Here is a 56534-nt window from a genome sequence, read left to right as displayed (position 1 = left end):
GAGGATGGTGATGGTCGGGATGTAGGTATAACGGTCTGAACGAGATTCATGTTTGTCACTCCCGAACACGCTGGGAACATGACTCATCAGCTCTTCGTGGGTCAGAGGCCGGTCACGGCGTATCTGGTTTATACGGCCAAAGCGGCTGGCTAATCGCATGGGTAACTCCTTATGCAGTGGGTAAAAAGACAAAAGGCCACACTTCCCGAAGGAGGTGTGGCCTGACTTTGTTTATATCGGTGATGTGCTGGTGGTGGTTATGCAGGAAATTTGCGGATGCCATAACGAGTGATATACCGGTTCAGCCAGTAACCGGCATCCGGCTCAAAGTTCCAGGCTCGCCAGACCATGCAACGCTCATGACGGATAACCAGACGGAAATGTGTCCCCAAGTCGTCCTCTATAGCAACGTTGGAATATTGAGACGCAACCGCCTCTGCCTGCTGGCGAGTAAACGGTCCATCAGGCAATTCAGTGAGTTCAGTCATACAGGCTCCCTAAAATAAAAAGCCCCTGTGGCATTAGCGACAGGGGCTGAATCAAACAGATGGCGAATCGGCTAAGATGCCTTACCACCGACAACCGTGACTTGTACAGGTCGGTAGTACTGCGGGTCGAAAACGGAAAGTGGCAGGTCAATCTGGTAACCATTACGCTCTTCTGTTGCCTTCATGATTTCGACGGAGCTAACGTTTTCCACGCATTCGTTCTCCAGCGAGGTTTCCTGAGAGCGAGTGGCATCGCTGTCGCCAAATGCAGCCACTGCCATATTCCCCATGGCCAGCGTGTTCCCCCCTTTATCTTTCAGACGCAGGGAAAGTGTCAAAGGCCCGAATCCTTCACCACTTCCGCCGTTATCCAGACGAAACTGCCAGACGCAGACATTGCCCGGCACCCAGACCATGTCTGTGTTGCGGATACTGATGTAACGCTGTTCTTCGGCTTGAGCCGGTGAAAGCAGACAAAGGCTCAGAGCGAAAACTGAGATAACGCCTTTCAGCTTCTTCATGGATTTTTCTCCTGATTCTCCGGCAGATAGAGTTTCCCCATTTCTTTGCCATCGTGCGAATACACCACCGATTTTTCACCCGTGTAGCTGTCGGTTTCAATCCGGAAGCTCAGGGTGATATTGTCCGCAAGACACAGGGCAGCCATCAGTGGCTGCACCGTTTTCTGCTGCATATCCGCAATGTAGTAATAATTGCCTGACTCACAGCCTTCCGGCGACAGGTTGGTTTTCATCACCGTATATTGCGTTGTGCCGAAAGCATCCTTCTTTACCCATTCCTGGGCAATATCGGATTTATGCGAGACAACCTTGCTGAACGGTGGCGGAGTCAGGTCCTTAAAACTGGCTATCGTTTTCACACCCGCATCTTCCTTGCGGTCGCAGCCAGAAACCCCCATGGCGCCGATAACCAACAAAGCGGTGAGAACAGGTCGATACAATTTCTTCATGGTGCAGATTCCTTATTAATCGTCCGTTCCTTTGCTTTAGCAATTACCGGTGCGTCGGCACAACTCTGCCAGACTCTGTTGGGCTACCCACTGCTGCAGTTTCTGCTCTGAGGCAGAACGCTTCGCCGCCAGGGCAGCCTGCTGCTGTTTGTTGACACAGTTTTCCGGGAATGCAGCAAGTACCTGGTTGCTGTGAGGTTCATCAGCCACCTCCAGTTGATACTGGGTGTCGATGATAGTGAAGTAACACCCTTTCCCCTGGTCTTCGCCCTGATAGACCGATGTCAGGTCGGAGTAATAACCACTGGCAGGTTTCAGATTCAGCTTGCGCACGATATGCGTTTTCTTGTCGGCGAGAAAATAAGCACCACCACCACGCTGACGCAGCAGGAATTGCCTGGTCCAGGGATAATTGCCAATGACACTGGCCTGATAGAGCGTATTGTTTAGCGTGTCGTTATCCATGCCATCGGCCGATTTCCAGCCATCCGCCTGCATGTACTGCCAGAATTTGACGGTACCCACGACAGTTTCGGCAGACGCCGGAAAGACAGCGCCAGTGCAGAGACTGACGGCCAGCGCCGTTGTAGTCAGTAATTTCTTCATCATGATTCCTTATGAGGTAAAAGACCGTCGCCTGTTCTGGCGAGCAGTGAGTGAAAAACGTGAAAATGGGGAAGGGCTCTGAGAAATTCCGGTTCGGCGAGAACGTTGCGAATCTGAAGGTCGGGCACGAACAGTTCCGGGTGCAAGGTAACCGCATGGATATCGTTCAGCGGAAACACTGCCACGCGATGATGATGCTCTCCAGTCAGATACCAATGCCCGCCGCAGAGTACGAGGCGGTATGGTGCAAGCCCTGAGCAACGACAACCTTCAGCCAGCAGCGTCACGCGACGATGCTCTGATATAGCCCTGACAAGGCGTGTAAATATGCCTGGCCTGGGCGGCGACAATGACTCAGATTCTGCCCATATGAGGCACGGAGACTCACCGGGCCCACTCAGCAGTGAGCTGACCATGTGGTTATCCATGTCAGGAAACAAGGCCTCCACACCTGACTGACGAGCAAAAGTCAGCACCGCCAGTTCGCGCTGATGGCTACCTGAAAGCAGACGACAGGTGCCGTCGCGATATTCCAGGTCCAGGTACATCAGTCGCTCACGAAAATCCCGGCGGAGGGTACGGAGCGATACACCAAACTCTGCGGCAAGAAGGCCCATATCCAGTGTTTCGCCAGCAACAAGGCGGCTGATAATGAGGGACAGCCGAACCGCCAGCCGCTCATGGCGACGCTCAGTCTGGGACATTAGATTTTCTCCATCCCGTTAACAGGCTGAAAATTAAGTGATTAGTGTAACGAAGGGGTCGGACAGGGTATGGACATGGGAAGGCGTATTTTTTCAGTGCGAGGATTACAGCTGTAATGCGCCTTTACGCGTTGAAGGTGCATTGATCGCTCATTAATTAAGCACAGAAAGGACAAGAAGTGTCCGCAATACGCGGTTTGTCAGAAGAAAATCCAGTCCCAGACGGCACGGGCAACTGTCACCACGGCTTCCCGCACGGTTCGAATCACAGCCCTTACAGGCTCTGGTAGAAAAGATGATGACTCCACAGTGCCAATCATTTCATCCACGGCATGACCAAAGCGCTCGCGTGCCTGCTTTTTTACCGGCTCGGTGCAGAGCCTTCCGTGCAGTTGTGTTGTCAGTGGGCTGGTGGCCCGGTCAGGCAGGCTGCGCATCATCGTCTCTACCATCGCATCCAGCCCCCAACCCGTTCGGGCCGATACAACACAGACTGGATGGTGCGGCATGAAGAGCTGCTGCACCGCGCTCCGCTTGGCCTCAATTGTCGATTGTTGGCTATGAGATGGTGTATTGCTGGTGGCATTCCACTGATGGCACGGTTCAGCCTTGTCAGCCTGATTAACCACGAACAGCACTCGATGCTGATACGCCAGCATCACCTTGCGATAGAAGTGTTCATCTAATGACAGTGCCCGGTCATCGGCTTTGATTACCCATAACACCAAATCCAGTTCGGGCAAGATCCGGCGGTATAACGTGGTGTACTCTTCGTCACGTTCCTTACTTTCCCCCACTCCGGGTAAGTCGACCAATAAAAGGCTGTGAGAGCCACTACTGAGCCGGAAGCCCAGCACGTCGCGAGTGCAAGCTTCAACATTACTCACAGGTGTTACCTCTCCCTGGAACAGTGCATTACAGAGCGACGACTTACCCGCTCCGGTTTTACCCATGATGCCGATTACCGGCTCGTACTGAGTGAGACTGCAAAGACGTGCAAGGATAAGGTTGCGAAACGGGTGTGGCAGTGAAGCCAGAGGTTGCTCAAAGGCCTTAAGGCCGTTCAACTTTTGCATACGAAGATCTCAGCGTGAAAAATAACAAGCCCCGCAATCCGGTAAAGGATGCGGGTGATTCACTGAGATAATATCTGTCTGAAATTATTTGGAGTGTTCTTTAGAATTTTTACTTTTATATAGCCTAAGAATGGCACTCTCTATAATTGCGTTATTTGACATCGTATCTTTCATAGACATATCTCTCAGCATATCATGAACTTGCTGAGAGATATTTACACTCATTGTCACAAGTTTTTTCTCTTCTCTATTTTTATTCCTGTTCTTCTGTGTAGACCAGGCGCTCTTAAACTTTCTAATGAACAGTTCGACAGAATCCGGAGAATGCAGGTTGCTTTTTCTCCACATAAAGTAACTAGCATAGCACCACGACATTATTTCCTCGGGAGAATTACCACAAATACGTTTCAGACCTATTGATGTATTCCCCTTTAAGTAATCCCTTAACCAGGAACAGACATCAACTTTACTGGATCTAACACTTCTGAATAAATCATGCTGATCAAGTAACCCAGCCCACTCAATACTTTGATCCTTCATAAAGTCGGACTGTGTTATATAAAATATAGGCCATTCATCCATGCAGCGACGTATTGCATCAATTCTTACATCATGACTGGGTTGTAATGACGCAGGGGATAAAAAACTGCTATTGTATTCAGGAGTTTCTGATTCAAATTTTTCATATAATACACAGGCCAACCACAAGCTTGCTCGTGGATCATTACGATACCAATCCAGTTCATTTTCGGATGGAAAGCCGCTTGTATAACTGTTATCTACTTTAGCAAAGAAAGCATTAATTTCCGGCTCTGATTTATTCAGCGAAATAAGATAATTGAAAACCCTCACCTGATAGGCTCGGTAATCTTTATCCATCCCATTTGATTGAAAATGATAACCAATCGCAATAAGTTTGTTTTCAAGATTCCTTATCTTACTACTGTCATTTCCCACTATCTTAACCATACCGGCACCTTCCTTGATATCACTAAGTGATTTACAGTGAATTAATGACTTTTAGCATAACTCCACACCGAATATCAATAACTTTCATGTGTAAGATCTAGGAAAAAACGACAGTAATGTGATGTGGCTTACACATGCAAATGAGGATGATGATTGCCATTCTCTCTTCAAAGTTATACAGAAATTATTGCAGCCTTTATCAGCCAACAATCAGCTTGCATTACTTCATTTATATTTTTAACCATTTTCACTATACGTAGCGGTTAATTTCATCTGGAGTGAAAATTACAGCCCCAGAAATAACACTTCATTATCTTCTATCTTTGAAAAACTCCAGCATTGATACCAAGGCAGGAACAGAGGTAAACATAACTCGCTTTTTTTACGTATCTCCACATGGATATGTCCCGGAGCAGTCGTCGTTATCAAACTTCACTAATCCGGCTTACCTTTCATAACCGGAGATATCCATCATGATTACTCGTCCCTCACTTACCGAAGACCAGTTCGTTGACATGGCATTTATAACCACGCTGTTTCAAATGACAGATAAGTGGATTTATAAGCTCATTAAGGACGGAGCCTTTCCCAAACCTATCAAACTGGGGAGAAGCTCGCGATGGTTAAAAAGCGAAGTTGAGACTTGGCTTCAGGATCGTATAAATCAGTCCCGTAAATAGCCTCCCCCTGAACCAAACCTCTAAGAAGAAAATAACCACCCGGTTCGCCCGGAGGTTTTCTGCCTTCTGAAATTTAAGCTTTGAGGAATAAGCCCCATGAAAGACTACAAACCGCGTTACGAAGAACTCTATAAATATTACCAGACATGGTTGACGGATTTTACGAAGCTGACTGTCAGGTCAGGTATGTGCCACCAGAACATCTATCACCATCATAGCCTGACAGTTGGAAGTCTTAAATTTTCGGGAGAGGAAGATGTTATTGCCATTGTCCCTCAGTGCCTGCATAGGATTATTTATGGAAGAACAGCAGCCTCGTTGGCTGTCAGTGATGATTTAAGCGTCAGTTTATTTACCCAAGAGCATCTGCTGGCTCACCATCCAATGCTGGAGGGGATTTTGCTGTCTGAGTGCGTGCGTTTAAAGCAACGTTCTCTGGCAAATAAACTCATCAGTTTGTTCCGGCAATTCAGTGGTAGCGAGTTGCGCCTGAAACTGGTCTGGCTGTGCTGGTACGATTTGATGTTGGGAAATAGTCTTGATGACTGGAGCGAAAATCTCAGGTTCAAAAAGAGCAAAGAGATGGACTTCTGGATCAACGATCGGCAGGCAGAAAACCCAGCCCTGACAAGCCTGATGGACGAGTACGTATGCTTTGCATGGCGGACGACTGCAGAACCACTGATATAACCATTTGAGACGCTGACGGGAGACATTGCTACACCATGAAAAATGCCTGTTTTATGGGACAGCTAACTTCGGAGTGAATATTACCTATAAAACAAGCAATTACGCCTTGTGCCATAAGGTCTCTTGCATCTGCAATTGTGTCGGATAGGTAATATATACCTATTTAGTCAGTACCTAACGATCCATCAATACCCATATCATACAACCAGTTAGCCATACTTAATCAGCAAGAACCTATGGCTTTCTCAGTCGTATCCTGACCAACAATCAACGCCTGTGATCAGTATCACCTGTCAGCGTTACTCCTGAATATCCCAATCACCATGCCTGTCTTTGTTTCAGGAGCACTGTACGTGCTGTTCCCGGCAGACGAAGGAAACCATTATGTTTTTATTCAATGACATCCACCCAATGGTGCTTGATCCGAAGCACCATCCTTTCAACGTGGCTTATCTGCCGCGTATTGCACAAGTACTCTGTAACGCCCTGCAGGAGCATTCGCAGACTACGGTAGTCAGGGCGGATTTGCACTTACCGGAAGACGGGGATGTATGTGACAGCATCCTCTGCAATCCTGACTTGAGCCCTGGGCTAATGTCCCGTTTTATCGACTCATTGAAAGCTCAGATAGCCGCTTACCGACACCAAAAAGCCCGAGAAGGTAAACGTTGCCATCGTAGTTCAGTTCGCTATGTATGGGTACTGGAGCAACCGGAACTGGGCGGCAAGAAGCATTACCACTTGGCTCTCTTCGTCAACACCAACACATTCAACGATCTGGGAAGCTATGACGAAACAGGCATTGGTCTGGCTTCAATGATCCAGAAGGCGTGGTTGAGTGCAATGGATAAGCGCGGCTGGTCTGAATATCTGACGCTGGTGCACTTTGCTGATAATCCTCTGGCTTACCTCGATCTCAATAAGCCCGATTTCAGAAAGAAACTGGATGCGCTGACGTTTCGTCTGAGCTACATGGCAAAACATCGCACCAAGCGATACAGCAGTACCGAACGCTCATTCGGCTGCAGCCAGGGCTGATATTCCCTGCATCCGTTTTGCTGGTGACGATTTATTTACGCCAGCATCTCATTGTGTGACAACCACACCACTATAATCCCTCGCAACACCTTTAAACCTTCCAACCGCATGGCTTCTGTCTGCCCTTCAGGGACGGCTTATGCCTGCGTGTTGGCTGGCTGGAGCCTAGAATATGTTCGCCAAATCCTTTCTCGCTCTCGACGGTAATGGTCGTCTGACAGGTGCCAGAACGGCGCAGACTGCACCATACGACCGCTATACTTGCCATCTCTGCAATAGCCCACTTCTGTATCATCCTGCGTATGACACAGAGCGACCATGGTTTGAACATATCAGCCACAACATGACGGTAAATGGACACCAACACTGCCCTTACGCAAAGCCTGACAAGTATGAGACTAGATTGGTACATCGTTTGCGAAGATTTTTGCCTAACGTCACCCCTATAGTGTTCAGAGACAGCTGGCATTGTTCACTATGTGATTCCGATTATCATGGGGAACGTTACTGCCTTAGCTGCCAGACAGGGCGTTTTAGCCTCAAGCTGAGTGCAGAATCATGCTATGTGTGATGTCCTACCAGCAGTGGAACAGCCCTTCAACTCTGGCTAAAAATAGTAACCACTGGAACCTCCGTTGCAGATAAGTCGTTTCTTCAGTTCGACTCTCAGGCATGTTGACTATGGTTCCCAGGGAAAATAAGTTATTATTTCCACCATTCCGGAAATATAGAAATGAGATGCAAATGGAGCTTTCAAAAGCAGCAGATACCCTGAAAGAGCTGGGTCATCCCACGCGCCTTAGCGTTTACAGAGAGCTGGTTAAAGCCGGGCATGAGGGGTTACCGGTTGGCGAACTGCAGAAGCGGCTCGAAATCCCTGCGTCTACGTTGAGCCATCATCTCTCATCGCTGATATCAGTATCTCTGGTACGCCAGGAGCGCCAGGGTAGAACGCTCTATTGCCATGCTCGATATGAGAACCTTGAGGCTCTCATTACCTTCCTTACAGAAGAATGCTGCTCAGGGATTGACAACTGCCTCACCCAGCCCCAGAAGACGGAGAAGTAAAATGACAGGCGCTCTGAAGAATGTTGATTCGGGTTTGTTTGACACCTCAATCACAGAGGCAAGATTCGGCGTTCCTGCCGTTCCCCATCCTCCTCGAATCCTGATGCTATACGGATCTGTGCGCGAACGTTCCTACAGCCGACTGGCAACTGAGGAAGCTGCAAGGTTGCTGACTGCCATGGGCGCAGAGGTGCGGATCTTCAATCCTTCTGGCTTGCCTCTTCCTGATGATGCGCCTGACTCGCATCCTAAAGTCATGGAGCTGCGCGAGCTGGTTCGTTGGTCCGAAGGGATGGTGTGGTGTTCCCCTGAACGTCATGGTGCGATGACCGGTATCATGAAGGCCCAGATTGACTGGATACCATTATCAGAAGGCGCTGTTCGCCCTTCTCAGGGTAAGACGCTGGCCGTCATGCAGGTCTGCGGTGGCTCTCAGTCTTTCAATGCCGTAAACCAGATGCGCATTCTTGGCCGCTGGATGCGGATGATCACCATCCCGAATCAGTCCTCTGTGGCAAAAGCCTGGCAGGAGTTTGATGAAGATGGACGAATGAAACCGTCGTCTTATTACGACCGGATCGTGGATGTGATGGAAGAACTGGTGAAATTTACTCTGCTGACCCGAGGTAACTCAGCCTATCTCGTTGATCGCTACAGCGAACGAAAAGAGTCTGCAGAAGAACTTTCACGGCGGGTTAATCAGAGCAAAATTTGAGGGCTGGTATGAGTGATGTAACGGCATTCAACAACTGCATGAGCGTGTTCTGGCGGCTACATGAAGCCGAACTATCTCGCTTTCTGACATCGAAGACAGGTGATAGCGAAAAAGCAGCAGACCTTCTGCAAGAGCTATTCCTGCGTGCCCGCGCTCATTCAGACAGTTTCTGCGAAATGGAGAATCCGCGAGCTTGGCTGTATCGGGCGGCGAGGAATCTGCTGATTGATGAGTACCGCACCACCAGGGAATTCGTTGAGCTGGAAGATGATGCCCCATTAACTGATGCATCCCCTGATGCAATCTCAACGCTGGATATTTGCCTGCCTGAAACATTGCAGGCATTACCTGAAGATGAGCGGTGGTTGATTGAAGAATCCGACCTTAACCGACGTCCCCAGCAGTCCCTGGCCGATGAACTGGGAATCACGCTTACGGCGTTTAAATCCCGACTACTTCGGGCCAGAAAACACCTGAAAGAGACGATGACAGAACTTTGTCAGATTGAGGCGGATGACACGTCTTCCGTCTGCTGCCACAAAAAAATGAATTAATCGCGCATCTTTTCCCCACCACCTTCGTTTACCTCAGTGTAAAGCCAAATGACTAAACACTGAGGTAAACAGTCCATGTCAAAAATTGAGATCTTTGAAGCAGCAGGCTGCTGTGCAACCAGCAGCGTTGTAGTCAGTGACGAAGCCGTCAAATGGAACGCGAGCGCCGAATGGGCGAAAAAGAATGGCGTTGATATACAGCGCTACAGCCTTGCGAAGAACCCGCAGCAGTTCCTGAATTCGCCGGTCATTAAAGAGTTTCTGAACACATCAGGGATGGAGTCTCTCCCTGTCACCTTGCTCGACGGCAAACTCGTGATGGCAGGCAAACTCCCGACTCGTGAAGATATCGCCCGTTGGGCAGGTATTCCGCTTAGTCAGGACTGGAGTGAAGACAGCACGCAACCGCGCTGCTGCAGCATTCCACGTATGCCTTAATTACAGAGGAGCAATCACTGATGAATATGCCATTTTTAAAAGACATTCCCCCGTTCATCTTCTTCACTGGCAAAGGTGGTGTGGGTAAAACATCCCTGGCCTGTGCTACTGCGGTATGGCTGGCCGATCAGGGTAAGAGAACGCTTCTGGTGAGTACCGATCCGGCTTCCAATGTCGGCCAGGTCTTTAGCCAGACTATCGGCCACCGAATCACAGATATCAGTACCGTAGAAAATCTTGCCGCGATGGAAGTTGATCCGATGGCTGCAGCACAGGCATATCGTGACCGAGTACTCGACCCGGTTCGCGGGCTGATGCCAGCTGATGTGGTCAGCAGCATTGAAGAACAGCTCTCCGGTTCATGCACTACGGAAATCGCGGCATTTGATGAGTTTACTGGTCTTCTTACCAACCATGAGTTGCGGGAAAAGTATGACCATATCGTATTTGATACTGCGCCAACCGGTCATACCATCCGTATGCTTGAGTTGCCGGGGGCCTGGAGCGGTTATCTCGAAGCGAACCCTGATGCCGCCGCTAACCTCGGGCCGCTGGTGGGGCTGGAGAAACAACAGCACCAGTACTCAGACGCGGTTAAGGCGCTGTCTGATGCAGCTCTCACGCGCTTGGTTCTGGTTGCCCGAGCCCAAGCTTCAACACTGAAAGAAGTCTCTCATACGCACGATGAGCTTTCTGCTATCGGTTTGCAGCATCAACACCTTGCCATTAATGGCGTGCTGCCGCCGTTTGCGGGTGAAAATGATCCACTGGCGCAAAGTATTCTGGCTCGGGAAGAAAAAGCATTACAGGCAATGCCAGAGAACCTGGCGAACCTTCCCCGCTCGCAGCTGTATCTGAAGCCATTTAATCTGGTCGGTCTGGAAGCCCTGCGTCAGTTATTTACGGAGAACAAAGCCTCGCTGCCGCTCCCTGCTACCACGCTGAATACTTTGGATTTACCGAAACTTGCCTCTCTGGTAGATGAACTCAGCCAGACAGGCAAAGGGCTGGTCATGACGATGGGTAAAGGCGGTGTGGGTAAAACGACCGTTGCGGCATCGGTGGCGGTATCCTTGGCTAAGCGCGGTCACAAAGTTCACCTGACTACATCCGATCCGGCGGCACATCTGTCTTACACGCTGGATGGCTCGCTGCCAAATCTGCAGGTCAGCCGCATCGACCCGAAGGTGGAGACAGAGCGTTATCGCCGTTTTGTACTGGAGAATCAGGGCAAAGGATTAGACGCTGAGGGACTGGCGGTGCTGGAAGAAGATCTCCGCTCGCCATGTACTGAAGAGATCGCCGTCTTCCAGGCATTCTCGCGGGTAATCAAAGAGGCAGACGATCATTTTGTCATTATGGACACCGCGCCAACGGGTCACACACTTCTGCTACTGGATGCGACTGGAGCCTATCACCGGGAAATGGTGCGCCAGATGGGGCAAACACAAGACCATGTGATGACGCCAATGATGCAATTGCAGGACCCGGAAAAGACGAAGGTGATGATCGTGACGCTTGCCGAAACGACACCTGTACTGGAAGCCGCTAACCTGCAGCAGGATCTGCGTCGAGCTGGCATCGAGCCGTGGGCATGGGTTGTTAATAACAGCCTGGCAGCTGCTCAACCGTCTTCACCTTTCCTGAAGACCAGGGCGAACCGCGAGCTGCCTCTCATCTCTGATGTGGAAGAGCAGTATGCAAAGCGTATTGCATTAACAGCGCTACAGAGCGAAGAGCCGGTTGGTATTGACCTGCTGGAAGAAATGGCGAAGTAATAATGAAGGGGGCAAATGCCCCCTTCATCTTTATTTCAGTCTTTTACCTGCATCATCAACGACTTTTTCACCATCTTCCTTGGTGAAAGCCGCTTTCTGAGCATCTGGAAGGATATCCAGAACAATCTCCGAAGGACGGCAAAGTTTAGTTCCCAGTGGCGTCACTACGATCGGACGGTTGATCAGAATTGGATGCTGCAGCATAAAGTCGATGAGCTGGTCGTCAGTAAATTTATCTTCTGCAAGACCCAGTTCCTCATACGGCTCGACGTTCTTACGCAGCAAAGCACGGACGGAAATGCCCATATCCGCAATAAGTTTGACCAGCTCATCGCGTGAAGGTGGAGTCTCAAGGTAAAGAATAACGGTCGGCTCGATACCGCTGTTGCGGATCATCTCCAGCGTATTACGCGACGTGCCGCAGGCTGGGTTGTGATAAATGGTGATGTTGCTCATATCAGTATCTCATTACAAAGTGAAAGAGAGACGTAGCGCCAGCGCGGCCAGCGTTACAAACAGCACAGGCAGAGTCATGACGATCCCGGTACGGAAATAGTATCCCCAGGTGATGGTCATGTTCTTCTGTGAAAGGACATGCAGCCAGAGCAGCGTTGCCAGGCTACCAATAGGTGTAATTTTCGGTCCCAGATCGCAGCCAATCACGTTGGCATAAATCATCGCCTCTTTGATAACGCCTGTTGCGGTGCTGCCATCAATAGAGAGAGCACCAACCAACACGGTAGGCATATTGTTCATGATGGAAGACAGGAAAGCCGTCAGGAAGCCGGTACCAAACGTCGCGGCCCAAAGTCCTTTATCTGCCAGCACGTTCAACACACCGGAGAGGTATTCTGTTAGTCCGGCATTACGCAGACCATAGACCACCAGATACATTCCCAGAGAGAATATGACGATCTGCCATGGCGCACCGCGAAGCACTTTGCCAGTGTTAATGGCATGGCCTCGCTTCGCCACCGCAAACAGAATGACAGCCCCTACAGCAGCAATCGCGCTGACCGGGATACCCAACGGCTCAAGAACGAAAAAGCCAACCAGAAGAAGGATCAACACTATCCAGCCGGTTCTGAAGGTTGCCAGATCTTTAATCGCTTTTGCCGGTGCTTTCAGGAGAGCCAGGTCGTAAGTCGGCGGAATATCTTTGCGGAAGAACAGATGCAGCATCACCAGCGTGGCGATAATGGCTGCGATATCCACCGGCACCATTACCGACGCATACTCAGTGAAACCCAGCCCAAAGAAGTCTGCAGAAACAATGTTAACCAGGTTGGACACGATAAGCGGCAGACTGGCCGTATCGGCAATAAACCCGGCGGCCATGACAAATGCCAGCGTAGTACCTTTACTGAAACCTAATGCAAGCAGCATAGCGATGACAATTGGAGTCAGAATCAATGCCGCACCATCGTTGGCAAACAGTGCCGCCACCGCTGCACCAAGCAAGACGATATAGGTAAACAGCAAACGCCCGCGACCGTTACCCCAACGTGAAACGTGCAGCGCCGCCCATTCGAAAAAACCCGATTCATCGAGCAGAAGGCTGATAATAATCACGGCAATAAAGGTCGCCGTCGCATTCCAGACAATATTCCACACTACAGGGATATCACCAAAATGGACTACGCCAGAGATCAACGCCAGTACTGCGCCCAGTGTCGCACTCCAGCCGATCCCTAATCCCTTCGGTTGCCAGATAACCAAAACGATGGTCAGGACAAAAATAGCGCCTGCCAGTAACATAAATCCTCCAGACAGGACGGCTCTGCCGCCCTGTATATACAAAAAAATTAAACGGCCAGCTCTCTGAGTTTCTCGATGCCAGTGGGTTCAGCAGCCATTACCGGTACTAACGCAATGCGGCTTGCATGCTGGTTCTTCACAGCCTCGATTTGAGGAAGCTCTTGTCGGGCGCGCTGGCAAAGTAGTGGTGAATGCGTCTGTGCAATCGAAAGGCTGTTATTGATAATCCAGCCCCAGGGATGAATCCCCGCACGTTCAAGATCGTACTGCAGGTTTGCCGCTTCCAGTACAGGTGTGGTTTCAGGCAGAGTGACCAGCAAGACTTTGGTACTTTCCGGGTCCTGAAGCTGCATCATCGGAGTGGTAAAATGATCTTTATCCCCCATCTTCCGGGCAATCTCACGGTGATAAGCCCCGGTAGCATCAAGCAGTAATAGCGTATGCCCGGTAGGTGCCGTATCCATGATCACAAACCGTTTGCCTGCTTCACGGATTACACGTGAGAACGCCTGGAACACCGCAATCTCTTCTGTGCAAGGAGAACGTAAATCCTCTTCGAGCAGCCGTTTCCCTGCCTCATCCAGATCCCTGCCTTTCGTCTCAAGAACATGCTGACGATAGCGTTCAGTTTCATCGTGAGGGTTGATTCGGCTGACCTGCAGATTTTTGAGGCTGCCATTGAGCGTTGTACTGAGATGTGCAGCAGGATCGGAGGTGGTGAGATGCACATCAAAACCCTTATCCGCCAGACTAACGGCGATAGCCGCAGCCATTGTGGTTTTACCCACACCACCTTTACCCATCAGCATAATCAAACCGTGTTCACTGCGGGCGATATCATCAACCAGGACAGACAACGACATATTCTCTGGCTTGTTCGGTATGCTTTGTTCAGGAAGCGATGTTATCTCAGCGTGTTCGTTGAGCAGGCCTTTCAATGCGGACACACCAACCATGTTCAGCGGTTGAAGGAATAGTGTATCTGTCGGCAAGCCAGATAACCCAGCAGGAAGATTTGCCAGCGCCTCTTGTTCCCGTTGCCATATTGTAGCGGCCAGGGCGTCACGTTCAGCTTCGGCTTTAGGCAGCACACCATTAATAACCAGGTACTGGTTTTTCAGGCCAATTGCGGCGAGTTCTTCATGGGTGCGGGCGACTTCCTGCAGCGTAGATTTTTGCAGTCGTGCAACCAGAACCAGGCGGGTACTTTCAGGATCGGATAACGCCTCTACCGCATGAGCATACTGCTCACGCTGCTTTTCCAGCCCCGCCATCGGCCCAAGACAGGAAGCACCATCTGGGTTACTTTCGATGAAGCTGCTCCAGGCTCCGGGAAGCTGAAGAAGGCGAATAGTGTGGCCCGTTGGGGCAGTATCAAAAATGATGTGATCGAAGCGGGTTAGCAGAGAAGCGTCGGTCAGTAAGCCCGTGAATTCGTCGAATGCCGCAATCTCTGTCGTACATGCCCCCGACAGCTGCTCGCTGATACTGGTGACGACATCATCAGGTAGAAGACCTTTAATTGGGTCAACGATTCTGTCGCGGTATTGCTGGGCGGCTTCCTGCGGGTCAATCTCCAGAGCCGAAAGACCAGGCACAGCAGTCACGGGCTGAATAGTGTTACCGATAGTCTGATCGAATACCTGACCGACGTTAGAAGCCGGGTCGGTACTGACAAGCAGAACACGCTTTCCCAGTTCAGCCAGACGTATAGCCGTTGCGCAGGAAATCGAAGTTTTGCCTACACCTCCCTTACCGGTGAAAAACAGGTAAGACGGGATATTCTGTAAGAATTTCATATGTCCTCCTGACATACTCAACAACAGGAAGTTTTACCACCACAGCAACTGGTGGAAGCTAAACCCACCTTTTCCAGCGGTATACCAAACCAGCGAGCCAGTTCAGCGCGTTTTGGGTATCGCCCGGCCATCACCGTTTCACCATCCAGTAACAGCAGCGGAAGCCCTTCAGCTCCAGAAGCTTCAAGGAAAGCTTTCGCTTTTTCGTTCTCAACGAAGCTCATCGGCTGTTGCGCCAGGTTAAAACGTTCGATCTGGACCCCACGCCCTTTCAGCCATTGCGCATCAGCAGAAAAATCGACCAGAACCTGATCGACATCTGAACCACAAACGCCGGTACTGCAGCACATCGCCGGATCAAACACCGTTAACGTTTTCATCTTTAACACCTCACATTCGTAAAAACATATATGTACAGGCAAATTTTTTAGATACAAACAGCCTTACCGCTGCCAGAGCAGTTGGCTGATGCCAGCTTACGGGCGATGGCCTGTACGTCGTCCTGTTGGCTTAACCAGGCCTGCTCAATCACCTGAGCAGCCCAGGAAGGAATATGCGGAGATAAGCGGTAATGAACCCATTTCCCCTGCTTGCGATCCAGCAATAGGCCACTTTCCCGAAGCATTGCCAAATGGCGGGAGATCTTGGGCTGTGACTGTTCTAGCGCAGTGCAAAGGTCGCACACGCACAGCTCTCCCATCTCTCTGAGCAGCAGTACGATCCCTAGACGGGTTTCATCGGAGAGGTTTTTGAAGAGTTGTAAGGAGAACAACGTCATTTTTTATTCCTTTTCAATCAGTTATCTATAATCAACATTACCAAATATATAATATCACATATGGGAAATCGAATGTGAACAAAATCTAAATCTTAGAGTAAGTGCCTCATAAATTATGAACAACACGAGAGATTGGTATCTTTTTTTGTAACGAGTTACTGAATAAAAATGCGCCACAGCTATTTACATGCTCTTTATAAGGTATTAATTTCAAGGAATTATCTCCGTAAGGGACTATGATATGACCACCACTGTAAATTTATCCAATACAGATGATCTCATGAACCATTTGCATTGGTTTCAACAAACAATTCAAAATCCGGCGGCAAAATCGCATCGTGGCGTAGCCATCAATTATTTGGATTTGAGTGAGCGAAGAGATTCATTTATTCGAGAATTAAAAAGTACGGCATCAAGCTGGGTATATTCAAAAAAAAGGTACAGTACAATTCTAAACAAAGAGTTGGAATCGAGGAACCAAGACGTCCAAAATGCAATAAGCTATCTTCATGAAGTAATGACACTGAAATTTAGAAAAGGCTGCCCACAAGGACAGTATGGTGAACTCTTATTATTTAATTTTATACAACACTTTTTTAAAGCAGCTCCGCTATTGAGAAAAATGCCAATAACGACAAATCCAGGATTAGAACGGCACGGCGCTGATGCTATACACTATCTTAACAATGGCAATAATCAAATATTTTTTTTGGGGGAATCAAAATGTTATGAATCAAAGTATAAATTTAACGAGGCGCTTACTTCATCTGTAAACAGCATATTGAATTCAATTCAGAACATAGAAAATGAATTATTGCTTTATAGATATGATGATTTTATAGAGCCAGAGTTACAATCTATTGCAGACAATTTATTAAAAGGAAAATTAAAAGACCCCGTTTTCGAACTTGTTTGTCTGATTGTCTATGAAGAAAATAAAAACACAACGGCACCTAGCGCACCAGAGATAAGAAAAAAAATTGAGGAATGTGTAACGGAGAGATGGAATAACGTAAATAAAAATCTATATTCTAACTTTAACATTGCATACATTAGCAGAATACATTACATCGTTTTCCCATCATGGTCGTTATCTAATTTATTAAGCAATTTCGAAGGATAAGTTATGAATGATAAGTCTGTAATTATGAATTTATTATCTTTCGAGTTAAGAGATTTCGCAATCCGTCTAAATTTAATAGACGGCGAGAGGAAGAAATTAGATAGAGAGTTATTACTAAGTGCACTGAGATTTTTGAACAAAATTGCAAACAGTGCTATCGACGATGATAATAGACAGCTAGCAATGATAACTGTCTCTTTAATTTGGACGCATTGCCATGAGGAGGATAAAGATACTTTAAGACAGATCATTTCCCCAACACTATCTTACATTGGGTTTTCACCCAGCAATAAAATGATGGATGAGTCATTAAAAAATCATGGTATTTACTCCTATTATGGAAGTTACTTTGATAAATTAAAAATTGTTGCAGACGAATTAAAAAACAAAATAACAATTAATAACAATGATTATATCCTAACAGAATTCCAGCATGATCTTTGGGACGCGATAGACAATAACAAAATAATTGGCATTTCCGCTCCAACATCGGCGGGAAAATCATTTTTGTTGTACTTAAAGACAATTCAATTATTAGGGAAAGGTGCAACAAAAATTGTTTATGTTGTACCTACTTTAAGTTTAATAAGCCAAGTTACTACAGATCTGTCCAATCTCTTCAAAATCCATAAAATTAAAAAAATTGATATACTAAATTCATTTGAGGAAGGAAGGGAAAACTTTGTCTATGTGTTAACGCAGGAAAGGGCAATATCTGTTTTTTCACAAGAAAATATTGACAGCTTAGACTTGTTAATAGTTGATGAAATTCAGAATATAGAACGTGCAGACAACGATAATAATGACAGAGCGAAAATCCTCTATGATGTCTTAATGGATGTAAGAACTGATATACAAGTTGAAAAGATAATTCTCAGTGGCCCACGCTTGAAAAACATTGGTGGTTTGAGCTTTGATATCTTTGGTGAAATATCTGAAGAGAAAAAAACTGATGTGCCCCCAGTATTAAGTATCACATACTCTGTATCACAAGAAAGCGATATATATTACATCAATCAGTACTCACCATTTTCATTACGGCCTATTTCGCTTCCAATAATTAATATAAACTTAATAAAAGGCATGGGAGCATCGCAATACAATTCAGCATTTAATTCTTATTTACACGGTATACTAAAAAAACTAAATGATGATAGCAATATAATTTTCTCACCAACAACAAGGCAAGCTCGAAAATCGGCAAAAGAATACTGCGAAGTTTCCCCTCTAATTTCCACTACTAAGTTAGAAAGTCTTTCATCATATCTTAAAAATTCCGTTCATAAGCACTATGAACTTGCAGAATTTGTTAGCTATGGTATAGCCTACCACACTAGTAGAATTCCAATGCACGTCCGTAAAAGTATTGAACATGCTGTGTCAAAGTGCTACATAAAAAATCTCTTTTGCACTACAACATTGATGCAAGGTGTAAATCTACCAGCGAATAATATAATCATAAGAAACCCTAATTTATTTGTGCGAAAAGGAGAAACTTCAGCGAAATTATCCCCCTATGAATTTGCAAACCTAAGAGGAAGAGCTGGCCGGTTACTTACAGATTTTGTCGGCAGAACAATTGTCTTAGATGAAAACTCATTTGAATCGCATAGAGAAGAAAATGAGACATTATTCTCAAATGAATATAAAGAAATCAAGACAGGCTATCATGATTTGTACTTGAGAGATATTGATTACATTAATGAGAAATTAGACAATTCCTCTTTAGTATCTACAAATAATTCTAAGAGCATTATTACATATATCCGCCAAATGTGTTTCAGGCATGGGTCTGATGCCTTATCAAGATTAAATAACGTCGGTATATTTTTAGACGATTCATATGTTAAAAACATCACCTCAGGTCTTGGGAATATTTCTGTACCTCGAGAAATTATTTTGCAAAATAGATACTGGGATCCATTTGATTTAAATGAATTATATTCATTCATTAAAAAAACTAATGTTTATATTCCATCTGCTATATTCAAGGTCGATCTGTGTAATATTTTCTTGTCATGGCTAAAAATAATGAGAGACCGTTTCAATTATTACTTCGAAAGATATATTGGCAAAATTCATGATGATAAATTTTTATTCGGAATAGCAAAAAGTGCTGAGGGATGGGTACGAGAGAATTCATTGAGTGAAATATTGGAGAACAGATTCCCAACTTACAACAATGAATTGCATGAAAGTCTAGATAAAGAAATTGATAAATTAACGAAACATGTAAGCTTCGGATTACCTATGTTACTGAAACCTGTTGCTGACATATGTGATAGCAGCAGCATCATCTCACAAATAGAATTAGGTCTGTACAGCGAGATATCTCGATATCTAAGTGATAGAGGTGTTCCTAGGGAAACAGCCATTAAGATTAGAAAATTTCATACAGAGCGAAAATTGCAAAATCTGGAACTAGATAAAATAAAAAATGAGTTAAATGAATGGGAAATACAGCATATTTCTCATTTATTATAATACGAATTTCGACTTGTATGTGACATATATTAAGTTATTTACCATATGGGAGTTATTCTTGACTCCCATTACCGAATAATTAGGTATAACCATCGTCATTCAGTTAATACGATCATACTCATATCGTTGATTCAACTTTCTTAATTATTCAAGGTATGGAAGTGATTTTCCCAAGCTTATCCTATATCGAGCACTGATAATATTCAGGGATAGAACAATAATAGCCTTATCTAATCTCGGAGACTGTTTGTATTAAGTGTATTAGCCCTTAAAGTTATATTGCATCAAAACAGTTTCTGCTGCCGTACCAAGAAATGCACGAACAGTAGTAAAGAAAGGTTGCAACATATTGTTAGTGTCGCGGATAAGATAAGCATGAGCCAATGTTTGCATCCGTTGTTGAATTTCCACATCATTAATCGCAGTATCACCATCAGGGAATAGCTGTTCAGTTAATATTGATATAACTTCAACCCTGAACTCTTGGAGTTTTGGTGTATTCAATTTCAATAAATCAATAGACTGTTCAGCTTTAGATCTTAATTCAGCAGGACATAGCTCGGACACCATAATATTCCCATTTGCGAAATCAAAAGAAAATAATGCAGGGAAGGCTGGAATATCATCAATAGGATTTAAAATAAGCTGAGTCCAGTCATGATTAGATTTATCCACATCGCAACAAAAAACAGGGTTAGTGTAGCGCCTATGCGCATCTACCACATATCGAGCATTACCACCGGTACAGCAACCTAAGAGATTTGGCCAGAAAAGTGCGTAATTAATATTGTCATTTCGCTTTTCACCTGGTTCTGGGTTCTCCGGATAAAAATGTTCAACCCTAAAATCGTTAAGAGCACGCCCACCAGCATCTTTTAAATCAATTTCGCAATAGACACAGATCCCCCCTTGATCAGTAATTAGAGCATGTTTTACCTTTCGATTAGCTTCTGCGCCAGCATTGCGTGTGAAACCATTTTTCCAATCATCATCAGGATAAATACTTTTATACTCTAGTAGCTCATCTGGTTCATTACCCTTAAGGATTATTTTCATTTATTATTATCTCTTCTATATTTACGCAAACGAACATCCATCTGCAATTGTCTAATAATGGGATCCCAATTACGTCCCCATTTTTCTACGTCTCCCCACAGTGTTATTGCTTCTTCAGTATCCCATTTATCTTCTTGGACTAATTCCTTATAGCGTTCCAAATTCTTAACTTGAGTAGCTTCATCTGGCCGTGAGTTTACCGCAAATATTTCTTCAAGCACCTGTTTCGCTTCAGCTCCGAGAGAGAACTCAGGTTCAGTGACGCTTAATATTCCAGAAGCATCCGTCTTGAGAATTTTGATACATTCAGGAGGTACAGTGGTTACAACTTGTGGACTATGAGTAGTCAAAATTAATTGTAATCCGGGAAATACATCACGTAGTTTAAAAACAACCTGCTGCTGCCATTTAGGGTGAAGATGTAATTCTATTTCATCCACAAATACAACCCCATATCCTTTTAGCGCATCAACTCCTTTCTGTGGGTTGAGTAATACAAGTCTACGACTAATGTCACTCACCAGAGAGAAAAGTGCTTTTTCCCCTTGAGATAAAGCAGAGGCTGAAATAGAAATACCATTTTTATCCAGCATCAATCGCACAGACTCAGAACTTACATCTAATCTAATGTTATCTATATCCAAGAAACAACTAATTGCATGTTTTACTATACGAACGGATTCAGGATCAGAATTAATAACTTTAGAATTAAGACGTTGAATTTCTCTAGCCTGCGTGTCGAGCTCTTTTTTTAGCTTGTTACTCAATTCAGACTCATTTTTTAATGATTCAGGGAGTAACTCATAAATTTTAAGTGTATTATCATATACAGCTTTGTGTTCATTAAGAAGAATTAAATCATCATTTTTTTTCGAACCAGTACTGGCATCATGGATAACTAGCCAATCGATAAAATCTTTAAAGCTTCGATACTCATCAAAGCATTTATTATAAGCATCTAATTTAGTAAATGTAGTTAGTTCACTACTATCATACTGCTCATTTTTTATTTCTTGAGAGCGTGAAACCGAATAATAAGCAAATAAAGGTAAGCAGGTAGTTTCTGTTGCCACGCTATCTACGTACTGATACATTAGCGCAAGGTTGCGAAACGCCGCTAGTTCACTGCGTTGATTTTCAACACTGTTTTTGCTTTTATTAAGCTTGATGCAGAAATCTGTATTATCATCGAGATAAAGTGTCGAACTTATTTCACATGTTCTTGAAGTAGGGTGATTGTTAATCTCACTAATTTCTATGTGCTTACCGGCACCACCTGTTCGGATGCCATTGACGATCCAAGATGCCATTTTCACCATGCCATCTAAGATGGTCGTTTTCCCACTTCCGTTTACACCAACGAAAACATTCAGATTAGGGTCAAGTTTTATACGACTGCGAAGTTTACGGATACCTCTAAAGTTAATAACTTCAAAATTACTGAAGTATGGTCTTCTGTTACCCAACTGATTAACTATATTAGCTAACAGTTGTTTCTTTTTATTTTCATTCTGTTCTACAGAATAACGCCCGCTGCCATACCATTCAGCAACTTCATATTGATCGCCTAAATTTCCTCTTTCAGATCCAGCCAATTTTTCTGATGCAGTTCGTGTAATCTTATTTTTTTTGTTCTCAGTCATCGTTCCAATTTCCTGATATAATAGATTGGATAACTTTATCAGAATACTTTTTCCGCATACTGATGACAAACGTAGGTTCAATATTTGATGCCCAAGAAAGCAATCCCTGTAATTTCTTTGTTTCAACAATATTTAGTTTCTTTAAGCAATGCTGATGAATTAAAGCAGAAATCATTCGCTTACGCTGTCGACCTAAAGACAATCTTCCTTCATTAGTGATTGTCACGCCGGTAACATGCCTATTATGTGCCTTAGATGAAAATCGAGTTTTTGTCTGGTTTGTTGAAAATTTACCATTATAGGTATTTGTCAAAACATAAGTCACAAGATCTGGTATTTTGAACAAAACATCCTGTACATTTGTCGAGAAAAATAGGTCATCAGCATAACGCGTATAGGTAACGGCTAATGATTCACAGATTTTATGTATAATATTATCAAATTCATACATGACAAAGTTGGAAATTAAGGGCGAAGTGGGAGCCCCTACGCTAAGAATAAGACGACCAGTGCTGGTTTTACTAGGACTCCAGAATGTACACTGCTGAATAAATAACAGATCTTTTACTGCCAGTGTGATTCGATGCCTCCGTAACTCTGCAACAAAAATATCAACATCTATACTATTGAAAAAATTATACAAATCCATTTTTAATAAATATGGATTGCTGGCGTGGGCCTTTGCATTCGTTTTTACACTCGAAGATACCCTATAAGCAGTCGCTGCATTATGCACGGGTAACAAGCTAACAAGATGTAGATTCAGGTCTCTTTGGAAGGCTTTCAGCATCGCGGCGGGGTGGGCTATTACTCGCTTCCCACCATTTCGCTTCGGAATACTGTAGACTTTGTACATTTTTGGACCAGATCGCGTGATTAAAGCAAGGTTATGTCCGATGCGTGCAACTCTTTGTTCCGTGCTTAATTCACCAACGGATGGCACAGTGGTTTGGAGCCAAGCCTCAACGAATGGCGACGTTACAAAAAAATTTGTTATTTTTTTCATTGCCCTACGCCTATATACATGCCCCTGAACGGGGCATGTGAGTACTCTTTACTGAAGGAAGCGAAAGTCTCGCAACCTGAGTGAGGAACGAGCTCTGGTTGCGAGACTTTCGCAACCAAAATGACGTTCAATAAGTTTGAGTCTGGCTAAACGCCCGACTAGCCCGATGAATTGAGCCTAAGCTAAAGAGTACTGCTATGGTATCAGCCATGCTTAAGGTTAACAATGCCCATCCCTACTAGCGATTTCTCGGCTTAATCACTACGGTGACAGCATATTTCGTACATTAACAGTTACTTTCCTTTCACCAGACGAGAATTTGTCAGTCCAATGAGATCATGGTTTCCAATTCTGTCAGTATTATCAGCATACCACTGCATCATCTCCCTCCTACCTTCCAGATACAACGCATGATTGTACGTCCCGCGAATCGCATTCTTATCGACATGCGCAAGCTGGGTTTCAATCCATGCCGTATTGAACCCTTCCTCGTGCAAAATCGTACTCATCGTGTGACGGAAACCATGCCCCGTTACCTTCCCCGTATACCCAATCCGTTTGAATACCTGATTAATACTCGCTTCACTCATCGTTTTACGTGGATCATTGCGCCCTGGGAACACCAACGGATATTGCCCGGACATTACTTTGAGCTGCTGTACGATTTCCAGCGCTTGGGTAGAGAGGGGGACAAGGTGAGGCCGTTTCATCTTCATACGCTCTGCAGGGATTTCCCACACCGCTTTCTCAAGATCAAATTCACTCCAGAAAGCACCTCGGAGCTCGCCAGTACGAACTCCCGTAAGGATCAGCAGACGAGCGGCGAGAACAACTAACGGGCTTCCTGTGTAGCCAGCGAGAGCTTTAAAGAAGTCTGGTAACTCCTCAACAGTCAGGAAGGGATAATGCTTTGATTCATGCCCTGACATCGCGCTGGTTAGATCTGCCGCAGGATTGTATTCCGCACGACCGGTCACGATGGCGTAACGAAAAACTTCGCTGCAGCGCTGGCGAACCTTCTTGGCCTTCTCTGTCGCGCCACGGCTTTCCATTCGACGTAGCACATTCAGCAGAACCAAAGGCTTGATGTCATTCACCGGCAGTTGGCCAATATAAGGGAAAATATCTTTATTGAAGGCTTCGATAATGTCGGAGGCATAGCCTTCTGACCACCGGCTCACCTTCGTTCCGTGCCATTCAAGTGCCACAGCCTGAAACGTATTATTGAGCTGCACATCGCGAACCAACTTTTCTTCTTTCTTGGCAAACGATGGGTCGATACCTTCGGCCAGCTTTTTCTTGGCTTCATCACGTAGTGCCCTCGCTTGTGCAAGGGACACTGCCGGATAGACACCAAAAGCCATACGCTTCTCTTTTCCATTGAAGCGATATTTCATCCGCCAGTATCGAGAACCAGAAGGAACAACTTCGAGATACAAGCCTGCACCATCTGCTAGCTTATAGGCTTTCTCTCTGGGTTTAGCAGCATCTACCTGTCGTGCATTAAGCTTCATTGGGGGCATCTCCCTGGACCGAACAAAGAATGCCCCCACTTATGCCCCCAACTGCGACTTGATTTCGGTTGAGCCCAGTTGATAACAGGAGATAAGATACGGGCCAGAAACCGCATTATACGGGCTTTTAGTTGATTTCGGTAGACTTGGGAAGAGTTTGAAATGGTGCCGATAATAGGAGTCGAACCTACGACCTTCGCATTACGAATGCGCTGCTCTACCAACTGAGCTATATCGGCCCTGAGAGGCCGGTTACGAGTGTAACCACGGGGCAAAAGGTTAGATCTATCCGGGTGATGCGTCAATGCCCTTTTGAATCAAACGGCTATTTTTGCATCACCCGTGATTATTTACGCACGAATCGTATCGTCACCGAAGCCGATCCACTTGTACGTGGTCAGCGCTTCCAGACCCATCGGACCGCGCGCGTGCAGTTTCTGCGTGCTGACCGCCACCTCAGCGCCGAGGCCGAACTGGCCGCCGTCGGTGAAGCGGGTGGAGGCATTCACATACACCGCAGAGGAATCCACTTCGTTCACGAAGCGATCGGCATTGCGCAGGGTGCGCGTCAGGATCGCGTCAGAATGCTGCGTCCCGTGTTCACGGATGTGCGCAATGGCGTCGTCAAGATCGGCAACAATTTTCACGTTCAGATCCAGGGACAGGAACTCATCGTCGTACTGCTCCGCTTTGACGGGAACAACGTTAGCCGGGCCATCCTGAAGCAGTGCGAGCGCACTGGTGTCAGCATGCAGCGTCACGCCGCTCTCCGCCATCTGTTTGCTCAGGGCTGGCAGGAAGGTGTTCGCAATATCCTGATGCACCAGCAGCGTTTCTACAGTGTTACAGGTGCTTGGACGCTGGGTTTTCGCGTTAACGATAATCTTCAGCGCCGGTTCAATCTCAGCGCTGTCGTCGACCACGATATGGCACACGCCGATACCGCCGGTGATCACCGGAATCGTCGACTGCTCGCGGCACAGCTTGTGCAGGCCCGCGCCGCCGCGTGGGATCAGCATGTCGATGTATTTGTCCAGGCGCAGCATTTCGTTGACCAGCGCGCGGTCTGGGCTCTCGATCGCCTGTACGGCACCCGCCGGTAAACCACATTCTTCCAGCGCCTGCTGTATAACTTTCACCGTCGCGGCGTTAGTGCGCCAGGTCTCTTTCCCACCGCGCAGAATAGCGGCATTGCCGGTTTTCAGGCACAGGGAGGCGACATCCACCGTCACGTTTGGACGAGCTTCATAAATAACGCCGATAACGCCGAGCGGCACGCGGCGGCGCTCCAGGCGTAAACCGCTGTCGAGCAGCCCGCCGTCGATGACCTGCCCTACCGGGTCAGCCAGATTGCAGACCTGACGCACATCGTCGGCGATGCCTTTCAGGCGTGCCGGATTCAGCGCCAGACGGTCGAGCATCGCTTCGCTCAAACCGTTACGACGCGCTTCCAATAAATCCTGCTCGTTAGCGAGCAAAATCTCCTGGGACTGTGATTCCAGATAATCAGCGATTTTTTCCAGCACGCGGTTTTTCTCGCGGCTGGAAAGGAGCGCCAGTTTGTAAGAGGCGGCCTTCGCGGCTGCGCCCATTTGTTCCAGCATGTTCTGGCTCCTTAACGAATAATCATGTCATCGCGATGTACGGCAACCGGGCCATATTCATAGCCCAGAATGGCGTCGATCTGCTGTGAGTGGTGACCCGCGATGCGGCGCAGGGCATCGCTGTTATACCGGCTTACGCCGTGGGCGATGTCGCGGCCTTCGAGGTTACGGATACGGATCACTTCACCACGGGAGAAGTTGCCTGTCACGCTTTTAATTCCTTTAGGAAGTAATGAACTTCCTCTTTCCAGAATCGCGGCGGTTGCCCCTTCATCGACGACGAGTTCGCCAGCAGGCGGCGCGCCAAATATCCAGCGCTTGCGGTTTTCCAGCGGAGATTCCTGGGCGTGGAAGCGGGTACCGACGGAGATGCCTTCCATCACGTCACCAATCACGCCAGGGCGGCTGCCCGCCGCAATGATGGTGTCGATACCGGCGCGGCATGCGACGTCAGCGGCCTGCAGCTTGGTTCCCATACCGCCCGTTCCGAGGCCTGAAACGCTGTCACCGGCGATGGCGCGCAGCGCATCGTCGATACCGTGCACGTCGGTAATCAGCTCGGCATCCGGGTTGGAGCGCGGATCGGCGGTGAACAGCCCCTGCTGATCGGTCAGAAGCAGTAATTTATCGGCACCGGCCAGAATCGCGGCCAGCGCCGAGAGGTTATCGTTATCACCCACTTTGATTTCAGCGGTAGCAACGGCATCGTTCTCGTTAATGACCGGAACAATATTGTTGTCCAGCAGCGCGCGCAGGGTATCGCGGGCGTTAAGGAAGCGCTCTCTGTCTTCCATATCCGCACGCGTCAGCAGCATCTGCCCGACGTGGATACCATAGATGGAGAACAGCTGTTCCCAGAGTTGAATGAGTCGGCTTTGCCCCACGGCGGCCAGCAGCTGCTTGGAAGCGATCGTCGCGGGGAGTTCGGGGTAACCCAGGTGTTCACGCCCGGCGGCAATCGCCCCGGAGGTCACAATCACAATACGATGCCCTGCGGCATGTAGCTGAGCGCACTGACGTACAAGCTCAACAATGTGGGCGCGATTTAGGCGGCGCGATCCGCCTGTTAAAACACTGGTACCGAGTTTTACCACCAGCGTCTGGCTGTCACTCATGATTCTCTGCCGTTCAACGATAAGGGAAAGTAATGTCGAACGAACGTTTTAACAGGAGTCAGCCCCGTTGCCAACTGCCTTAGCACATCGTGAAACACTTTGTTGCGCGGGATCAGGAAGCCTAGCGGGAAAGTTTGACACTTTTATTACCGAAATAATAAATCACAATTTTTTAAAATTATTCTTAGTTTGTCATAAAAGTTTCATTCCAGAACGATAAAACCCTTCCTGTTTTTTCACGGGACTTAAGCATGAGCTTATCGTCCAGCGAATTTTTTTAGCGCGTTTATAAGACAGGATCGAAAATGAAAAAGAGCACTCTGGCATTAATGGTTATGGGCGTAGTGGCTTCTGCATCCGTTCACGCAGCTGAAGTTTATAATAAAGATGGTAATAAACTGGACGTGTACGGCAAAGTGAAAGCCATGCACTACATCAGTGATGATGCCACCAAAGATGGCGATCAGACTTACGTTCGTTTCGGTTTTAAAGGCGAAACACAGATTAACGATCAACTGACGGGCTATGGCCGTTGGGAATCTGAATTTGCAGGTAACAAAGCTGAGAGCGACTCCTCTCAGAAGACGCGTCTGGCGTTCGCTGGTCTGAAACTGAAAAACTTTGGTTCACTGGATTACGGTCGTAACCTGGGTGCCCTGTATGACGTCGAAGCATGGACCGATATGTTCCCTGAGTTCGGCGGCGACTCTTCCGCGCAGACCGATAACTTCATGACCAAGCGTGCTACTGGCCTTGCGACCTACCGCAACACCGACTTCTTCGGCGCGGTTGACGGTCTGGACATGACGCTGCAGTACCAGGGGAAAAACGAAAACCGTGACGCCAAGAAACAGAACGGTGACGGTTTTGGTACCTCTCTGACCTATGACTTCGGCGGCAGCGATTTCGCCGTTAGCGGTGCCTACACCAACTCTGACCGCACCAACGCTCAGAACCTGCTGGCGCGTGGCCAGGGTCAGAAAGCAGAAGCCTGGGCAACCGGTCTGAAATATGATGCAAACGATATTTATCTGGCTGCAATGTATTCTGAAACCCGCAATATGACGCCAATTTCCGGCGGGTTTGCAAATAAAGCACAGAACTTTGAAGTTGTTGCACAATATCAGTTCGATTTTGGTCTGCGTCCGTCCCTGGGTTATGTCCAGTCTAAAGGCAAAGATATCGAAGGTATTGGTGACGAAGATCTGGTGAAATATATTGACGTTGGCGCGACCTATTACTTCAACAAAAATATGTCCACCTTTGTTGATTATAAAATCAACCAGATTGACGACAAAAATAAACTGGGCGTGAGCAGCGATGACATCGTTGCCGTGGGTATGACCTACCAGTTCTGATGATGCGAAATAAAAAAAACCGGCTTGATGCCGGTTTTTTATTGCCCGGTGGCGCTACGCTTACCGGGCCTACATGATCGTTCGTTTTTGTAGGCCGGGTAAGGCGAAGCCGCCACCCGGCGCTGTGACACCATCAGGCAGTCAGCTTCACCGCTTCGCTGGAAAAGTCATCCGCGGGTTCGAACTTGAGATCCAGGCTAGCCAGCAGCGCGCGAGCCTTATCGTGAAACTCTTTTAGCGTATATTCCAGGCGGTCAATCACTTCCTGATCTTTAATAGAGGTGGCCTGCCAGTTGCCATCTTTATTAAACAGGCCAAACTGGTAGCTATACGTAAAACGTTTTTCCTCTGCTTCCATTTCCATCCACCAGCCCCAGAATTCACGTTTTTCGGGTGCAGGCTTCACGTTGACGCATACAGCCAGGCAGTCGAAAAAAAAGCGATTCTCTTCACACTGCTCTTCTCGAATATACGGGCCGAGAGCCATAAACTTCTTAATCAGTCTACTTTTCGGGTGTCCACTCGGTAACGTCATTGCGATCTCCTTTTGTGAAGCCACTGTTTTACCAAACCAGCGAAATTTAGCAATCTCTTAACACAATCTCTGAGCGATCCAGCGCGTAATCTCTTTCAGCGCTTTGTCGAAATTCTGATAGACCGGGCTGAACGGCACTTCAAGCAATTTGCCATCCGCAGATGACGACGTGATTAAGCGTGACTCTTCTTCCGGACTGAACGGATCGTTTTTCCAGAACCCCGACAGCATCGGCGTTGGGCAGCGACGTCCCAGCAATCCTTGCGTTTTTAACGAGTAGCGATTGAGTTCAATGCGCAGCGCTTCGTCTGATGCATCATGCATGCCAAGACGGCTAGCCAGCACATCAAGGTACATTTCAGGTACGCTCCCCTGGCGTGCAGGATCGCTGAGCAGAGCGTGAACGACCGGGCCAAGGCAGGCGACGGCTTTCAGACGAGAAGATTCAAGGTAAGCCAGACGCACCGCGACGTTCGCGCCAAAACGGAAGCCGAATGCCGCCACGCGGGTATGGTCAACCCAGGGAATGTTCTCCAGCGCTTTTAGCGCATGCTGGTGCAGCAGGCTGGAATCCTGCGTCAGTTTCCATTTGGATGAGAAACCGATTGAGGGCATATCAAGCGTCAGCATCGCGATCCCTTTTGGTGCGAAGTAGCGCTCAAAGAGGCTGTAATAATCGATTTGCAGGGAATCCAGCCCACCGCACATCAGTACGGTCGGGAACGGGCCATCGCCTTCCGGCATATGCAGGAACCCGGTGACGGGTGCGCCACCTGGAATGCTGAACTCAAGCTCGCGCATTTGGCCCGGCAAACGCTGCGCCGCCTCTTCATAAGCACGGTTCGCCAGCGCCTGGGCCTGCTCAGCCAGCTCATCACCTTTCAGATGGGGATACGCGGCAATGGCGTAGAGATTGGCCGCATGCAGCCAGTGCTTGCCGCTGCGCGTGGCATCCTCTTCCTGGCTGGCTTTTTGCTGCCAGAGCATCGCCTGTTTCGACCACTCATAGATCCAGTTGCCGCCACGGTAGCCCACCACCGTATCGTAAAGTTCGCTGTCGGTCCGTTCAGATTCGCTCATCACGATACGTGCCTGCACATCAAGGATTTCACGGGGGTCAATACCGCGCCAGATCCACATCAGGCGGTTAATCATGCGATACCAGTGAGGCACATTTTTACCGTCTAACGCGGACTGGACGGCAGGCTGGGTACCCGGATTAAAGCGACGCACCAGCGTCGATGTTTCAGGGTGTTTGAAACGGGGTTTGAAGAGAGTCTCGGTGAGATTCGCCTGCGTCATTGCGTTGCCTCCATGAATACGTCATATGAAGACTATTGTAACGCGTGGCAGGCCAAAAAGAACAACGCCCGACATAGCCGGGCGTGTAAAGTTACGTACTGGTTTTAACGGCCAGAAATAGGCGGTACGAAGACCACGCCCATATCCCATGGCTGTTCAATCCAGGTATCCTGCGGGATATCAATCACGTAATCGTCAACCAGTGGGCGGCCAGCAGGCTTCGCGAAAATAGTGACGAAATGTGCTTTCGGATACATTTCGCGGATAGCGACTGCAGTACCGCCGGTATCCACCAGATCATCAATAACGATGAAACCTTCACCGTCGCCTTCCGCACGTTTCAGCACGGTCAGCTCACGCTGGTTGTCATGGTCATAGCTGGAGATGCAAACGGTATCGACATGACGAATACCCAGCTCACGTGCCAGCAGCGCCCCCGGTACCAGACCGCCACGGCTGACGGCAATAATGCCTTTCCACTGTTCGGAAGGCATCAGACGCGCAGCCAGTTTGCGTGCGTGAATCTGCAACATGTCCCAGGTGACGACGTATTTTTCGCTCATGTGAAGTGTCCCAGCCTGTTTTTATACGGCTTAAAAAGTGTTCGAGGGGGAAATAGGTTGCGCGAGATTATAGAGATCTGACGCACTAAAAACCAGTGTTTAGCGCCCTCTGCCTGTGTTTTTACATGCTTTATGCTACCAGCCAGCAGAGAAAGTGGTATTCTCAGTTTCATCTCGCAAGCCTGACTTGTGGTAACTATTAACCTGCTAACCCTGTGGCCTGCAACCCTGTTTGCAGCGCCTCGACAAGGAGACTTATCGTGTCTGAACTGTCTCAATTATCTCCGCAGCCGCTGTGGGATATTTTTGCAAAAATCTGCTCCATTCCACACCCTTCCTACCATGAAGAACAGCTTGCCGAACATATTATGGGCTGGGCGAAGGAAAAAGGTCTGCATGCTGAACGTGACCAGGTTGGCAACATTCTGATCCGCAAACCCGCCACCGCAGGCATGGAAAACCGCAAACCGGTTGTGCTGCAGGCGCACCTGGACATGGTGCCACAGAAGAATAACGACACCGTTCACGACTTCACCAAAGACCCGATTCAACCGTATATCGATGGCGACTGGGTGAAAGCACGCGGCACCACGCTGGGCGCGGATAACGGCATCGGTATGGCCTCTGCGCTGGCGGTGCTGGCCGACGACAGCGTTGAGCACGGTCCACTGGAAGTGCTGCTGACCATGACCGAAGAAGCGGGCATGGACGGTGCGTTCGGTCTGCAGGCTAACTGGCTGCAGGCGGACATCCTGATCAACACCGACTCTGAAGAAGAAGGCGAGATCTACATGGGTTGCGCGGGCGGGATTGATTTCATCTCTACCCTGCCGCTGTCGCGCGAAGCGATTCCTGCAGGCTTCCAGACCTTCAAGCTGACGCTGAAAGGGCTGAAAGGCGGCCACTCCGGCGGTGATATTCACCTGGGTCTGGGTAACGCCAACAAGCTGCTGGCGCGCTTCCTGGCAGGCCATGCGACCGAGCTGGATCTGCGTCTGGTAGACTTCAACGGCGGTACCCTGCGCAACGCGATCCCGCGTGAAGCGTTCACCACCGTAGCAGTACCGGCGGCAAAAGCGGACGAGCTGAAAAAACTCTCCAGCGTATACCTGGATATCCTGAAAAACGAACTCTCGGCAAAAGAGAAAAATCTGACCGTGGTTCTGGAATCCGTATCTACGGATAAAGCCGCACTGACCGCGCAGTCTCGTGACACCTTCGTTCAACTGCTGAACGCGACGCCGAACGGCGTGATCCGCAATTCTGACGTGGCGAAAGGGGTGGTGGAAACCTCACTGAACGTGGGCGTGGTGACCATGAGCGACGACAGCGCGGAAATCATCTGCCTGATCCGCTCGCTGATCGACAGCGGTAAAGAGTACGTGGTGAGCATGCTGGAATCTCTGGGCACGCTGGCGGGCGCGAAAACGTCTGCAAAAGGCAGCTACCCGGGCTGGCAGCCGGATGCGAGTTCTCCGGTGATGGCGCTGGTGCGTGAAACCTATCAGCGTCTGTTCAACAGCACCCCGAACATTCAGGTGATCCACGCCGGTCTGGAATGTGGTCTGTTCAAGAAACCGTATCCGGATATGGATATGGTGTCCATCGGGCCAACCATTACCGGCCCGCACTCGCCGGATGAGCAGGTTCATATCGAAAGCGTCGGTCACTACTGGACGCTGCTGACTGAACTGCTGAAAGCGATCCCTGCTAAGTAATTCACCGTCTGATGCCCGGTGGCGCTTCGCTTACCGGGCCTACGATGGATACAACCTACAGCCCTAATACCAGCTGTCGTTCCAGCTGCGGATCCAGCAGCGTGACGTGCAATCCCACCAGCCTTACTCCTCGCCCGCCCCGGCGCTCTTCCCATGCCTTTTTCGCCGTCGCGATAAGATCGTCTTTATTCAGACGCGGCCAGACGTGTTCCTGCGTGGTCTGCTGGAAGTCGTTGAATTTTAATTTGATACCCTGACGGGCAATGAGCAGGTCCGGCTTCACCTTGCTTAAGCGTCGTTCCAGCTCAGGGTAAAGCTGTTCCGTGATAATGATTTCGCATTCGGACCAGTCATGAATATCTTCAATGAGGGTGCGCTCAACGCCGACGGATTTCCGTAGCCGTTCGCTGTTCACATCGCGATCGTCAATCCCCTGGCTGCGTTCCCACAGCACACGGCCAAACTTCCCGAAGCGCTTGAGCAGCATAGCGAGATCGCTTCGCTGCACGTCTTCGCAGGTGCGTAACCCCATGCTTTCCAGCTTTGCGGCAGAAACTTTTCCTACTCCGGGGATTTTACCGAGCGGTAGCGTTTTCAAAAATGCAGGTACCTCTTCCGGCGTGATGACGTACTGGCCGTTGGGCTTATTTAAATCAGAGGCAATTTTGGCGAGGAATTTAACGGGCGCGACGCCCGCAGACGCTGTCAGATTCAGCTCGTTGAAAATCGTCTGACGGATCTCCTGAGCCATCAGCGTGGCGGAGCCATGGCAGTGCACGCTGTCGGTCACATCCAGATAGGCTTCGTCAAGCGACAGCGGCTCTATCAGAGAGGTATAGCGGGAGAAGATTTCCCGAATATGAAGGGAAGCCTCTTTATAGGCTTCAAACCGACCGGGCAGAAGTGTGAGATGAGGGCAAAGCTTTAAGGCCATCGCCGTCGGCATGGCACTGCGCACGCCAAATTTGCGCGCAGGATAGTTGGCGGTGCTGATGACACCACGCTGAACGCGGCTGCCGCCAATGGCGATGGGAATATCCCGCAGCGCCGGGTTGTCACGCATCTCCACTGCGGCAAAAAAGCAGTCCATATCGACATGGATTATTTTGCGCATAGTAAGCCCTCACTCATAACTGGATAAGTATACAGTAAATAAATGAGAATTGAGAAGTGTGCGTGGGAATTGTCGGGTGGCGGCTTCGCCTTACCCGACCTACATGACTAAATAATGCGCTGCTGCTCGCGGGCCATTCTTTTTTTCCGCGCATCGCACGGCTCCGGGCAGTCGCAGACCTTTTCCATCCCAATGGAGGAAATACCGCCGCAGCTGCCCTGAATGCTTTTCCGCTTAACGATCCAGCCTAACGACATGCCGAAGATGACAAGCACAAACACCACAAAGGTTGCCAGAAACGTCAGCATCATCAGCCTCCAAAATCATCGAGCATGATGTTCTCATCTTCAACGCCGAGATCTTTCAGCATCTTAATCACAGCGGCGTTCATCATCGGCGGACCACACATATAGAACTCGCAGTCCTCGGGTGCCAGGTGCTGCTTGAGGTAGTTTTCATACAGCACGTTGTGGATGAACCCCGTGTAACCCGTCCAGTTATCTTCCGGCTGCGGATCGGAAAGCGCAACGTGGAAGGTAAAATTCGGGTTTTCACGCGCCAGCTGTTCAAACTCATCATCATAGAACATCTCACGCAGCGAGCGCGCCCCGTACCAGAAGCTGATCTTACGCTGGCTCCCTAACCGCTTCAGCTGGTCAAAGATGTGCGAGCGCATCGGGGCCATACCGGCACCGCCGCCGATAAAGACCATCTCCGCATCGGTATCTTTCGCGAAGAACTCCCCAAACGGACCGGAGATGGTCACCTTATCTCCCGGCTTCAGAGACCAGATGTATGACGACATCACGCCCGGCGGCGCGTCCGGCACATTCGGTGGCGGCGTGGCGATACGCACGTTGAGCATGATAATACCCTTCTCTTCCGGGTAGTTGGCCATCGAGTAGGCGCGCAGCGTCGGCTCTTTTACATCAGAGACAAATCGGAAGAGATTGAATTTATCCCAGTCGGCGCGGTATTCATCCGGCACGTCAAAGTCCGCATAGGCCACGGTATGCTCAGGACACTCAATCTGAATGTATCCCCCGGCGCGGAACGGAACATCTTCCCCTTCAGGGACACGCAGCTTGAGCTCTTTAATAAAGGTGGCTTTGTTATCATTAGAGATAACCTCGCACTCCCATTTTTTAACGCCGAAGATCTCTTCCGGCAGCTCAATCTTCATGTTCTGGCGCACGGCAACCTGACAGGCCAGACGGCAGCCCTCTTTTGCCTCGCGTTTCGTGATGTGCGTCAGCTCGGTGGGGAGGATATCGCCACCGCCCTCTTTTACCGTCACGCGGCACTGCCCGCAGGAGCCGCCGCCGCCGCAGGCCGACGAGACAAAAATGCCGTTACCGGAGAGCGTGTTGAGCAGCTTGTCCCCCGCCGGCGTGCGGATCTGATTCTGCGGGTCGTCGTTAATATCAATCACCACGTCGCCGGAATTCACCAGCTTCGCGCGCGCCGCCAGAATCAGCCCTGACAGCACCAGTACAATCAGCGTGAACATCACCACGCCAAGGATAATTTCCATCTGTTAGCCCTTATAGCTGCACACCGGAGAAGGACATAAAGCCCAGCGCCATCAGCCCGGTGGTGATAAAGGTGATCCCTAAGCCACGCAGACCCGCAGGCACGTTGGCATATTTCATTTTCTCGCGGATCCCCGCCATGGTGACAATCGCCAGCATCCAGCCGATGCCGGAACCAAAACCGTACACCACGGATTCACTGAAGTTGTAATCACGCTGAACCATAAACGAGACGCCGCCAAAGATGGCGCAGTTGACCGCGATCAGCGGCAGGAAGATCCCCAGCGCGTTGTACAGCGACGGGAAGTACTTATCGAGGATCATCTCGAGTATTTGCACCAGCGCGGCGATCACCCCGATAAAGGTGATGAAGTTCAGGAAGCTGAGATCAACCCCTTCCACCAGCGCGCCGTCCCGCAGCACAAAGTTGTACACCAGATTGTTAATCGGAACCGAAAGCCCCAACACAACGGTGACCGCCACGCCCAGGCCAAATGCCGTGGAGACCTTTTTAGACACGGCAAGGAACGTACACATGCCGAGGAAAAATGCGAGCGCCATGTTTTCAACAAACACCGCGCGCACAAACAAACTCAGGTAATGAGCCATCGTCGGTTACTCCTTTTCCTGCTGTTCTGGTCTCAACGTACGAATCAGCCAGATCAACAAACCGATAATGAAAAATGCGCTAGGAGCCAGCAGGAACAGGCCGTTTGGCAGATACCAGCCGCCGTTTTGCACCGTGTCCAGCACCGTGATGCCAAACAGCTTGCCGCTGCCAATCAGCTCTCGCAGGAACCCCACGGTCAGCAGGATCGCGCCGTAGCCCAGGCCGTTGCCGATACCGTCCATAAAGCTCGCCAGCGGCGGCATTTTCATGGCGTAGGCTTCCGCACGCCCCATGACGATACAGTTGGTAATGATCAGCCCGACAAACACCGAGAGCTGTTTGGAGGTTTCATAGGCGAAGGCGCGCAGCAGCTGATCGACCACGATCACCAGCGAGGCGATGATCGCCATCTGCACGATGATCCTCACGCTGTTGGGGATGTGGTGGCGGATCATCGAGATAAACATGCTGGAGAACGCCGTGACCAACGTTACCGCCAGCGTCATTACCACCGCCGTTTCCAGCTTGGTCGTTACCGCCAGAGCTGAACAGACGCCCAGCACCTGCAGCGTGATCGGGTTATTGGCGAGCAGTGGGCCAATGAGCACCTTTTTTACTTCTTTCAGTTCACCGGTATCAGCCATTGTTCAGCGCTCCTTCACGTACGTTTTTCAGGAAGGGACCAAAGCCCAGCTCGCCCATCCAGAAATCAAAACTGTGCTGCACGCCTTTTGAGGTGAGCGTGGCGCCGGAAAGCCCGTCAACAGCGTAGTCGTCACCGGGACGTGCCGCCCCTTTCATCACCTTCAGCGCAGGCAGGCCGCTATCGTCGAGCACTTTCTTGCCGACAAACTGTGCCCGCCAGTTAGGGTTCTCAACTTCACCACCCAGCCCCGGCGTTTCCCCCTGGTCGTAATACGTAATGCCTTTGACCGTGCGACCATCCGTATCCAGTGCCACAAAGGCGTACATCATTGACCACAGGCCGTTGCCGTAAATCGGCAGCACCATTTCCTGCACGCGTTTTTGCTCGTCGCGCACCAGGTAAATTTCGGCGAGATTGCTGCGGCGCTTAATGCCGGCGGGATCTTGCGATGCCTCGAGCGTCAGGCTCATCTGCGGATCTTTCAGCGCCAGCGCCTGGTTGAATGTTGCCGGGTCTTTATCCAGCAGTTCACCCGTTTTTAAATCCACCAGACGCGCCGAAATACGTTCAGCAAAGACGGCCGAAACGTCGTCTGCGCTCATTCCTTTCTGCATCAGCCCGGCCACGGCCAGGATATTGCGCTGTTTATCCAGCGCGCGTTGCTCCTGCTGCAGCGGTTTTAACCCCACGGCAGAACCGGCCACGACGATGGAACAGACCAGACAGAGCACCAGCACCACCAGCAGCGTTTTGCCGATGCTGTCGTTATTTTTAACCTCAGCCACGCGCCTTCCTCCGCTTAATGTTGGCCCGCACCACCAGGTAATCGAACAGCGGCGCAAACAGGTTGGCAAACAGAATGGCCAACATCATCCCTTCCGGATAGGCCGGGTTGACCACGCGGATCAGGACGCACATCGCGCCAATGAGCACGCCATAGCTCCATTTACCTTTGTCAGTAAACGAGGCCGAGACGGGGTCCGTCGCCATGAACATCATGCCGAAAGCGAAGCCACCCAGCACCAGATGCCAGTACCACGGCATGGAGAACATCGGGTTGGTGGTCGAACCGATAACGTTGAACAGGGTGGCGGTCAGCACCATGCCGATCATCACGCCCGCTACAATCCGCCAGGAGGCCACGCGACCGAAAAGGATGATCGCCCCGCCAAGCAAAATCATCAGCGTAGAGACTTCCCCGATGGAGCCAGGAATGTTGCCAATAAAGGCATCAAGCCAGGTCACAGGCAGACCCGTCGCGTTGTTAACCAGCGTTTCGCCGCCGTGTGCCGCCCACTGTGAAAGCGGCGTCGCGCCGGAGAAACCGTCTGCCGCCGTCCACACGAGATCGCCCGAGATTTGCGCCGGATAGGCAAAGAAGAGGAACGCACGTCCCGCCAGCGCCGGGTTGAGAAAGTTCCGCCCGGTGCCGCCGAAGATCTCTTTGGCAACCACCACGCCGAAGCTGATGCCCAGCGCCGCCTGCCAGAGCGGCAGCGTCGGGGGAACAATCAGGGCAAACAGAATAGAGGTCACGAAGAAGCCTTCGTTGATCTCATGTTTACGGATGATGGCAAACAGCACTTCCCAGAAGCCGCCCACGATAAAGACCGTGATGTAAATCGGCAGGAAGAAAACCGCGCCCAGCGTCATCATGCTCAGCCAGCCCGCGTCTGCGGCAAAGCTTACCCCTAGCGACTGGGCCAGACGGTAGTGCCAGTCGGACTGGATTACCTGCGCCAGCTGCTGTGCATCGTACATATGGTGCAGCGCCGGGATGGTCTGCAGGCCGACGTTGTACATTCCCCAGAACATCGCCGGGAAGACCGCAAACCACACCAGGATCATCATCCGCTTAAGGTCGATGGCGTCACGAACGTGCGCCGCCCCCTTCGTCACCAGCCCCGGCGTGTAGAAAATGGTCGCCGTTGCTTCATACAGCGGGTAGTACTTTTTGAGCTTCCCTTCGGTAAAGTGCGGCTCAATTTTTTCAAAGAGGTGTTTTAAGCCCATCGGTTATCCTTCCTGCTCAATGCGGGTTAACACCTCGCGCAATACCGGTCCATATTCGTATTTGCCTGGACAAACATAGGTACAGAGCGCCAGATCTTCTTCGTCAAGCTCCAGACAGCCCAGCGCCTGCGCGCTGTCGGTATCACCGGCAAGGAGATCGCGCAACAGCACGGTGGGCAGAATATCCAGCGGCATAACGCGCTCGTAGTTACCAATCGGGACCATGGCGCGCTCGCCGCCGTGCGTGCTGGTTGAGAAGCTAAACAGCTTATTACGCAGGAAATGGCCCAGCGTGGTGCGGGTGACGGAGTATTTTTCCGCGCCGGGCAGAACCCAGCCAAACAGCTCTTTCTCACGCCCTTCCTGCACAATGCTCACCTGCAAATGGAAACGCCCAAGATACGCGTGCGCATTGACAGCATGGCGTCCGCTGAGGACCGAACCGGAAATCAGGCGGTTTTCCCCCTCTTTCGTTTCCCCCACCAGCAGTTCGTTGATGTCTGCGCCCAGCAGCGTCTTCACCAGGCGCGGGTTTGCAGCCTGCGGCCCACCGACGGCAACGATCCGTTCAGCGCTCAGTTCACCCGTAATAAAAAGCTTACCGATGGCGATGACGTCCTGATAATTAAGGTGCCAGACCCGCTTCGTCAGGCTTACCGGCTCAAGAAAGTGGATGTGCGTTCCGACCAGACCTGCCGGATGCGGGCCAGCAAACTCATTAAACGTGACCTGCCCCTGCGGATGCCCGCCGAGCTTGCCGCCGCCTGCCTGGCAAACGTGGACTTTCCCGGACGTGAGGCGGGTTAAAACGGTCAGACCGGCATCGAAGGCTTTGCGCTGTGCCAGGATAACCGGCTGCGGGTCCACGCTAAGCGGGTTGGTGTCCATTGCCGTGACGAAAATCGCGGCCGGTTCCGTGCCCGGCACAGGGGATTTGCTGAAGGGACGGGTACGAAGCGCGGTCCATAAACCGGACGCCAGAAGCTGAGTCTGAACGGCGTCGCGGTTCAGCGATGCGAGCTCTGCGGCGTCGTAATGGGCAAACTCACGCTGTTCATCGCCTTCAATGCGGATAACCACCGACTGTAGAACGCGCCGTTCGCCGCGGTTGATCGCCACAACGGTGCCGCTCGCGGGTGCCGTGAACATCACGCCGGGATTTTTTTTGTCCTCGAAGAGCGCCTGTCCTTTGATAACGCGATCGCCTTCCTGTACCAGCATTGAAGGACGCATTCCCAGGTAGTCGTCGCCCAAAATAGCGACATGACGGACGCTTGCGCCTGTCGAAACGTGCTGCGCTGGCACGCCTGCAATCGGCAGATTAAGTCCTTTTTTGATTTTAAACATGTGGTTAGCAGGTTTCCATGAACAACAATCCAGTGGGCGCGAAGTGTAGCATTTTCCCCTTCTCGCGGGCAGGGAATCCGCCGTCGCGCGCGCCAAATTGCGAGCTAATGCGCAAAGTTCCTGGAGCCATCGCAATTTTGATGGTTTATAAAGTAAAACTAATTTGTAAACTCACCGCCCGGCTCTTGCGAAAATCTATAGCGGTGCTAATGTGAGCGCTCCTAACAGAATAATCTGATTTCGGGTCTCTTTTGCCGTCCTGGCAAGTTGGTCATGGTTTTATCAAGGAACTAGTAGTATGCGTAAAATCGCATTGTTCATTGCGATGCTTCTGATTCCGTGCATGTCGTTTGCCGGACTGCTCAGCAGTAATAGCTCAACGACGCCGGTCAGCAAGGAATATAAACAGCAGTTAATGGGATCGCCGGTTTATATTCAAATCTTCAAGGAAGAACTCACTCTCGATCTGTTTGTGAAAATGGGCGAGACATATCAGCTGCTTGATAGTTACAAAATTTGTAACTACTCCGGCGGGCTGGGGCCAAAACAACGCCAGGGCGATTTCAAAAGTCCGGAAGGGTTCTACAACGTTCAGCGCAGCCAGCTCAAGCCTGACAGCCGCTTCTATAAAGCCATTAACATCGGCTTCCCGAATGCCTATGATCGTGCACACGGTTATGAAGGTAAATATCTGATGATCCACGGTGCCTGCGTGTCTATCGGCTGTTATGCGATGACCGACTCCGGCATTGATGAGATTTTCCAGTTCGTGACGGGCGCGCTGGTCTTTGGGCAGCCTAACGTACAGGTCAGCATCTATCCGTTCCGCATGACGGACGCCAACATGGCGCGTCACAAGTACTCATACTACGCGGATTTCTGGAAACAGCTGAAGCCGGGTTACGACTACTTTGAGCAGACCCACAAGCCACCTGTGGTCTCAATCGTAGATGGCCGTTACGTGGTCAGCAAACCGCTGAGCCACGAAGTCGTCCATCCACAGCTGGCGTCAAATTACTCGGTCCCCGAGGCAAAATAGCACCCACTCGCCTGGCATAATCTTTTGCCAGGTTTCGTTGCCCGTCAGCGGCTGCGTTGCGATAACAGTGACCACATCGTTCGGTGTGGTCTCCTTCTGAAAGTCTATCTCCACATCCTGATCGAGCAGCGTCGCAACGCCAAACGGCGCACGGCGGGTGATCCAGAACAGATTCGTCGAGCAGAACGCCATCACATAGCGGCCGTCAGAGAGCAGCATGTTGAACACGCCTTTTTCACGCAGTTCAGATGCCAGCGTCGCGATGTATTTGAATACGGCGGCCATGTTGCCGGGCGTGCGGGGATAGCGCTCTGTCAGCTTGTGCAGCAGCCAGCAGAAGGCTTTTTCGCTGTCCGTTTCGCCGACCGGGCGGAAATTGCCCGTCTCCAGTGACTTATAGCCCGTAAGCTGCCCGTTGTGCGCGTAGGTCCAGTTACGGCCCCACAGCTCGCGGGTAAACGGATGGGTATTTTCCAGCGCCACTTCGCCACGGTTAGCCTGACGGATGTGGGCGATCACCGAGCGGGACTTGATGGGGTAGTCCTGCACCAGTTTGGCAATCGGTGAGTTAAAGCTGGGCTGTGGATCTTTGAACGTGCGACACCCTTTGCCTTCGTAGAAGGTGATGCCCCAGCCGTCTTTATGCGGCCCGGTTCCTCCACCGCGCTGAACCAGCCCGGTGAAACTAAAGCAGATATCGGTTGGCACATTGGCGCTCATCCCGAGCAGTTCGCACATACAACACCTCCACAACAGCGGGGGGCACCGGTGCCCCCCAGCGAAGTCTTACTTAACCATCTCTTTTTCGATCAGCTGGATCAGGATATGGATCACTTTGATGTGAATTTCCTGAATACGGTCAGCATAACCGAAGTGCGGAACGCGAATTTCGACATCCGCTGTACCGTCCATCTTACCGCCATCTTTACCGGTCAGGGTGATGACTTTCATCCCTTTTTCACGCGCGGCGGCGATCGCTTTGATCACATTGCCAGAGTTGCCGGAGGTAGAAATCCCCAGCAGCACGTCGCCTTCACGGCCTACCGCTTCAACGTAGCGGGAGAAGATGTGGTCGTAACCGAAGTCGTTGCCTACGCAGGAGATGTGGCTCACATCGGAAATCGCAATCGCCGGGTAGCCCGGGCGGTTTTCACGATAGCGTCCGGTCAGCTCTTCTGCGAAGTGCATCGCGTCACAGTGGGAACCGCCGTTGCCGCAGGAGAGCACTTTGCCACCGGCTTTGAAGCTGTCGGCCAGCAGGACCGCTGCGCGCTGAATAGCGTGAATATTGGCATCATCTTTCAGAAAGTTCGCCAGCGTTTCCGCCGCTTCGTTCAGTTCGTTACGAATAAGATCCTGGTACATGAGGATAATCCTTCAGTATTGATGAAATAACACAGTGGAGTGTACCGGATAGCGGGAAAAGCGAGAAGCTAAAGCCATGCGAATCGTCCGGCGTTTTGATTTTTTGTGCCGGCTAAAACACGAACAATGTGAACCAGGTTGTAATTATTTTGTAAACACATTGCTAAAGGAATTTACATCAACTACAACCATATCATCACAAGTGGTCAGACCTCCTACAAGCAAGGGAGCTTTTCTTTATGATGATTTTGAGCATTCTCGCAACCGTTGTTCTACTCGGTGTGTTGTTCTATCACCGCGTTAGTTTATTCCTGAGCAGCCTGATTCTTCTGGCCTGGACGGCTGCGCTTGGCGTCGCAGGCCTCTGGAATATCTGGCTTTTAGTCCCTCTTGCCATCATTCTTCTGCCGTTTAACTTTGCCCCGATGCGTAAATCAATGATCTCTGCGCCGGTGTTCAAAGGCTTCCGCAAAGTGATGCCGCCAATGTCGCGTACCGAGAAAGAAGCGATTGATGCGGGCACCACCTGGTGGGAAGGTGACCTGTTCCAGGGCAACCCTGACTGGAAAAAGCTGCATAACTATCCGCAGCCGCGCCTGACCGCTGAAGAACAGGCCTTTATTGACGGCCCGGTAGAAGAAGCGTGCCGTATGGCCAACGACTTTGCCATCACTCATGAAATGGCCGACCTGCCGCCAGAGCTGTGGGCGTATCTGAAAGAACATCGCTTCTTCGCGATGATCATCAAGAAAGAGTACGGCGGTCTGGAGTTCTCCGCTTACGCTCAGGCTCGCGTGCTGCAAAAGCTGGCAGGCGTTTCCGGAATCCTGGCGATTACCGTTGGCGTGCCTAACTCCTTAGGCCCGGGCGAACTGCTGCAGCATTACGGTACGGAAGAGCAGAAAGATCACTACCTGCCGCGTCTGGCACGCGGTCAGGAAATCCCATGCTTCGCGCTGACCAGCCCGGAAGCAGGCTCCGATGCGGGTGCGATCCCGGATACCGGCGTGGTCTGCATGGGTGAATGGCAGGGCGAACAGGTGCTGGGCATGCGCCTGACCTGGAACAAGCGTTATATCACCCTGGCGCCAATCGCCACCGTGCTGGGTCTGGCCTTTAAGCTCTCTGACCCGGAAAAACTGCTGGGCGGCGATGAAGATCTGGGCATTACCTGTGCGCTGATCCCAACCTCTACCCCGGGCGTTGAAATTGGTCGTCGTCACTTCCCGCTGAACGTGCCGTTCCAGAACGGTCCGACCCGCGGTCAGGACATCTTCGTGCCGATTGACTACATCATCGGCGGTCCGAAAATGGCCGGCCAGGGCTGGCGTATGCTGGTGGAATGCCTGTCTGTGGGCCGCGGCATTACCCTGCCGTCGAACTCAACCGGCGGTCTGAAGTCGGTCGCGATGGGGATTGGTGCGTACGCTCACATCCGCCGTCAGTTCAAAATCTCCATCGGCAAGATGGAAGGTATCGAAGAGCCGCTGGCGCGTATCGCGGGCAATGCCTACGTGATGGATGCCGCTGCTTCTCTGATTACCTACGGCATTATGCTGGGCGAAAAACCGGCCGTGCTGTCCGCGATTGTGAAGTACCACTGTACCCACCGCGCGCAGCAGTCGATCATTGACGCGATGGATATCGCAGGCGGTAAAGGCATTATGCTCGGCGAAGGCAACTTCCTGGCGCGCGGCTATCAGGGCGCACCGATTGCCATCACCGTGGAAGGGGCAAACATCCTGACCCGCAGCATGATGATCTTCGGTCAGGGGGCGATTCGCTGCCATCCATACGTGCTGGAAGAGATGGCCGCCGCGCAGAACAACGACGTGGATGCCTTCGATAAGCTGCTGTTCAAACATATCGGTCACGTGGGCAGCAACAAGGTGCGCAGCTTCTGGCTGGGCCTGACGCGCGGTCTTACCAGCGCGACGCCGACCGGCGATGCGACCAAACGTTATTACCAGCATCTGAACCGTCTGAGCGCCAACCTGGCTCTGCTGTCTGACGTATCCATGGCGGTGCTGGGCGGCAGCCTGAAGCGTCGCGAGCGTATCTCCGCCCGTCTGGGTGATGTGCTGAGCCAGATCTTCCTGGCCTCTGCGGTCCTGAAGCGCTACGACGACGAAGGCCGTCAGGAAGCGGATCTGCCGCTGGTGCACTGGGGCGTTCAGGATGCGATGTATCAGGCTGAACAGGCGATTGACGACCTGCTGGCGAACTTCCCGAACCGCTTCGTGGCGGGCGCCCTGCGCGCGGTGATCTTCCCGACCGGTCGTCACCATCTGGCGCCGTCCGACAAGCTGGACCACAAGGTGGCGAAGATCCTGCAGGTACCGAGCGCAACCCGCTCCCGTATCGGCCGTGGTCAGTATCTGACGCCGACGCCGCATAACCCGGTGGGTCTGCTGGAAGAGGCGCTGCTGGACGTGATGGCTGCCGATCCGATTCACCAGAAGATCTGTAAACAGCTGGGCAAAAACCTGCCATTTACCCGTCTGGACGAATTGGCAAAACAGGCGCTGGCCGGTGGCATTATCAATAAAGATGAAGCCGCGCTTCTGGTGAAAGCCGAAGAGAGCCGTCTGCGCAGTATTAACGTGGATGATTTCGAACCGGACGAGCTGGCGACGCAGCCGGTAAAGCTGCCGGAGAAGCACCGCAAACCTGAAGCGGCGTAACGCGTTTCGCTCTGACAAACCCCGCCCTGAGCGGGGTTTTTTATTGCCACATTTTCTCGTAATGACGTGCTACAGTGTCAAAAAGCGGTCTTTTGAGGAGTCTGTATCGTGCCTGGTTTGAAGATTTCGATTTTGCAGCAACCTTTAGTGTGGATGGATGGCCCCGCCAACCTGCGCCACTTTGATCGTCAACTGGAAGAGATTACCGGGCGTGATGTGATTGTCCTGCCGGAGATGTTCACGACCGGCTTCGCCATGGAAGCGGCACAACAGTCAATGCCGCAGGAAGAGGTGGTGACGTGGATGCATGCCAAAGCGCAGCAGACCAACGCGCTGATCGCGGGTAGTGCCGCCCTGCAAACGGAGCGCGGGCCGGTGAACCGCTTCCTGCTGGTGGAGCCGGAAGGGAAAGTGCACTTCTACGATAAGCGCCACCTGTTCCGCATGGCGGATGAGCATCATCACTATGAAGCGGGTCACGAGCGCGTGGTGTTCGAGTGGCGCGGCTGGCGTATTCTGCCGCTGGTCTGCTACGACCTGCGCTTCCCGGTGTGGTCGCGCAACCGCAACGATTACGACCTGGCGCTTTATGTTGCCAACTGGCCTGCGCCGCGCTCCCTGCACTGGCAGTCGCTGCTGGTGGCGCGCGCGATTGAAAACCAGGCGTACGTGGTGGGCTGTAACCGCGTGGGAACGGACGGCAACGGGCATCACTACCGCGGCGACAGCCGGGTGGTGAATCCACAGGGCGAAATTATTGCCACCGCCGAGCCGCATCAGGCGACGCGCATTGATGCGGAGCTGTCGCTGACGGCGCTGCAGGAGTACCGCGAGAAGTTTCCGGCGTGGCAGGATGCGGATCCGTTTAGCATCGGCTGAGTAAAAGCCGGGTGGCGGCTACGCCTTACCCGGCCTACAAAAGCACAGCGCAGCGCCACCGGGCGTTGATTAACTCACCAGCGCCTGCCCGTCTTTTCGGCTTTCCGTCGCGGCGACGTAGTGCCCTTCAGGCAGACGGTAAATTATCTGTGCCCCGCCGAAGTTGTAATCCTGAAGCGGATCTTCCACCACGATCTGATGCCCGCGCTCGCGCAGCGCGGCGATAGTATTGCGATCGAATGTCGATTCGACGATCACCTCCCTGCCCTGCACCACGCGCCAGCGCGGGGCGTCAATCGCCGCCTGCGGGTTTTGTCCGTGCAGCATAATGCGCAGCGCCATCTGCATGTGCCCCTGCGCCTGCATCGGGCCGCCCATCACGCCAAAGGACATCAGCGGCTGGCCGTTGCCGTCCATCGCAAAGCCCGGAATGATGGTATGGAACGGGCGCTTGCTGCCCGCCAGCGCGTTCGGGTGATTGGGATCCAGCACAAACCCGCAGCCCCGGTTTTGCAGGCTGATCCCCGTATCCGGCACCACGATGCCTGAACCGAAGCCCATATAGTTGGACTGAATAAACGAGACCATCATCCCGCTGGCGTCGGCAGTGCCGATGTAGACCGTGCCACTCTGCGTCGGGGAACCGTAGACAAAATCAGAGGCCTTATCGTGATCGATAAGCGCCGCGCGCGACTTCAGATAAGGGTCGCTCAGCAGCTCTTTCGCCGCGAACGCCATGTGTTCTTCATCCGCCACGTAGCGGTCGAGATCCGCCAGCGCCAGCTTCATCGCTTCGATGGAGAGATGCAGAGACTGCACGGAATCCGGATGATGCTTCTCAATGCCGCACTGCTCCAGAATGCCGAGCGCAATCAGCGTGGCGATCCCCTGGCCGTTTGGCGGCAGCTCCTGCACCGAACCGCCCGCGAAGTCGCGCGACAGCAGCTCTACCCAGTCCACGCGGTGGTTTGCCAGGTCCTCAGCCGTCAGGTGCGCGCCGTGTTCTTTGGCAAAAGCAGCGATTTTCTGCGCCAGCTCGCCGCGGTAAAAGGCGTCGCCGTTAGTTTTAGCAATCAGCTCCAGCGAGTTTGCCTGCGCCGGGTTACGGAAGATTTCCCCCACGCGCGGGGCGCGGCCTTCCGGCGCGAAGCAGGCGCTAAAGCCCGGCTGATCTTTCAGCTTACTGTAGCCGCGCTGCCAGAGATGGCCAATCAGCGGGGAGACGGGGAAACCGTTACGCGCGTAGTCAATGGCAGGCTGCGCCAGGGTAGTCAGCGGCAGCGTGCCGAAGCGTTCCGCCAGGGCGACCCAGCCGGAGACCGCACCCGGCACGGTCACCGCATCCCAGCCAATTTCCGGCACTGCGGTTTTTCCGGCAAACAGATCCGCATGCCAGCTGGCAGGCGAGCGGCCCGACGCGTTGAGGCCGTGCAGCTTTTCACCGTCCCAGACGATGGCAAAGGCGTCGCTGCCAATCCCGTTGCCGGTCGGCTCGACCACCGTCAGCGCCATCGCGGTGGCAATCGCCGCATCGACGGCATTCCCGCCCAGCTGCAGCATCTTCATTCCCGCCTGCGCCGCCAGCGGCTGCGACGTGGCAACCGCGTTACGGCCCAGCATCGGCGGGCGTCGTGAATCGTAGCCGGACGTAAAATCAAGCGCTTTGGTCATCATGACTCCTTAGTCGTGGCGCGGATCGAGCGCATCGCGCAGCCCGTCGCCGAGTAAATTAAAGCCCTGCACGGCGAGGAAAATCGCCACGCCGGGGAAAACGGACATCCACGGGGCTTGCTCAAGAAAACCTTTGGCGGTGTTGAGCATAGAGCCCCAGGACGGATTTGGCGGCTGCTGTCCCAGCCCCAAAAACGACAGGCTGGCTTCGGCGATAATCGCCGAGGCAATCGCCAGCGTGGCCTGCACCAGGATCGGCGACATTACGTTTGGCAGGACGTATTTAATGATGATCCAGCGATCCGGCAGGCCAATCGCCCGCGCGCCGTCGATGTACTCTTCGTTGCGAATGGCGATCACCTGTCCGCGCGTCAGGCGGGCGAAGATCGGCATCGCCGAAAGACCGATAGCGATCATCGCGTTGGTCAGGCTCGGGCCCAAAAATGCCCCCAGCGCGATCGCCATGATCAGGAACGGACAGGCCAGCAGCGCCTCGATAAAGCGCGAGATCACCCCATCCCACATCTTCTGGAAGTAGCCCGCCACCAGCCCCAGCGGTACGCCGATAACCACCGCAATCACCACCGACATACAGCCCGCCATCAGCGAGGTGCGCGCCCCCCAGATAATGCGGGATAATATGTCGCGCCCCAGCTCGTCGGTGCCGAACCAGTACATCGCCGACGGCGCTTTGCGCACCGCCAGGAAGTTGGCTTTAACCGGATCGAACGGAGCAATCCACGGTGCCAGCAGCGCCACCAGCACAAAGAAGCCCACCACCACCGCGCCAATGACCGCGCTTTTATTGCCGAGGAATTTCTTCAGCACCCGGTTCTGCGCGCGCGGCAGCGCGGGGGCAACGGTTTGCGTCGTCAGTTCCGCCATGGTTAACCTCGCATTTTCGGGTTGATAAGGACGTAGAGCACGTCGGCCAGCAGGTTGAGCATCAGGAAGCCGATCGCCACGATCAGCACCACGCCCTGCACCACCGCGTAGTCACGGTTAAATACCGAGTCGACGATCATCTTGCCGAAGCCCGGAATAGTGAAGACCTGCTCGGTCAGCACCGCGCCGCCCAGCAGCTCGCCGAACAGCAGCGTGGTGAGGGTGATGACCGGCACCAGCGCGTTGCGAAACGCGTGCTTCAGGATCACCGCTTTCGGCAGCAGCCCCTTAGCCCGCGCGGTACGGATGTAATCCGCCTTCAGGACCGCAATCATCGAGGCGCGGGTATGGCGCATCAGCGTCGCCGCGAGTCCCGTTCCGAGCACGGACGCGGGCAGCAGCAGCGTGCGCAGGTTCTGGATCGGATCTTCACTGAACGGCACGTAGCCCGAGGCGGGCAGCCACTGCAGGTTCACCGAGAAGACCAGAATCAGCAGGATCCCCAGCCAGAAGTGCGGGATCGAGATCCCCGAGATCGCCACAAAGTTCGCCCCGTGATCGACCCAGCTGTTTTTGTTCACCGCCGCAAGGATCCCCATGCTGATGCCAAACACCAGCGCAATAATCATCGCCAGCAGCGAAAGCTCCAGCGTGACCGGCAGCTTGCTGGCGATAAGCTGCGTCACCGGTTCGTGCGTGCGTAAGGAGACGCCCAGATCGCCCTGCAGCGCGCGCGTCAGCCAGTGGAAATACTGCACGGGGATCGGCGCATCAAGGTTCAGCTCCGCGCGCAGCTGGGCGATGACCGCCGGATCGCGTTCCTCCCCGGCCATGGCGATCAGCGGGTCGCCGGGCAGCAGCTTTTGCAGCCCGAAGACCATCATGCTCACCAGCAGCAGCGTCGGGATGGCCAGCAGCAGACGTTTGCAAATCAGTTCCAGCATGGGTTCTCCTCAGGACGTTTATTTCGCCAGCGTCAGGCCGGCCAGACGCACGATGCCGTCCGGGTACGGCTTAAAGCCCTGCACTTTCTTGTTCAGGCCAAAAATGCGCGGCTCGAAGTAGAGGTAGGCAATCGGCATGTCGGTTTGCAACTGCTTCACCACCTTGTCGTACAGCGGCTGGCGGGCGGCCTGGTCGGTGCTCTGACGCGCCTGGGTCAGCCACTCATCAACCTGCGCGTTGCTGTAGCGACCGTCGTTCAGGGTGCCTTTGCTGTGGATAAAGCCGTAGATGCTACCGTCCGGATCAGGGCGACCCGACCAGCCGGAGAAACTCAGCTGATAATCACCGCTCTGCTGGCGATCGAGCAGCGTGGCAAATTCGGTCATCTGCAGGTTCAGCGTGAAGCCCGCCTCAGCGACCATCGCCTGCAATACCTGCCCCACCTGCTGCGAGGTTGGGTTGTTTGGCACCAGCAGGTTGACGGTCAGCGGCGCGGTGACGCCTGCCGCTTTCAGCAGCGCTTTTGCTTTGTCGACGTCACGCGGAGGGACCGGCAGGTTCACGTGATACGGACTGACCGGTGAAAACGCCTGGTTGGCCGGGGTGTAGAGCCCCTCAAAGACCACCTGGTTTAACGCATCGCGGTCGATGGCCTGAGAAAACGCCTCACGCACGCGGGCGTCCTTGAACGGATCGTTCGCCGGCACCTTGCCGTTGTTGATGTTGAAGGTGATGCCCTGATAGCCCAGGCCCGTTACCTTCGCCAGCGCCAGCTTGCTGTCAGCCTCGACCGTTTTCACGTCGCTGGCGGCGATGCCTTCGGTCAGGTCGAGATCGCCCGCACGCAGGTTCGCGAGGCGCACGGAGGCATCCGGGATCGGCAGATAGATAATTTTGTCGAAGTGGTAGGCGTCTTTGTTCCAGTAGTTGTCGAAGCGGGTCAGAACAATACGGTCCTGGGACACGCGGCTGTCGAATTTATACGGACCGGAGCAGACAGGATGGGCGGCAAAGTCAGGCTTTTTCGCCGCCTCGGGGGCCATCATCGCGCCCGCGCGGTCGGTAAGCTGCATCAGCAGCGCCGCATCCGGCGTTTTCAGGTGCAGGGCAATCTGCATCGGGCCGGTGACCTCGACCGATTCAACGGAGGAGATCTCGCTCTTACGCAGGGAGCCTTTCAGGGTAAGGGCGCGGTCGAGGTTGTATTTTGCCGCGGCTGCATCGAATTTCTCACCGTCGTGGAAGGTGACGCCTTCGCGCAGATTGAGCGTCAGGGTTTTACCGTCCTCACTCCATGCCCAGTCTTTGGCAAGACCAGGGACGACCTTCAGATTTTCATCCACGTCCACCAGCCTGTCGCACAGGGAGGCAAACACGAAGCGACCATAGTAGGTGCGCGCCAGATGCGGGTCGAGCATGTCCGGGTCAGCGCCCAGACCGATTCGCAGCACGCTTTCAGAATGGGCGGGCAGCGCCGCGCCAAGCAACATAACACTTCCCAGTACGGTCAAAAGAGAATTACGCATTGTCATTATCATGAGTTCCTTGAAGGAAGGGACGAGTGAGTGGCCGCGTGTTCAAACAGCGCGCGGCGGCGCAGAAAAGCGGCGGATGGCGGTGCGATCTGGATAACGCTGCGATCGCGGTTGATCTCCTGCCAGCGATGACAGGCAACCTGACGCCCGCCGTCGAGCACCTGATTGATCGGCTCGACCTGGCGGCATTCATCGGTAACGTACGGGCAGCGGGTGTGGAAACGGCAGCCGGACGGCGGGCTGGCCGGGTTGGGCAGATCCCCCTGCAGCAGCGGCGCGTCGCGCTCAACGCCCGGCTGCATCTGCGGTGCCGAAGCGATCAGCGCCTGGGTATAGGGGTGCAGCGGCGCGTCAAAGATCTCATCCACAGTGGCAAGCTCGACGATTTGCCCGAGATACATGACCGCCACGCGATCGCTCATATGGCGGATCACCGCCAGACCGTGGGCGACAATCACCATCGTCAGCCCCAGCTGGTGCTTCAGGCTTTCCAGCAGGTTGACCACCTGCGCCTGAACGGAAACGTCCAGCGCGGAGACCGGCTCATCCCCCAGCAGCAGCTTCGGTCCCGAGGCCAGCGCGCGCGCAATGCCGATACGCTGGCGCTGTCCGCCGGAAAACTCGTGCGGATAGCGCCCGGCCCAGGCGGCAGGCAGACCAACGGTTTTAAGCAGCTCGGCAACGCGGTACTGGCGATCCGCTTTTTTCATATTCTGATGCAGCCACAGCGGCTCCCCGACGATCTGCTCCACCGTCATGCGCGGGTTGAGCGAGGCGAAGGGATCCTGAAAAATAATCTGCAGCTCGCGCCGGAGCTGGTTCAGGCGGGCACCGGAGGCGTCGGTGATCTCCTCTCCCTGATAAAACACGCGCCCTTCGCTGGCGGCCAGCAGGCGCAGCAGCAGACGGCCTAGGGTGGATTTCCCGGAGCCGGACTCGCCGACGATCGCCAGCGTTTCGCCCGGCATCACGGCAAGCGAAACGCGATCGACCGCCATGACAAACCGTGCCGGAGTAAAGAGTTTTTTGGGGCCGGGGAAAAGCTTGCTGAGGTCACGGGCTTCAAGAATGGGCGTGGTCATGCGATTTCTCCCAGGGCAATGTGCTGTTCGAGAGGTACGCGAAAGCAGGCAACCTGATGGCCCGCGCCGAGTGTGGTGAGCGAGGGTTTTTCATCATGGCAGCGCGACTGCGCAAACGGACAGCGGGTGGCAAAACGGCAGCCTTTCGGCATGGATTCCGGGAGCGGGACCGCGCCGGGAATGGTGGAGAGCTGGCCCTTGCGTGCGCCAAGAGAAGGAATCGAGCCCATCAGGCCGATGGTGTACGGATGCTGCGGATCGGCGAATATCGCCTCCACGCTCCCCTGCTCCACCACCTGCCCGGCATACATCACCGCCACCTGCTGGGCAACTTCTGCCACGACGCCTAAATCGTGAGTGATCATCAGCACCGCCGTGCCGGTTTCCTCTTTTAAGGCGTTGAGCAAGGCGAGGATTTGCGCCTGGATGGTGACGTCGAGCGCGGTGGTGGGTTCATCAGCAATCAGCAGTTTGGGATGGTTAATCAGCGCCATCGCAATCATCACGCGCTGGCGCATGCCGCCGGAAAGCTGGTGGGGATACGCTTTCAGGCGCATCTCTGCCGCCGGGATCTGTACCTTCCCGAGGATCTGCAGCGCAACCTTCATCGCCTCTGCGCGCGAGACGCTCTGGTGTCGCATCACCGCTTCGCTGAGCTGGTCCCCCAGCGTGAACGCCGGATTGAGCGAGGTCATCGGCTCCTGGAAAATCATCGCCAGCTCGCTGCCGCGCAGATCGGCATACTCGCGCGGAGAGAGCTTTCGCAGATCGTGGCGGCGAAACTGCATCTCACCGCTGACAATCTGCGCGCTGGCGGGCAGTAACCCCATCAGCGCCAGTGAGGTGATACTTTTCCCGCAGCCGGACTCCCCCACCAGCGCCAGCGTTTCGCCCGCCCTGACGGTCAGAGAAATACCATCCAGCACGCTAACCGGCGAGCCAGCAAACGTAACGTTGAGGTTTTGCACTCGCAATACGGGCGTGGCGTCCTTAAAGGGTATTGTCGTCATGGCGTGAAGTCGTCCTCGAGGTGGATCGCCTGAATCAGGGCGGTTTGCAGGCTGAGCAGGTGTTCGCGCATGGCGGCCGCGGCTTCATTAGGCTGGCGATGGATAATCGCCGACATGATCTTATGGTGGTGGTCGTTATAGCTGTCGACGCGTTCGGGGGTGCGCGCCAGCTCGCGCAGATGCTGCCAGCCCGGTTCACGCCGCACGGCATCAATAGCATCAAACAGGCCGAGCATCAGACGGTTGCCCGCCGCCTCGGCAATCGCCCGGTGAAAGGCGCTATCCCAGAGTTCGTTGAGATCGCGGTCATCCGGGCTGACCTTATCGATGCGTTCCAGCATGCGCTGCATGAGCGCGAGGTTTTCCCTGGTGGCACGCAGTGCCGCAAGCCGGGCTAAGCCGGGTTCGAGTTGTAGGCGAGCTTCCATCACTTCCAGCAGGTTGGTCTGCTGAACCAATCCCTGAAGGGCCAGCGGTTCAACAGGTGCCGCCGGGCCAATAAAGGTCCCTTTGCCCTGCTTACGCCAGATGCGCCCCTCTTCTTCCAGCACGTCCAGCGCACGACGCACTTCACGTCGTCCTACGCCGAGAGTGTCCGACAGCTCACGTTCCGTGGGCAGCGGTATGCCTGGTGTTGACTCATGCTGGTTGATAAGCCCGCGCAGCTGCTCAAGCGCGGTGCTGGAATTTGCCAGAAACCGTGACGGTTTTTCCATATTGGTTCGCTCGCTTTCATCATTGCTTTATTTTTATTAACGATAAGTTATTGATATGGAATGAAGCTTATCGTGCTAATGATTAAGCAATAACCAAACCAATACGCAATTGGTTCGGTGTTTTTTTGAAAAGCGAGAGATAACCAAATGATTCTGCGTGAATTATTTTTACAGAAAGACACATTCTGACCGAGGTCTGAAGAGAGTGATGGTGATTAAATGCACAACATTAGTGCAATAAACGCACTACATCTGTGCAATTGTTAATAAATTGCACCGTATACATTAATTTTTTGTTAATGATAAGTGAAGGGATGAGATTGGAGAATACTGAAACGACGAAGGCCTGAATCATTTCTGATTCAGGCCTTCTGAATAGTGGCGGAACGGACGGGACTCGAACCCGCGACCCCCTGCGTGACAGGCAGGTATTCTAACCGACTGAACTACCGCTCCACTGTTCCCGTTTGGGGAACGAGGCGCATATTACGGTGCGCCTCCGATCTCGTCAACGCTTTTTCTCACGTTTTGAATCGTTTGCTGCAAAAATCGCCCAAACGATGATTTTACAGGCATTCAGGCGTTTTTTCAGGCGCGCCACATACAGCTGCCGCCCTTCTTCTGGACCAGATCAAGCCGGGATTCGTGGTTAAGGAGCTCTTCATCGCTGGCTAAAACAACCCGCAACCGGCTTGCCTGACGGACAACACGCTGAATGCCCGCTTCGCCTTGCGTCTGCTGGGATTCATTTTCCATACTGAACTTCATTGACGTCTGCCCGCCGGTCATTGTCAGATAGACATCCGCCAGGATCTGGGCATCGAGCAACGCCCCGTGGAGCGTTCGCTTGGTGTTGTCTATCTCGTAGCGCGAGCAGAGCGCATCAAGGCTGTTACGCTTGCCGGGAAACATCTTCCTTGCCAGCGCCAGGCTGTCCGTCACCTTACAGAAGGTGTTCGTCTTCGGGATATCACGATTAAGCTTGCTGAATTCATAATCCATAAAGCCGATATCGAACGATGCGTTATGGATGACAAGTTCGGCACCCTTGATATATTCCAGGAACTCGTCAGCCACATCAGCAAAAGTCGGCTTATCCAGCAAGAACTCATCGGCAATACCGTGAACGCCGAACGCTTCCGGATCCACCAGCCGATCGGGTTTGAGGTAGACGTGGAAGTTGTTCCCCGTAAGACGACGGTTCACCACTTCAACGGCGCCGATCTCGATGATCTTATGCCCTTCGTAGTGTGCGCCGATCTGGTTCATACCGGTGGTTTCGGTATCGAGGACAATCTGGCGAGTAATTGCAGTGCTCATAGCGGTCATTTATGTCAGACTTATCGTTTAACTGAACGTTTCGAATACAGGAAGTCTACCAGAGATGCGTAAACAGGTAGAAATTTTCACCGATGGATCTTGTCTCGGTAACCCAGGACCCGGCGGCTACGGCGCGATTATGCGCTATCGCCAGCACGAAAAAACTTTTAGCGAAGGCTATTTTCTGACCACCAACAACCGGATGGAGTTGATGGCGGCCATCGTGGCGCTGGAGGCGTTAAAAGAACATTGTGACGTGGTGCTAAGCACCGACAGCCAGTACGTGCGTCAGGGGATCACCCAGTGGATCCATAACTGGAAAAAACGCGGCTGGAAAACTGCCGATAAGAAGCCGGTCAAGAATGTCGATCTCTGGAAACGTCTTGATGCTGCGCTGGGCCAGCACCAGATTAAGTGGGAGTGGGTTAAAGGCCACGCAGGCCACCCGGAAAACGAACGCTGCGACGAACTGGCGCGCGCTGCGGCATCCAATCCCGCTCATGAAGATGCGGGCTATCAGCCCGACGCCTAATCGGTTTTTTTGTACTGCCGCGTGGCGCCGACGGTCTGGCGGATGGGCGTTTTCGACTTGCTCTGCTTCATGGGGTTAAGCGTAAGGGGAATAGTTCGCTTACGCGCGACGATAAACTGCAAACAGCCCAACGCGGGGAGATGGGTGCTCAGTACCACGCCCCCCTGCCGCGCCCAGGGCAGCACCTGAAAACCTCCGTAGCAGAGCACTTCAAAGTTCAGCAGCGAAAGCCAGTCGAGCTGGCGCATCATGGTGAACATCCGGCTGTTGTAAGGTGGAGTCCGGCGTAGCACCGGTACCAGCTTACGCAGGCCCATCAGGCTTAGCGGATTGAATCCGCTAAGTACCAGCCAGCCGTCATCAATCAGCACGCGATCGGCTTCGCGAAGCAGACGATGCGGATCGCTGCACCAGGGCAGCGTGTGGGCGAGCAAACACGCATCGACGGATTTTTCCGCAAACGGCAGATGCAACGGGTC

58 protein-coding genes and 2 tRNA genes (2 of these 60 running past the window's edge) are annotated in these 56534 nt (G+C 52.0%); 17 read left to right on the top strand and 43 right to left on the bottom strand.

What is annotated here, in order from left to right; translation table 11 throughout:
- From V1566_RS07480 to V1566_RS07445, 8 genes are all read right to left on the bottom strand, one after another.
- Positions 1–159: the start of a DUF932 domain-containing protein gene (locus V1566_RS07480; RefSeq protein ID WP_395305482.1), read on the bottom strand. The gene continues 663 nt to the left of window position 1, outside the view; only the first 159 of its 822 coding nucleotides appear in the window; it begins with the start codon at positions 157–159; the stop codon falls past the left edge of the window.
- Positions 160–257: 98 nt separating this feature from the next.
- Positions 258–488, bottom strand: coding sequence for a DUF905 domain-containing protein (locus V1566_RS07475; RefSeq protein WP_395305481.1), 231 nt, complete (start codon positions 486–488; stop codon positions 258–260).
- A gap of 71 nt (positions 489–559) precedes the next feature.
- Complete coding sequence (locus tag V1566_RS07470) at positions 560–1009, bottom strand: IrmA family protein (RefSeq protein ID WP_395305480.1); 450 nt, start codon at positions 1007–1009, stop codon at positions 560–562.
- Positions 1006–1458, bottom strand: a complete 453-nt coding sequence (locus tag V1566_RS07465; protein WP_395305479.1) for a YfjS/YafY family lipoprotein — start codon at positions 1456–1458, stop codon at positions 1006–1008. The genes V1566_RS07470 and V1566_RS07465 overlap by 4 nt, the downstream gene beginning before the upstream one ends.
- Before the next feature lie 36 nt (positions 1459–1494).
- Positions 1495–2064: a hypothetical protein gene (locus V1566_RS07460; protein WP_395305965.1), complete on the bottom strand. Its 570-nt coding sequence runs from the start codon at positions 2062–2064 to the stop codon at positions 1495–1497.
- The gene (locus V1566_RS07455; RefSeq protein WP_286451516.1) at positions 2064–2768 is read right to left on the bottom strand and encodes a YafY family protein; all 705 of its coding nucleotides are present in this window, start codon (positions 2766–2768) and stop codon (positions 2064–2066) included. The genes V1566_RS07460 and V1566_RS07455 overlap by 1 nt, the downstream gene beginning before the upstream one ends.
- Before the next feature lie 200 nt (positions 2769–2968).
- Positions 2969–3844, bottom strand: coding sequence for a GTPase family protein (locus V1566_RS07450; RefSeq protein WP_395305478.1), 876 nt, complete (start codon positions 3842–3844; stop codon positions 2969–2971).
- 84 nt (positions 3845–3928) lie between these two features.
- Complete coding sequence (locus V1566_RS07445; protein ID WP_211773340.1) at positions 3929–4813, bottom strand: hypothetical protein; 885 nt, start codon at positions 4811–4813, stop codon at positions 3929–3931.
- Between the two features lie 473 nt (positions 4814–5286).
- Between V1566_RS07445 and V1566_RS07440 the strand changes: the two genes are divergently transcribed.
- The 9 genes from V1566_RS07440 (at position 5287) to arsA (V1566_RS07400) (ending at position 11774) form a co-directional block, all read left to right on the top strand.
- A complete protein-coding gene (locus V1566_RS07440) occupies positions 5287–5493 on the top strand; it encodes a helix-turn-helix transcriptional regulator (protein ID WP_395305477.1) in 207 nt (68 codons plus the stop codon).
- Between the two features lie 96 nt (positions 5494–5589).
- Positions 5590–6183: a hypothetical protein gene (locus tag V1566_RS07435; RefSeq protein ID WP_395305476.1), complete on the top strand. Its 594-nt coding sequence runs from the start codon at positions 5590–5592 to the stop codon at positions 6181–6183.
- 384 nt (positions 6184–6567) lie between these two features.
- Entirely contained in the window at positions 6568–7221 is a 654-nt protein-coding gene (locus V1566_RS07430) for an inovirus Gp2 family protein (protein ID WP_395305475.1), read from the top strand.
- Positions 7222–7393: 172 nt separating this feature from the next.
- Positions 7394–7792 (top strand): putative zinc ribbon protein, encoded by a 399-nt coding sequence (locus V1566_RS07425; RefSeq protein WP_395305474.1) that lies wholly within the window; start codon positions 7394–7396, stop codon positions 7790–7792.
- Positions 7793–7965: 173 nt separating this feature from the next.
- On the top strand, positions 7966–8289 hold the full coding sequence (locus V1566_RS07420) for an ArsR/SmtB family transcription factor (RefSeq protein ID WP_395305473.1): 324 nt from the start codon (positions 7966–7968) through the stop codon (positions 8287–8289).
- Between the two features lies 1 nt (position 8290).
- Positions 8291–9004, top strand: a complete 714-nt coding sequence (arsH, locus tag V1566_RS07415; RefSeq protein ID WP_395305472.1) for an arsenical resistance protein ArsH — start codon at positions 8291–8293, stop codon at positions 9002–9004.
- A gap of 8 nt (positions 9005–9012) precedes the next feature.
- Positions 9013–9558 (top strand): sigma-70 family RNA polymerase sigma factor, encoded by a 546-nt coding sequence (locus V1566_RS07410; RefSeq protein WP_040117040.1) that lies wholly within the window; start codon positions 9013–9015, stop codon positions 9556–9558.
- 75 nt (positions 9559–9633) lie between these two features.
- Positions 9634–9996: an arsenic metallochaperone ArsD family protein gene (locus tag V1566_RS07405; protein ID WP_032620707.1), complete on the top strand. Its 363-nt coding sequence runs from the start codon at positions 9634–9636 to the stop codon at positions 9994–9996.
- Between the two features lie 20 nt (positions 9997–10016).
- Positions 10017–11774 carry an arsenical pump-driving ATPase gene (gene arsA / locus V1566_RS07400; RefSeq protein WP_395305471.1) on the top strand — a complete coding sequence of 586 codons (1758 nt, stop codon included), beginning with the start codon at positions 10017–10019 and terminating at the stop codon, positions 11772–11774.
- A gap of 30 nt (positions 11775–11804) precedes the next feature.
- Here arsA (V1566_RS07400) and arsC read toward each other — a convergent pair whose 3' ends face one another.
- From arsC to arsR, 5 genes are read right to left on the bottom strand one after another with little or no spacing between them, the layout of a single operon-like run.
- Positions 11805–12230, bottom strand: a complete 426-nt coding sequence (arsC, locus tag V1566_RS07395; protein ID WP_395305470.1) for a glutaredoxin-dependent arsenate reductase — start codon at positions 12228–12230, stop codon at positions 11805–11807.
- Positions 12231–12242: 12 nt separating this feature from the next.
- The gene (arsB, locus tag V1566_RS07390; RefSeq protein WP_101989772.1) at positions 12243–13532 is read right to left on the bottom strand and encodes an arsenite efflux transporter membrane subunit ArsB; all 1290 of its coding nucleotides are present in this window, start codon (positions 13530–13532) and stop codon (positions 12243–12245) included.
- 47 nt (positions 13533–13579) lie between these two features.
- Entirely contained in the window at positions 13580–15331 is a 1752-nt protein-coding gene (gene arsA / locus V1566_RS07385) for an arsenite efflux transporter ATPase subunit ArsA (protein WP_395305469.1), read from the bottom strand.
- A gap of 17 nt (positions 15332–15348) precedes the next feature.
- Positions 15349–15711, bottom strand: a complete 363-nt coding sequence (gene arsD / locus V1566_RS07380; protein WP_395305468.1) for an arsenite efflux transporter metallochaperone ArsD — start codon at positions 15709–15711, stop codon at positions 15349–15351.
- Between the two features lie 47 nt (positions 15712–15758).
- A complete protein-coding gene (arsR, locus tag V1566_RS07375) occupies positions 15759–16109 on the bottom strand; it encodes an As(III)-sensing metalloregulatory transcriptional repressor ArsR (RefSeq protein WP_131010185.1) in 351 nt (116 codons plus the stop codon).
- 241 nt (positions 16110–16350) lie between these two features.
- On the opposite strand from arsR, the gene V1566_RS07370 reads away from it, so the two are divergent.
- Together V1566_RS07370 and V1566_RS07365 are read left to right on the top strand one after the other, a co-directional pair.
- Positions 16351–17232 (top strand): DUF1837 domain-containing protein, encoded by an 882-nt coding sequence (locus V1566_RS07370; RefSeq protein WP_395305467.1) that lies wholly within the window; start codon positions 16351–16353, stop codon positions 17230–17232.
- A gap of 3 nt (positions 17233–17235) precedes the next feature.
- Positions 17236–19716 carry a DEAD/DEAH box helicase gene (locus tag V1566_RS07365; protein WP_395305466.1) on the top strand — a complete coding sequence of 827 codons (2481 nt, stop codon included), beginning with the start codon at positions 17236–17238 and terminating at the stop codon, positions 19714–19716.
- A gap of 261 nt (positions 19717–19977) precedes the next feature.
- Here the strand turns inward: V1566_RS07365 and ptuB are convergent, their stop codons facing one another.
- The 7 genes from ptuB to proB form a co-directional block, all read right to left on the bottom strand.
- The gene (ptuB, locus tag V1566_RS07360; protein ID WP_395305465.1) at positions 19978–20772 is read right to left on the bottom strand and encodes a retron Ec78 anti-phage system effector HNH endonuclease PtuB; all 795 of its coding nucleotides are present in this window, start codon (positions 20770–20772) and stop codon (positions 19978–19980) included.
- Complete coding sequence (gene ptuA / locus V1566_RS07355; protein WP_395305464.1) at positions 20769–22415, bottom strand: retron Ec78 anti-phage system effector ATPase PtuA; 1647 nt, start codon at positions 22413–22415, stop codon at positions 20769–20771. Before ptuA ends, ptuB begins: the two co-directional genes overlap by 4 nt.
- Positions 22408–23421 (bottom strand): retron St85 family RNA-directed DNA polymerase, encoded by a 1014-nt coding sequence (locus V1566_RS07350; RefSeq protein ID WP_395305463.1) that lies wholly within the window; start codon positions 23419–23421, stop codon positions 22408–22410. The genes ptuA and V1566_RS07350 overlap by 8 nt, the downstream gene beginning before the upstream one ends.
- 293 nt (positions 23422–23714) lie before the next feature.
- Entirely contained in the window at positions 23715–24935 is a 1221-nt protein-coding gene (locus tag V1566_RS07345) for a tyrosine-type recombinase/integrase (protein ID WP_395305462.1), read from the bottom strand.
- A gap of 163 nt (positions 24936–25098) precedes the next feature.
- Positions 25099–25174: transfer RNA gene (locus tag V1566_RS07340), tRNA-Thr, on the bottom strand.
- 111 nt (positions 25175–25285) lie between these two features.
- Positions 25286–26539, bottom strand: coding sequence for a glutamate-5-semialdehyde dehydrogenase (proA, locus tag V1566_RS07335; RefSeq protein WP_395305461.1), 1254 nt, complete (start codon positions 26537–26539; stop codon positions 25286–25288).
- Between the two features lie 11 nt (positions 26540–26550).
- On the bottom strand, positions 26551–27654 hold the full coding sequence (gene proB / locus V1566_RS07330) for a glutamate 5-kinase (protein ID WP_061715910.1): 1104 nt from the start codon (positions 27652–27654) through the stop codon (positions 26551–26553).
- Between the two features lie 305 nt (positions 27655–27959).
- On the opposite strand from proB, the gene phoE reads away from it, so the two are divergent.
- Complete coding sequence (phoE, locus tag V1566_RS07325; RefSeq protein ID WP_032646978.1) at positions 27960–29012, top strand: phosphoporin PhoE; 1053 nt, start codon at positions 27960–27962, stop codon at positions 29010–29012.
- A 133-nt stretch (positions 29013–29145) separates the two neighbouring features.
- On the opposite strand, the gene crl is transcribed toward phoE, so the two are convergent.
- The 3 genes from crl to gpt form a co-directional block, all read right to left on the bottom strand.
- Complete coding sequence (gene crl / locus V1566_RS07320) at positions 29146–29547, bottom strand: sigma factor-binding protein Crl (RefSeq protein WP_032661686.1); 402 nt, start codon at positions 29545–29547, stop codon at positions 29146–29148.
- A gap of 57 nt (positions 29548–29604) precedes the next feature.
- A complete protein-coding gene (gene frsA, locus V1566_RS07315) occupies positions 29605–30849 on the bottom strand; it encodes an esterase FrsA (protein WP_063145509.1) in 1245 nt (414 codons plus the stop codon).
- 104 nt (positions 30850–30953) lie between these two features.
- The gene (gpt, locus tag V1566_RS07310) at positions 30954–31412 is read right to left on the bottom strand and encodes a xanthine phosphoribosyltransferase (protein WP_010427903.1); all 459 of its coding nucleotides are present in this window, start codon (positions 31410–31412) and stop codon (positions 30954–30956) included.
- A 260-nt stretch (positions 31413–31672) separates the two neighbouring features.
- On the opposite strand from gpt, the gene pepD reads away from it, so the two are divergent.
- The gene (pepD, locus tag V1566_RS07305; RefSeq protein ID WP_395305460.1) at positions 31673–33130 is read left to right on the top strand and encodes a cytosol nonspecific dipeptidase; all 1458 of its coding nucleotides are present in this window, start codon (positions 31673–31675) and stop codon (positions 33128–33130) included.
- A gap of 55 nt (positions 33131–33185) precedes the next feature.
- Here the strand turns inward: pepD and dinB are convergent, their stop codons facing one another.
- The 8 genes from dinB to V1566_RS07265 all read right to left on the bottom strand — a co-directional run bounded on the left by dinB (position 33186) and on the right by V1566_RS07265 (position 40392).
- Entirely contained in the window at positions 33186–34244 is a 1059-nt protein-coding gene (dinB, locus tag V1566_RS07300; protein ID WP_331413261.1) for a DNA polymerase IV, read from the bottom strand.
- 107 nt (positions 34245–34351) lie between these two features.
- Entirely contained in the window at positions 34352–34555 is a 204-nt protein-coding gene (gene nqrM, locus V1566_RS07295) for a (Na+)-NQR maturation NqrM (RefSeq protein WP_023615899.1), read from the bottom strand.
- Positions 34555–35778 (bottom strand): NADH:ubiquinone reductase (Na(+)-transporting) subunit F, encoded by a 1224-nt coding sequence (nqrF, locus tag V1566_RS07290; RefSeq protein WP_395305459.1) that lies wholly within the window; start codon positions 35776–35778, stop codon positions 34555–34557. The genes nqrM and nqrF overlap by 1 nt, the downstream gene beginning before the upstream one ends.
- Before the next feature lie 10 nt (positions 35779–35788).
- Positions 35789–36385, bottom strand: a complete 597-nt coding sequence (nqrE, locus tag V1566_RS07285; RefSeq protein WP_023334613.1) for an NADH:ubiquinone reductase (Na(+)-transporting) subunit E — start codon at positions 36383–36385, stop codon at positions 35789–35791.
- Positions 36386–36391: 6 nt separating this feature from the next.
- The gene (locus tag V1566_RS07280) at positions 36392–37030 is read right to left on the bottom strand and encodes an NADH:ubiquinone reductase (Na(+)-transporting) subunit D (RefSeq protein ID WP_045330387.1); all 639 of its coding nucleotides are present in this window, start codon (positions 37028–37030) and stop codon (positions 36392–36394) included.
- Complete coding sequence (locus V1566_RS07275) at positions 37023–37817, bottom strand: Na(+)-translocating NADH-quinone reductase subunit C (RefSeq protein WP_395305458.1); 795 nt, start codon at positions 37815–37817, stop codon at positions 37023–37025. The genes V1566_RS07280 and V1566_RS07275 overlap by 8 nt, the downstream gene beginning before the upstream one ends.
- Complete coding sequence (locus tag V1566_RS07270; RefSeq protein WP_395305457.1) at positions 37810–39045, bottom strand: NADH:ubiquinone reductase (Na(+)-transporting) subunit B; 1236 nt, start codon at positions 39043–39045, stop codon at positions 37810–37812. Before V1566_RS07270 ends, V1566_RS07275 begins: the two co-directional genes overlap by 8 nt.
- A gap of 3 nt (positions 39046–39048) precedes the next feature.
- Positions 39049–40392, bottom strand: a complete 1344-nt coding sequence (locus tag V1566_RS07265) for a Na(+)-translocating NADH-quinone reductase subunit A (RefSeq protein ID WP_395305456.1) — start codon at positions 40390–40392, stop codon at positions 39049–39051.
- 298 nt (positions 40393–40690) lie between these two features.
- Here V1566_RS07265 and dpaA point away from each other — a divergent pair, with 298 nt between their 5' ends.
- Positions 40691–41431, top strand: coding sequence for a peptidoglycan meso-diaminopimelic acid protein amidase (gene dpaA, locus V1566_RS07260; protein ID WP_395305455.1), 741 nt, complete (start codon positions 40691–40693; stop codon positions 41429–41431).
- Here the strand turns inward: dpaA and V1566_RS07255 are convergent.
- Both V1566_RS07255 and lpcA read right to left on the bottom strand, forming a co-directional pair.
- Entirely contained in the window at positions 41402–42169 is a 768-nt protein-coding gene (locus V1566_RS07255) for a class II glutamine amidotransferase (RefSeq protein WP_010427885.1), read from the bottom strand. The genes dpaA and V1566_RS07255 overlap by 30 nt on opposite strands.
- A 48-nt stretch (positions 42170–42217) precedes the next feature.
- The gene (lpcA, locus tag V1566_RS07250) at positions 42218–42796 is read right to left on the bottom strand and encodes a D-sedoheptulose 7-phosphate isomerase (protein WP_010427884.1); all 579 of its coding nucleotides are present in this window, start codon (positions 42794–42796) and stop codon (positions 42218–42220) included.
- A 239-nt stretch (positions 42797–43035) separates the two neighbouring features.
- Here lpcA and fadE point away from each other — a divergent pair, with 239 nt between their 5' ends.
- Positions 43036–45480 (top strand): acyl-CoA dehydrogenase FadE, encoded by a 2445-nt coding sequence (gene fadE / locus V1566_RS07245; protein WP_395305454.1) that lies wholly within the window; start codon positions 43036–43038, stop codon positions 45478–45480.
- Between the two features lie 108 nt (positions 45481–45588).
- Positions 45589–46359 carry an amidohydrolase gene (locus V1566_RS07240; protein WP_395305453.1) on the top strand — a complete coding sequence of 257 codons (771 nt, stop codon included), beginning with the start codon at positions 45589–45591 and terminating at the stop codon, positions 46357–46359.
- Between the two features lie 69 nt (positions 46360–46428).
- Here the strand turns inward: V1566_RS07240 and V1566_RS07235 are convergent, their stop codons facing one another.
- The 9 genes from V1566_RS07235 to dnaQ all read right to left on the bottom strand — a co-directional run bounded on the left by V1566_RS07235 (position 46429) and on the right by dnaQ (position 55523).
- Positions 46429–48030, bottom strand: coding sequence for a gamma-glutamyltransferase family protein (locus V1566_RS07235; protein ID WP_395305964.1), 1602 nt, complete (start codon positions 48028–48030; stop codon positions 46429–46431).
- Between the two features lie 9 nt (positions 48031–48039).
- The gene (locus V1566_RS07230; protein WP_063431376.1) at positions 48040–48915 is read right to left on the bottom strand and encodes an ABC transporter permease; all 876 of its coding nucleotides are present in this window, start codon (positions 48913–48915) and stop codon (positions 48040–48042) included.
- Positions 48916–48917: 2 nt separating this feature from the next.
- Entirely contained in the window at positions 48918–49859 is a 942-nt protein-coding gene (locus V1566_RS07225) for an ABC transporter permease (protein ID WP_181594439.1), read from the bottom strand.
- Between the two features lie 18 nt (positions 49860–49877).
- Positions 49878–51392 (bottom strand): ABC transporter substrate-binding protein, encoded by a 1515-nt coding sequence (locus tag V1566_RS07220; RefSeq protein WP_395305452.1) that lies wholly within the window; start codon positions 51390–51392, stop codon positions 49878–49880.
- A gap of 2 nt (positions 51393–51394) precedes the next feature.
- Positions 51395–52477, bottom strand: coding sequence for an ABC transporter ATP-binding protein (locus tag V1566_RS07215; RefSeq protein WP_395305451.1), 1083 nt, complete (start codon positions 52475–52477; stop codon positions 51395–51397).
- Positions 52474–53487: an ABC transporter ATP-binding protein gene (locus V1566_RS07210; RefSeq protein ID WP_395305450.1), complete on the bottom strand. Its 1014-nt coding sequence runs from the start codon at positions 53485–53487 to the stop codon at positions 52474–52476. The genes V1566_RS07215 and V1566_RS07210 overlap by 4 nt, the downstream gene beginning before the upstream one ends.
- Complete coding sequence (locus tag V1566_RS07205; RefSeq protein WP_023334601.1) at positions 53484–54203, bottom strand: FadR/GntR family transcriptional regulator; 720 nt, start codon at positions 54201–54203, stop codon at positions 53484–53486. The genes V1566_RS07210 and V1566_RS07205 overlap by 4 nt, the downstream gene beginning before the upstream one ends.
- A gap of 379 nt (positions 54204–54582) precedes the next feature.
- Positions 54583–54659, bottom strand: a tRNA-Asp gene (locus tag V1566_RS07200).
- 132 nt (positions 54660–54791) lie between these two features.
- The gene (gene dnaQ / locus V1566_RS07195) at positions 54792–55523 is read right to left on the bottom strand and encodes a DNA polymerase III subunit epsilon (RefSeq protein WP_029739690.1); all 732 of its coding nucleotides are present in this window, start codon (positions 55521–55523) and stop codon (positions 54792–54794) included.
- Positions 55524–55587: 64 nt separating this feature from the next.
- Here dnaQ and rnhA point away from each other — a divergent pair, with 64 nt between their 5' ends.
- The gene (gene rnhA / locus V1566_RS07190) at positions 55588–56055 is read left to right on the top strand and encodes a ribonuclease HI (RefSeq protein ID WP_023310485.1); all 468 of its coding nucleotides are present in this window, start codon (positions 55588–55590) and stop codon (positions 56053–56055) included.
- Here rnhA and V1566_RS07185 read toward each other — a convergent pair.
- Positions 56052–56534, bottom strand: the 3' portion of a protein-coding gene (locus V1566_RS07185; protein ID WP_023310484.1) for a class I SAM-dependent methyltransferase. 237 nt of this gene lie beyond the right edge of the window; only the last 483 of its 720 coding nucleotides appear in the window; its start codon lies beyond the right edge, outside the window; its stop codon occupies positions 56052–56054. The genes rnhA and V1566_RS07185 overlap by 4 nt on opposite strands.

The organism is Enterobacter sp. ECC-019 (assembly GCF_043974075.1).
GTDB classification, from domain to species: Bacteria; Pseudomonadota; Gammaproteobacteria; order Enterobacterales; family Enterobacteriaceae; genus Enterobacter; species Enterobacter asburiae_D.
This window is presented reverse-complemented; position numbering and strand designations above follow the sequence as displayed.

Coding starts and splice junctions, on each gene's coding strand:
- V1566_RS07475 (WP_395305481.1), bottom strand. CDS start 488: ATGACTGAACTCACTGAATTGCCTGATGGACCGTTTACTCGCCAGCAG.
- V1566_RS07470 (WP_395305480.1), bottom strand. CDS start 1,009: ATGAAGAAGCTGAAAGGCGTTATCTCAGTTTTCGCTCTGAGCCTTTGT.
- V1566_RS07465 (WP_395305479.1), bottom strand. CDS start 1,458: ATGAAGAAATTGTATCGACCTGTTCTCACCGCTTTGTTGGTTATCGGC.
- V1566_RS07460 (WP_395305965.1), bottom strand. CDS start 2,064: ATGAAGAAATTACTGACTACAACGGCGCTGGCCGTCAGTCTCTGCACT.
- V1566_RS07455 (WP_286451516.1), bottom strand. CDS start 2,768: ATGTCCCAGACTGAGCGTCGCCATGAGCGGCTGGCGGTTCGGCTGTCC.
- V1566_RS07450 (WP_395305478.1), bottom strand. CDS start 3,844: ATGCAAAAGTTGAACGGCCTTAAGGCCTTTGAGCAACCTCTGGCTTCA.
- V1566_RS07445 (WP_211773340.1), bottom strand. CDS start 4,813: ATGGTTAAGATAGTGGGAAATGACAGTAGTAAGATAAGGAATCTTGAA.
- V1566_RS07440 (WP_395305477.1), top strand. CDS start 5,287: ATGATTACTCGTCCCTCACTTACCGAAGACCAGTTCGTTGACATGGCA.
- V1566_RS07435 (WP_395305476.1), top strand. CDS start 5,590: ATGAAAGACTACAAACCGCGTTACGAAGAACTCTATAAATATTACCAG.
- V1566_RS07430 (WP_395305475.1), top strand. CDS start 6,568: ATGTTTTTATTCAATGACATCCACCCAATGGTGCTTGATCCGAAGCAC.
- V1566_RS07425 (WP_395305474.1), top strand. CDS start 7,394: ATGTTCGCCAAATCCTTTCTCGCTCTCGACGGTAATGGTCGTCTGACA.
- V1566_RS07420 (WP_395305473.1), top strand. CDS start 7,966: ATGGAGCTTTCAAAAGCAGCAGATACCCTGAAAGAGCTGGGTCATCCC.
- arsH (WP_395305472.1), top strand. CDS start 8,291: ATGACAGGCGCTCTGAAGAATGTTGATTCGGGTTTGTTTGACACCTCA.
- V1566_RS07410 (WP_040117040.1), top strand. CDS start 9,013: ATGAGTGATGTAACGGCATTCAACAACTGCATGAGCGTGTTCTGGCGG.
- V1566_RS07405 (WP_032620707.1), top strand. CDS start 9,634: ATGTCAAAAATTGAGATCTTTGAAGCAGCAGGCTGCTGTGCAACCAGC.
- arsA (WP_395305471.1), top strand. CDS start 10,017: ATGAATATGCCATTTTTAAAAGACATTCCCCCGTTCATCTTCTTCACT.
- arsC (WP_395305470.1), bottom strand. CDS start 12,230: ATGAGCAACATCACCATTTATCACAACCCAGCCTGCGGCACGTCGCGT.
- arsB (WP_101989772.1), bottom strand. CDS start 13,532: ATGTTACTGGCAGGCGCTATTTTTGTCCTGACCATCGTTTTGGTTATC.
- arsA (WP_395305469.1), bottom strand. CDS start 15,331: ATGAAATTCTTACAGAATATCCCGTCTTACCTGTTTTTCACCGGTAAG.
- arsD (WP_395305468.1), bottom strand. CDS start 15,711: ATGAAAACGTTAACGGTGTTTGATCCGGCGATGTGCTGCAGTACCGGC.
- arsR (WP_131010185.1), bottom strand. CDS start 16,109: ATGACGTTGTTCTCCTTACAACTCTTCAAAAACCTCTCCGATGAAACC.
- V1566_RS07370 (WP_395305467.1), top strand. CDS start 16,351: ATGACCACCACTGTAAATTTATCCAATACAGATGATCTCATGAACCAT.
- V1566_RS07365 (WP_395305466.1), top strand. CDS start 17,236: ATGAATGATAAGTCTGTAATTATGAATTTATTATCTTTCGAGTTAAGA.
- ptuB (WP_395305465.1), bottom strand. CDS start 20,772: ATGAAAATAATCCTTAAGGGTAATGAACCAGATGAGCTACTAGAGTAT.
- ptuA (WP_395305464.1), bottom strand. CDS start 22,415: ATGACTGAGAACAAAAAAAATAAGATTACACGAACTGCATCAGAAAAA.
- V1566_RS07350 (WP_395305463.1), bottom strand. CDS start 23,421: ATGAAAAAAATAACAAATTTTTTTGTAACGTCGCCATTCGTTGAGGCT.
- V1566_RS07345 (WP_395305462.1), bottom strand. CDS start 24,935: ATGAAGCTTAATGCACGACAGGTAGATGCTGCTAAACCCAGAGAGAAA.
- proA (WP_395305461.1), bottom strand. CDS start 26,539: ATGCTGGAACAAATGGGCGCAGCCGCGAAGGCCGCCTCTTACAAACTG.
- proB (WP_061715910.1), bottom strand. CDS start 27,654: ATGAGTGACAGCCAGACGCTGGTGGTAAAACTCGGTACCAGTGTTTTA.
- phoE (WP_032646978.1), top strand. CDS start 27,960: ATGAAAAAGAGCACTCTGGCATTAATGGTTATGGGCGTAGTGGCTTCT.
- crl (WP_032661686.1), bottom strand. CDS start 29,547: ATGACGTTACCGAGTGGACACCCGAAAAGTAGACTGATTAAGAAGTTT.
- frsA (WP_063145509.1), bottom strand. CDS start 30,849: ATGACGCAGGCGAATCTCACCGAGACTCTCTTCAAACCCCGTTTCAAA.
- gpt (WP_010427903.1), bottom strand. CDS start 31,412: ATGAGCGAAAAATACGTCGTCACCTGGGACATGTTGCAGATTCACGCA.
- dinB (WP_331413261.1), bottom strand. CDS start 34,244: ATGCGCAAAATAATCCATGTCGATATGGACTGCTTTTTTGCCGCAGTG.
- nqrM (WP_023615899.1), bottom strand. CDS start 34,555: ATGATGCTGACGTTTCTGGCAACCTTTGTGGTGTTTGTGCTTGTCATC.
- nqrF (WP_395305459.1), bottom strand. CDS start 35,778: ATGGAAATTATCCTTGGCGTGGTGATGTTCACGCTGATTGTACTGGTG.
- nqrE (WP_023334613.1), bottom strand. CDS start 36,385: ATGGCTCATTACCTGAGTTTGTTTGTGCGCGCGGTGTTTGTTGAAAAC.
- V1566_RS07280 (WP_045330387.1), bottom strand. CDS start 37,030: ATGGCTGATACCGGTGAACTGAAAGAAGTAAAAAAGGTGCTCATTGGC.
- V1566_RS07270 (WP_395305457.1), bottom strand. CDS start 39,045: ATGGGCTTAAAACACCTCTTTGAAAAAATTGAGCCGCACTTTACCGAA.
- V1566_RS07265 (WP_395305456.1), bottom strand. CDS start 40,392: ATGTTTAAAATCAAAAAAGGACTTAATCTGCCGATTGCAGGCGTGCCA.
- dpaA (WP_395305455.1), top strand. CDS start 40,691: ATGCGTAAAATCGCATTGTTCATTGCGATGCTTCTGATTCCGTGCATG.
- V1566_RS07255 (WP_010427885.1), bottom strand. CDS start 42,169: ATGTGCGAACTGCTCGGGATGAGCGCCAATGTGCCAACCGATATCTGC.
- lpcA (WP_010427884.1), bottom strand. CDS start 42,796: ATGTACCAGGATCTTATTCGTAACGAACTGAACGAAGCGGCGGAAACG.
- fadE (WP_395305454.1), top strand. CDS start 43,036: ATGATGATTTTGAGCATTCTCGCAACCGTTGTTCTACTCGGTGTGTTG.
- V1566_RS07235 (WP_395305964.1), bottom strand. CDS start 48,030: ATGACCAAAGCGCTTGATTTTACGTCCGGCTACGATTCACGACGCCCG.
- V1566_RS07230 (WP_063431376.1), bottom strand. CDS start 48,915: ATGGCGGAACTGACGACGCAAACCGTTGCCCCCGCGCTGCCGCGCGCG.
- V1566_RS07225 (WP_181594439.1), bottom strand. CDS start 49,859: ATGCTGGAACTGATTTGCAAACGTCTGCTGCTGGCCATCCCGACGCTG.
- V1566_RS07220 (WP_395305452.1), bottom strand. CDS start 51,392: ATGACAATGCGTAATTCTCTTTTGACCGTACTGGGAAGTGTTATGTTG.
- V1566_RS07215 (WP_395305451.1), bottom strand. CDS start 52,477: ATGACCACGCCCATTCTTGAAGCCCGTGACCTCAGCAAGCTTTTCCCC.
- V1566_RS07210 (WP_395305450.1), bottom strand. CDS start 53,487: ATGACGACAATACCCTTTAAGGACGCCACGCCCGTATTGCGAGTGCAA.
- V1566_RS07205 (WP_023334601.1), bottom strand. CDS start 54,203: ATGGAAAAACCGTCACGGTTTCTGGCAAATTCCAGCACCGCGCTTGAG.
- dnaQ (WP_029739690.1), bottom strand. CDS start 55,523: ATGAGCACTGCAATTACTCGCCAGATTGTCCTCGATACCGAAACCACC.
- rnhA (WP_023310485.1), top strand. CDS start 55,588: ATGCGTAAACAGGTAGAAATTTTCACCGATGGATCTTGTCTCGGTAAC.